This is a genomic window from Nonomuraea sp. B5E05 (assembly GCF_039880665.1).
GTDB lineage: Bacteria > Actinomycetota > Actinomycetes > Streptosporangiales > Streptosporangiaceae > Nonomuraea.
On sequence record NZ_JBDPMJ010000023.1, the window covers coordinates 1 to 55,168 of the forward strand.

Annotated in this window: 56 protein-coding genes and 1 pseudogene (1 of these 57 cut by a window edge); 22 read left to right on the forward strand and 35 right to left on the reverse strand. The window is 70.5% G+C overall.

Going from position 1 to position 55,168, the window contains the following annotated elements; genetic code table 11:
• Positions 1 to 269 precede the first annotated feature (269 nt).
• Positions 270 to 763, forward strand: a pseudogene (locus ABGB01_RS33555) (transposase); the annotation flags it as partial.
• A gap of 31 nt (positions 764 to 794) precedes the next feature.
• On the opposite strand, the gene ABGB01_RS33560 reads toward ABGB01_RS33555, so the two are convergent.
• Positions 795 to 1,028 (reverse strand): hypothetical protein, encoded by a 234-nt coding sequence (locus ABGB01_RS33560; RefSeq protein WP_347777600.1) that lies wholly within the window; start codon positions 1,026 to 1,028, stop codon positions 795 to 797.
• Between the two features lie 67 nt (positions 1,029 to 1,095).
• Here ABGB01_RS33560 and ABGB01_RS33565 point away from each other — a divergent pair, with 67 nt between their 5' ends.
• Positions 1,096 to 3,198 (forward strand): NACHT domain-containing protein, encoded by a 2,103-nt coding sequence (locus ABGB01_RS33565; RefSeq protein ID WP_347777601.1) that lies wholly within the window; start codon positions 1,096 to 1,098, stop codon positions 3,196 to 3,198.
• A 123-nt stretch (positions 3,199 to 3,321) separates the two neighbouring features.
• Here the strand turns inward: ABGB01_RS33565 and ABGB01_RS33570 are convergent, their stop codons facing one another.
• The 4 genes from ABGB01_RS33570 to ABGB01_RS33585 all read right to left on the reverse strand — a co-directional run bounded on the left by ABGB01_RS33570 (position 3,322) and on the right by ABGB01_RS33585 (position 7,279).
• Entirely contained in the window at positions 3,322 to 4,062 is a 741-nt protein-coding gene (locus tag ABGB01_RS33570) for a cytochrome d ubiquinol oxidase subunit II (protein ID WP_347777602.1), read from the reverse strand.
• A gap of 9 nt (positions 4,063 to 4,071) precedes the next feature.
• Complete coding sequence (locus ABGB01_RS33575) at positions 4,072 to 5,322, reverse strand: cytochrome ubiquinol oxidase subunit I (protein WP_347777603.1); 1,251 nt, start codon at positions 5,320 to 5,322, stop codon at positions 4,072 to 4,074.
• Positions 5,323 to 5,489: 167 nt separating this feature from the next.
• On the reverse strand, positions 5,490 to 6,158 hold the full coding sequence (locus tag ABGB01_RS33580) for a response regulator transcription factor (protein WP_347623630.1): 669 nt from the start codon (positions 6,156 to 6,158) through the stop codon (positions 5,490 to 5,492).
• Positions 6,158 to 7,279, reverse strand: a complete 1,122-nt coding sequence (locus ABGB01_RS33585; protein ID WP_347777604.1) for a sensor histidine kinase — start codon at positions 7,277 to 7,279, stop codon at positions 6,158 to 6,160. The genes ABGB01_RS33580 and ABGB01_RS33585 overlap by 1 nt, the downstream gene beginning before the upstream one ends.
• A gap of 68 nt (positions 7,280 to 7,347) precedes the next feature.
• Here ABGB01_RS33585 and ABGB01_RS33590 point away from each other — a divergent pair, with 68 nt between their 5' ends.
• Complete coding sequence (locus ABGB01_RS33590; protein WP_347777605.1) at positions 7,348 to 7,566, forward strand: hypothetical protein; 219 nt, start codon at positions 7,348 to 7,350, stop codon at positions 7,564 to 7,566.
• 29 nt (positions 7,567 to 7,595) lie between these two features.
• Here ABGB01_RS33590 and ABGB01_RS33595 read toward each other — a convergent pair whose 3' ends face one another.
• A complete protein-coding gene (locus tag ABGB01_RS33595) occupies positions 7,596 to 8,498 on the reverse strand; it encodes an acyl-CoA desaturase (protein ID WP_347777606.1) in 903 nt (300 codons plus the stop codon).
• A gap of 199 nt (positions 8,499 to 8,697) precedes the next feature.
• On the opposite strand from ABGB01_RS33595, the gene ABGB01_RS33600 reads away from it, so the two are divergent.
• Positions 8,698 to 9,582 carry a phosphotransferase gene (locus ABGB01_RS33600; protein WP_347777607.1) on the forward strand — a complete coding sequence of 295 codons (885 nt, stop codon included), beginning with the start codon at positions 8,698 to 8,700 and terminating at the stop codon, positions 9,580 to 9,582.
• 102 nt (positions 9,583 to 9,684) lie between these two features.
• Complete coding sequence (locus tag ABGB01_RS33605) at positions 9,685 to 9,930, forward strand: FAD-dependent monooxygenase (RefSeq protein ID WP_347777608.1); 246 nt, start codon at positions 9,685 to 9,687, stop codon at positions 9,928 to 9,930.
• 58 nt (positions 9,931 to 9,988) lie between these two features.
• Here ABGB01_RS33605 and ABGB01_RS33610 read toward each other — a convergent pair whose 3' ends face one another.
• The 9 genes from ABGB01_RS33610 to ABGB01_RS33650 form a co-directional block, all read right to left on the reverse strand.
• Positions 9,989 to 10,369, reverse strand: a complete 381-nt coding sequence (locus ABGB01_RS33610; RefSeq protein WP_347777609.1) for a hypothetical protein — start codon at positions 10,367 to 10,369, stop codon at positions 9,989 to 9,991.
• 83 nt (positions 10,370 to 10,452) lie between these two features.
• Positions 10,453 to 11,391 (reverse strand): beta-ketoacyl-ACP synthase III, encoded by a 939-nt coding sequence (locus tag ABGB01_RS33615; protein WP_347777610.1) that lies wholly within the window; start codon positions 11,389 to 11,391, stop codon positions 10,453 to 10,455.
• 135 nt (positions 11,392 to 11,526) lie between these two features.
• Entirely contained in the window at positions 11,527 to 11,739 is a 213-nt protein-coding gene (locus ABGB01_RS33620) for a hypothetical protein (RefSeq protein ID WP_347623622.1), read from the reverse strand.
• Positions 11,740 to 11,776: 37 nt separating this feature from the next.
• Positions 11,777 to 12,127, reverse strand: a complete 351-nt coding sequence (locus ABGB01_RS33625) for a nuclear transport factor 2 family protein (RefSeq protein WP_347777611.1) — start codon at positions 12,125 to 12,127, stop codon at positions 11,777 to 11,779.
• 3 nt (positions 12,128 to 12,130) lie between these two features.
• Positions 12,131 to 12,289: a DUF3140 domain-containing protein gene (locus ABGB01_RS33630; protein ID WP_347777612.1), complete on the reverse strand. Its 159-nt coding sequence runs from the start codon at positions 12,287 to 12,289 to the stop codon at positions 12,131 to 12,133.
• 406 nt (positions 12,290 to 12,695) lie between these two features.
• Positions 12,696 to 13,499, reverse strand: a complete 804-nt coding sequence (locus ABGB01_RS33635) for an alpha/beta hydrolase (protein ID WP_347777613.1) — start codon at positions 13,497 to 13,499, stop codon at positions 12,696 to 12,698.
• A gap of 302 nt (positions 13,500 to 13,801) precedes the next feature.
• Complete coding sequence (locus tag ABGB01_RS33640; protein WP_347777614.1) at positions 13,802 to 14,812, reverse strand: LacI family DNA-binding transcriptional regulator; 1,011 nt, start codon at positions 14,810 to 14,812, stop codon at positions 13,802 to 13,804.
• Positions 14,813 to 14,914: 102 nt separating this feature from the next.
• Positions 14,915 to 15,739 (reverse strand): carbohydrate ABC transporter permease, encoded by an 825-nt coding sequence (locus ABGB01_RS33645; RefSeq protein ID WP_347777615.1) that lies wholly within the window; start codon positions 15,737 to 15,739, stop codon positions 14,915 to 14,917.
• Entirely contained in the window at positions 15,729 to 15,878 is a 150-nt protein-coding gene (locus ABGB01_RS33650; RefSeq protein ID WP_347777616.1) for a hypothetical protein, read from the reverse strand. Before ABGB01_RS33650 ends, ABGB01_RS33645 begins: the two co-directional genes overlap by 11 nt.
• 439 nt (positions 15,879 to 16,317) lie before the next feature.
• Here ABGB01_RS33650 and ABGB01_RS33655 point away from each other — a divergent pair, with 439 nt between their 5' ends.
• Positions 16,318 to 17,265 (forward strand): AfsR/SARP family transcriptional regulator, encoded by a 948-nt coding sequence (locus ABGB01_RS33655; protein ID WP_347777617.1) that lies wholly within the window; start codon positions 16,318 to 16,320, stop codon positions 17,263 to 17,265.
• A gap of 75 nt (positions 17,266 to 17,340) precedes the next feature.
• Here the strand turns inward: ABGB01_RS33655 and ABGB01_RS33660 are convergent, their stop codons facing one another.
• Positions 17,341 to 18,252, reverse strand: a complete 912-nt coding sequence (locus ABGB01_RS33660) for a glutaminase (RefSeq protein WP_347777618.1) — start codon at positions 18,250 to 18,252, stop codon at positions 17,341 to 17,343.
• A 43-nt stretch (positions 18,253 to 18,295) separates the two neighbouring features.
• Between ABGB01_RS33660 and ABGB01_RS33665 the strand changes: the two genes are divergently transcribed.
• Entirely contained in the window at positions 18,296 to 18,607 is a 312-nt protein-coding gene (locus tag ABGB01_RS33665; RefSeq protein WP_347777619.1) for a YbaB/EbfC family nucleoid-associated protein, read from the forward strand.
• Positions 18,608 to 18,628: 21 nt separating this feature from the next.
• On the opposite strand, the gene ABGB01_RS33670 is transcribed toward ABGB01_RS33665, so the two are convergent.
• The 5 genes from ABGB01_RS33670 to ABGB01_RS33690 all read right to left on the reverse strand — a co-directional run bounded on the left by ABGB01_RS33670 (position 18,629) and on the right by ABGB01_RS33690 (position 24,160).
• Entirely contained in the window at positions 18,629 to 19,582 is a 954-nt protein-coding gene (locus ABGB01_RS33670; protein WP_347777620.1) for a hypothetical protein, read from the reverse strand.
• A gap of 18 nt (positions 19,583 to 19,600) precedes the next feature.
• A complete protein-coding gene (locus ABGB01_RS33675; protein WP_347777621.1) occupies positions 19,601 to 20,029 on the reverse strand; it encodes a hypothetical protein in 429 nt (142 codons plus the stop codon).
• 46 nt (positions 20,030 to 20,075) lie between these two features.
• Positions 20,076 to 21,464, reverse strand: a complete 1,389-nt coding sequence (locus ABGB01_RS33680; RefSeq protein ID WP_347777622.1) for an alanine/glycine:cation symporter family protein — start codon at positions 21,462 to 21,464, stop codon at positions 20,076 to 20,078.
• Between the two features lie 258 nt (positions 21,465 to 21,722).
• The gene (locus ABGB01_RS33685) at positions 21,723 to 23,333 is read right to left on the reverse strand and encodes a cellulase family glycosylhydrolase (protein WP_347777623.1); all 1,611 of its coding nucleotides are present in this window, start codon (positions 23,331 to 23,333) and stop codon (positions 21,723 to 21,725) included.
• 179 nt (positions 23,334 to 23,512) lie between these two features.
• Positions 23,513 to 24,160 carry a TetR family transcriptional regulator gene (locus tag ABGB01_RS33690; RefSeq protein WP_347777624.1) on the reverse strand — a complete coding sequence of 216 codons (648 nt, stop codon included), beginning with the start codon at positions 24,158 to 24,160 and terminating at the stop codon, positions 23,513 to 23,515.
• Positions 24,161 to 24,277: 117 nt separating this feature from the next.
• Between ABGB01_RS33690 and ABGB01_RS33695 the strand changes: the two genes are divergently transcribed.
• The 4 genes from ABGB01_RS33695 to ABGB01_RS33710 are packed head-to-tail and all read left to right on the forward strand — an operon-like array spanning position 24,278 to position 28,533.
• Positions 24,278 to 24,766: a 2Fe-2S iron-sulfur cluster-binding protein gene (locus ABGB01_RS33695; protein WP_347777741.1), complete on the forward strand. Its 489-nt coding sequence runs from the start codon at positions 24,278 to 24,280 to the stop codon at positions 24,764 to 24,766.
• Positions 24,763 to 25,770, forward strand: a complete 1,008-nt coding sequence (locus ABGB01_RS33700; RefSeq protein WP_347777625.1) for a xanthine dehydrogenase family protein subunit M — start codon at positions 24,763 to 24,765, stop codon at positions 25,768 to 25,770. The genes ABGB01_RS33695 and ABGB01_RS33700 overlap by 4 nt, the downstream gene beginning before the upstream one ends.
• Positions 25,767 to 28,037: a xanthine dehydrogenase family protein molybdopterin-binding subunit gene (locus ABGB01_RS33705; protein WP_347777626.1), complete on the forward strand. Its 2,271-nt coding sequence runs from the start codon at positions 25,767 to 25,769 to the stop codon at positions 28,035 to 28,037. Before ABGB01_RS33700 ends, ABGB01_RS33705 begins: the two co-directional genes overlap by 4 nt.
• Before the next feature lie 37 nt (positions 28,038 to 28,074).
• Positions 28,075 to 28,533 carry a nuclear transport factor 2 family protein gene (locus ABGB01_RS33710; protein WP_347777627.1) on the forward strand — a complete coding sequence of 153 codons (459 nt, stop codon included), beginning with the start codon at positions 28,075 to 28,077 and terminating at the stop codon, positions 28,531 to 28,533.
• Between the two features lie 226 nt (positions 28,534 to 28,759).
• Here ABGB01_RS33710 and ABGB01_RS33715 read toward each other — a convergent pair whose 3' ends face one another.
• The 4 genes from ABGB01_RS33715 to ABGB01_RS33730 form a co-directional block, all read right to left on the reverse strand.
• Positions 28,760 to 29,923, reverse strand: a complete 1,164-nt coding sequence (locus ABGB01_RS33715; protein ID WP_347777628.1) for an AI-2E family transporter — start codon at positions 29,921 to 29,923, stop codon at positions 28,760 to 28,762.
• Positions 29,924 to 29,984: 61 nt separating this feature from the next.
• On the reverse strand, positions 29,985 to 33,998 hold the full coding sequence (locus ABGB01_RS33720) for a S8 family serine peptidase (protein WP_347777629.1): 4,014 nt from the start codon (positions 33,996 to 33,998) through the stop codon (positions 29,985 to 29,987).
• Between the two features lie 313 nt (positions 33,999 to 34,311).
• Entirely contained in the window at positions 34,312 to 34,797 is a 486-nt protein-coding gene (locus ABGB01_RS33725; RefSeq protein ID WP_347777630.1) for a general stress protein, read from the reverse strand.
• Positions 34,798 to 34,847: 50 nt separating this feature from the next.
• A complete protein-coding gene (locus ABGB01_RS33730) occupies positions 34,848 to 35,117 on the reverse strand; it encodes an Hsp20 family protein (RefSeq protein ID WP_347777631.1) in 270 nt (89 codons plus the stop codon).
• A 174-nt stretch (positions 35,118 to 35,291) separates the two neighbouring features.
• Here ABGB01_RS33730 and ABGB01_RS33735 point away from each other — a divergent pair, with 174 nt between their 5' ends.
• A complete protein-coding gene (locus ABGB01_RS33735; RefSeq protein WP_347777632.1) occupies positions 35,292 to 37,151 on the forward strand; it encodes an ABC transporter ATP-binding protein in 1,860 nt (619 codons plus the stop codon).
• The gene (locus ABGB01_RS33740) at positions 37,151 to 38,974 is read left to right on the forward strand and encodes an ABC transporter ATP-binding protein (RefSeq protein WP_347777633.1); all 1,824 of its coding nucleotides are present in this window, start codon (positions 37,151 to 37,153) and stop codon (positions 38,972 to 38,974) included. The genes ABGB01_RS33735 and ABGB01_RS33740 overlap by 1 nt, the downstream gene beginning before the upstream one ends.
• A gap of 84 nt (positions 38,975 to 39,058) precedes the next feature.
• Here the strand turns inward: ABGB01_RS33740 and ABGB01_RS33745 are convergent, their stop codons facing one another.
• The 5 genes from ABGB01_RS33745 to ABGB01_RS33765 all read right to left on the reverse strand — a co-directional run bounded on the left by ABGB01_RS33745 (position 39,059) and on the right by ABGB01_RS33765 (position 43,032).
• On the reverse strand, positions 39,059 to 40,282 hold the full coding sequence (locus ABGB01_RS33745; protein ID WP_347777634.1) for a PP2C family protein-serine/threonine phosphatase: 1,224 nt from the start codon (positions 40,280 to 40,282) through the stop codon (positions 39,059 to 39,061).
• A 142-nt stretch (positions 40,283 to 40,424) separates the two neighbouring features.
• Complete coding sequence (locus ABGB01_RS33750; RefSeq protein ID WP_055509312.1) at positions 40,425 to 40,631, reverse strand: cold-shock protein; 207 nt, start codon at positions 40,629 to 40,631, stop codon at positions 40,425 to 40,427.
• A 195-nt stretch (positions 40,632 to 40,826) separates the two neighbouring features.
• A complete protein-coding gene (locus ABGB01_RS33755; protein WP_347777635.1) occupies positions 40,827 to 41,216 on the reverse strand; it encodes a hypothetical protein in 390 nt (129 codons plus the stop codon).
• Positions 41,217 to 41,350: 134 nt separating this feature from the next.
• Positions 41,351 to 41,857 (reverse strand): hypothetical protein, encoded by a 507-nt coding sequence (locus ABGB01_RS33760; RefSeq protein WP_347777636.1) that lies wholly within the window; start codon positions 41,855 to 41,857, stop codon positions 41,351 to 41,353.
• Positions 41,858 to 41,874: 17 nt separating this feature from the next.
• A complete protein-coding gene (locus ABGB01_RS33765) occupies positions 41,875 to 43,032 on the reverse strand; it encodes a DUF418 domain-containing protein (RefSeq protein ID WP_347777742.1) in 1,158 nt (385 codons plus the stop codon).
• Between the two features lie 252 nt (positions 43,033 to 43,284).
• On the opposite strand from ABGB01_RS33765, the gene ABGB01_RS33770 reads away from it, so the two are divergent.
• The 3 genes from ABGB01_RS33770 (at position 43,285) to ABGB01_RS33780 (ending at position 45,832) form a co-directional block, all read left to right on the forward strand.
• Complete coding sequence (locus ABGB01_RS33770; RefSeq protein ID WP_347777637.1) at positions 43,285 to 43,938, forward strand: 4a-hydroxytetrahydrobiopterin dehydratase; 654 nt, start codon at positions 43,285 to 43,287, stop codon at positions 43,936 to 43,938.
• Positions 43,939 to 43,986: 48 nt separating this feature from the next.
• On the forward strand, positions 43,987 to 44,418 hold the full coding sequence (locus ABGB01_RS33775) for a hypothetical protein (protein ID WP_347777638.1): 432 nt from the start codon (positions 43,987 to 43,989) through the stop codon (positions 44,416 to 44,418).
• A gap of 163 nt (positions 44,419 to 44,581) precedes the next feature.
• Positions 44,582 to 45,832 carry a serine hydrolase domain-containing protein gene (locus ABGB01_RS33780; protein WP_347777743.1) on the forward strand — a complete coding sequence of 417 codons (1,251 nt, stop codon included), beginning with the start codon at positions 44,582 to 44,584 and terminating at the stop codon, positions 45,830 to 45,832.
• On the opposite strand, the gene ABGB01_RS33785 is transcribed toward ABGB01_RS33780, so the two are convergent.
• On the reverse strand, positions 45,813 to 46,964 hold the full coding sequence (locus tag ABGB01_RS33785) for a DUF418 domain-containing protein (protein ID WP_347777639.1): 1,152 nt from the start codon (positions 46,962 to 46,964) through the stop codon (positions 45,813 to 45,815). The genes ABGB01_RS33780 and ABGB01_RS33785 overlap by 20 nt on opposite strands.
• 173 nt (positions 46,965 to 47,137) lie before the next feature.
• Here ABGB01_RS33785 and ABGB01_RS33790 point away from each other — a divergent pair, with 173 nt between their 5' ends.
• The gene (locus tag ABGB01_RS33790) at positions 47,138 to 47,572 is read left to right on the forward strand and encodes a CBS domain-containing protein (RefSeq protein WP_347777640.1); all 435 of its coding nucleotides are present in this window, start codon (positions 47,138 to 47,140) and stop codon (positions 47,570 to 47,572) included.
• 81 nt (positions 47,573 to 47,653) lie between these two features.
• On the opposite strand, the gene ABGB01_RS33795 is transcribed toward ABGB01_RS33790, so the two are convergent.
• Complete coding sequence (locus tag ABGB01_RS33795; RefSeq protein ID WP_347777641.1) at positions 47,654 to 48,148, reverse strand: DoxX family protein; 495 nt, start codon at positions 48,146 to 48,148, stop codon at positions 47,654 to 47,656.
• Between the two features lie 287 nt (positions 48,149 to 48,435).
• Between ABGB01_RS33795 and ABGB01_RS33800 the strand changes: the two genes are divergently transcribed.
• Positions 48,436 to 49,278, forward strand: a complete 843-nt coding sequence (locus tag ABGB01_RS33800; RefSeq protein WP_347777744.1) for a zinc-binding dehydrogenase — start codon at positions 48,436 to 48,438, stop codon at positions 49,276 to 49,278.
• A 35-nt stretch (positions 49,279 to 49,313) separates the two neighbouring features.
• On the opposite strand, the gene ABGB01_RS33805 is transcribed toward ABGB01_RS33800, so the two are convergent.
• Both ABGB01_RS33805 and ABGB01_RS33810 read right to left on the reverse strand, forming a co-directional pair.
• Entirely contained in the window at positions 49,314 to 50,651 is a 1,338-nt protein-coding gene (locus ABGB01_RS33805) for a protein kinase (protein ID WP_347777642.1), read from the reverse strand.
• A 100-nt stretch (positions 50,652 to 50,751) separates the two neighbouring features.
• Positions 50,752 to 51,615, reverse strand: a complete 864-nt coding sequence (locus tag ABGB01_RS33810; protein ID WP_347777643.1) for an alpha/beta hydrolase — start codon at positions 51,613 to 51,615, stop codon at positions 50,752 to 50,754.
• A gap of 203 nt (positions 51,616 to 51,818) precedes the next feature.
• Between ABGB01_RS33810 and ABGB01_RS33815 the strand changes: the two genes are divergently transcribed.
• Positions 51,819 to 52,376, forward strand: a complete 558-nt coding sequence (locus ABGB01_RS33815; protein WP_347777644.1) for a YceI family protein — start codon at positions 51,819 to 51,821, stop codon at positions 52,374 to 52,376.
• A gap of 12 nt (positions 52,377 to 52,388) precedes the next feature.
• Here the strand turns inward: ABGB01_RS33815 and ABGB01_RS33820 are convergent, their stop codons facing one another.
• Entirely contained in the window at positions 52,389 to 52,676 is a 288-nt protein-coding gene (locus ABGB01_RS33820) for an MOSC domain-containing protein (protein WP_347777645.1), read from the reverse strand.
• A gap of 110 nt (positions 52,677 to 52,786) precedes the next feature.
• On the opposite strand from ABGB01_RS33820, the gene ABGB01_RS33825 reads away from it, so the two are divergent.
• The 3 genes from ABGB01_RS33825 to ABGB01_RS33835 form a co-directional block, all read left to right on the forward strand.
• The gene (locus ABGB01_RS33825) at positions 52,787 to 54,358 is read left to right on the forward strand and encodes an alpha/beta fold hydrolase (protein ID WP_347777646.1); all 1,572 of its coding nucleotides are present in this window, start codon (positions 52,787 to 52,789) and stop codon (positions 54,356 to 54,358) included.
• Between the two features lie 118 nt (positions 54,359 to 54,476).
• Positions 54,477 to 54,896 (forward strand): hypothetical protein, encoded by a 420-nt coding sequence (locus ABGB01_RS33830; RefSeq protein WP_347777647.1) that lies wholly within the window; start codon positions 54,477 to 54,479, stop codon positions 54,894 to 54,896.
• Between the two features lie 8 nt (positions 54,897 to 54,904).
• Positions 54,905 to 55,168, forward strand: partial view of a GNAT family N-acetyltransferase gene (locus tag ABGB01_RS33835; protein ID WP_347777648.1) — the 5' portion only. Its footprint extends 204 nt past the window's final position; the window shows 264 of its 468 coding nt (coding positions 1-264); its start codon is at positions 54,905 to 54,907; its stop codon lies beyond the right edge, outside the window.

Below are 55,168 nucleotides of genomic sequence, written 5' to 3' on the forward strand. Positions count from 1 at the left end.
CTCGACCCCTGGCGAATCGGCGCGATCACCCGGGCGGCCCTCGTCCTCCTCCGTCTCGAACACGGACGCCACACCTAACCGAAGATGTGATCACACAAGGTCGTGATCCGTTACGCGGAAAGGCTCATTGGACATGCCTCCCGGTGCGTGAGGGTCTCAACCTACGCTCGGCACTCCTGCCCGTACAGACTCTGTCCGTCTGCTTCGGTTCTCCGGCCTCGATCTTTCGTGGTCTCGGCATAGTCGGTTGGACGATCCGACTGGAGGCTGTGCCGGCGACCTACACGCGCACCCACGGCGTGCGTTACTTCCACGGTTGCTACTCACCCGGCGACGACATCTTGTGGGGGTCCCCCGACGCGGCAAAGGCGGCGCCAACACCCTGGCCGCCTTGAAGTCCATCCGTGCCACCCGCCCGGACGGTGCCCCGATCCACGTCATCTTGGACAACCTGTCGGCCAACAAGACACCGGCGATCCGCGCCTGGGCGGCCAAGAACAAGGTCGAGTTGTGCTTCACCCCGACCCACGCCTCCCGGGCCAACCCGATCGAGTCGCAGTTCGGACCCCTGCGCACCTTCCTGATCGCCGGCTCCGACCACCCCAACCACACGGTCTTGGCTCGTGAGCTCCAGGCTTATCTGCGCTGGCGCAACGCCAACGCCCGCCACTCCGACATACTCGCCGCCCAACGCCGTGAGCGTGCCTGCATCCGCAGCGAACGCCAGCAGCGTTGGGGCCGACCCCACCCAAGAGTCGCGTGATCAAACCCGGTAAACGTTCGTAGTCACCCCACTAGACGCGCACGCCGCGGGCGACGAACGGGTCGAACGACACCATGTCGTCCACGACCAGGCCACCTTGAGGTGTCCCGCCTGGAATTGCGGAACTGCGCAGGACGTCCTGGCCCGAGCCGCCGACCCAGAAGCACGTCCCGTCGAACTCGAAGGCGACCGGCACCACGTCCGGCTGATCGTCGCGCGACGGGGTCGCGAGCCGGGCGAGCGACTGGGACCGCGGGGTGGTCACCGGAGATTCGGCCATCTTCGACGCGAAGCAAGGTCATCGGTAGCGGGCCACGACTACCATGGCCGCCATGGTGGGCGAGCGGAGGTGGCGGGCCCGGCTGTTATGGCTGTCCATGGTGCTCGCGCCGGTCGTGGTGTCGGTGGCCGCCAACCAGGTGCTCAACGACGGTGTGTGGAGCGCCCCTTGGACCGCCGGGACCATCGTGGCGGCGGTGCTGGCCGGCCTCGTCGCCGAACGGGCCGGGCGCGTGCTCGCCCCCGCCCCCGGGACCGTCACCGAGACGATGCGGGAGCTCGCCCAGTTGGTCCACGACCGGTGGAGCGACGAGGTGGTGACGCGTTCCCTGGGCGATCCGCCCATCCCGGTCTCCTGGCACATGACCCGCCGGACCAAACTCATGGATCACCCGCATCTGATCGCCGACCGCGAGCCGGCGGTGTCGGGCCGTTCGGACGACGTCGAGGCGCTCGCCGTCGCCTTCCGCGCGCTGCGCCGGCGCCGCCTGGTCATCACCGGAGGCCCGGGCACGGGCAAGACGACCCTGGCCATCCAGTTGATGCTGGAACTGATCCGCACGCGTGCCGACGACGACCCGGTCCCGGTGCTCCTGCCCGTCGCCGACTGGGACATCGAGGCCCACCCGCGCTTCCAGGACTGGGTGGCCGAGCGCGTGCGCACCGACTACGCCGCCCTGCGCACGCCGGGCAGGCGGCAGGACGGCGCCGACGTCCTGGCGGCCCGTGGCTCGATCCTGGCCGTTCTGGACGGCCTCGACGAGTTGCCCGAGCCCGCCCGCGCCAAGGTGATCGAGAAACTGTCCGAAACGCTCATGGAACGCGATCAGGTGATCATCACGTCGCGTACCACCGAATACGGAAACGCGGTCACCGCCGCGCGGCGCCCGCTCAAGGCCACCGCCGTCATCGCGCCCAAGGCGCTGCACCCCGACATCGTGGCGGACTTCCTGAGCGCCCATCTGCCCGCGCTGTCCTCGTCCCCGGAGTGGACCGAGGTCCTGCGCGCCCTCAGGGAGGGCGCCGCGCCGGCGCTGGCCGAGGTCACCTCCACCGCCCTGGGGCTGTGGCTGGTCCGGGCCGTCTACATCGACCAGCCAAGTGCCGACCCGGCTCCGTTGGTCACCGAGTACGCCGACGACGTGCCGGCCCTGCGCGCTCACCTGCTCGACAATCTCCTCAGCGCGCTGCTGAACGCCCGCGCCACGATCAGGCCCGCGACCTGGGACCCGGCCGGCCTCACCGCATGGACGAAACGGCTGGCACGCCTGCAGGCCGAATCCGGCGGGCATGACCTGGCCTGGTGGCGGCTGACCGACCAGGCGCTGCCCGCCTCCCGGGGGCGGCGCGCGCTCGCCCGTACCTGGATCGGCTGGTTGAGCGGTCTGGCGTTCGCGCTCCCCGCCGCGTTGACCGCCACGCTGACCTATGGGCCGGTCTTCGGCTCCGCCTTCGGCATCTGCTTCGGCCTGTCCGCGGTGCAGGCCGCCCGCACCCCCGACTTCGCTCCGCTGCGCGTACGGCAACGGCTGCGGGACTTCACCCGCGGCCTGCTGTCCGACATGGGAACGATGGCCATCATCATGCCGGCCGGCGTCGGCCTGCCGTTCGTGGCCTACTCCCTCGTGGCGTACGGCTGGAAGATGGGCCTGGCCGCCCTGTTCTCGGCGCTCGGCCTCGGCTGGGTGAGCGTGCGGGTCCTGCAGCAGCGGGACGAGAAGCCCGCCCAGGCGGACGAGAACCGGCTCCCCCCGTTCACCGCCGCCCTCACCCCGCAGTCCACCTGGCGGGTCAACCGAAGCCTCGTGGGCGTGCACCTGATGAACGCGCTGCTCCTCGGAGCGATCGTCGGCTTCGCCGTGGATTTCATGAACGAGGCGTCCATCGTGCCGCCCTCCTCGTCCGCGTCCGTGCACGCGGGGATGGGCATCGTCTTCGGCATCGCGTTCGGCCTGGTGAACAAACGCCAGCACATGTGGCTGATGTCCACCATCGCCCTGGCCCACCTCGGGCCCTCGGGCCGGCTGCCGTTCCGCTTGATGCGCTTCCTGCATGATCTGCACCAGCTGGGCGTCCTGCGGACTGTCGGGCCCTTCTACCAGTTCCGCCACTCCGAACTGCAGGCTCATCTGGCCGCTGACCCGGCACAGGGGTGACCGCTCGCCGGGTTTCGTGACTCCGCGACCGCCGGGGGTAGCGGGCGTTCTTCCCCACCCCGACGTCGCCGGAGAACGCCTCGGCCAAGGCCAGGTGAGCCGCCGGGCCGGAGCTGCCGACGATCACAGGTAGGAGGGCCCGGTGACCCGGTGCCGGAACGTCCACCACACCCATGCCTGCGCCGCCACGAGCAGCGGCATCATGGTGAGCACGACCGGCACCAGCACCACGCCCGCGCTGCCCGGATCCAGCGGGAGCCGCAGCCCGGCCAGCACCCCGACCGTGACCAGCGTCGCCGAGGTCAGCGCGTACGTGCGCGCCTCCCCGGCTCCGCCGGACAGCACGGCCGCCCGCGCCCGCAGCTCGCCGCGGAGCCGCAGCGACGCGAAGGCCATGCCGTGCGTGCCGAACAATGCGGCCACCACCAGCGCCGGCAGCAGCGCGAACGGCCCGGTGATGCCGAGCAGCACGTGCCCGAGCAGCAGGCCCCAGCTCAGCGCCAGCCCCCAGCTGCCGGCCACGATCGCGCCGTCCCAGAACGCCTGCCAGCGCGCCCCCGGCACGCGCCCCCGCAGCCACAGGCCCATGTCGCGGACCACCCACGCCAGCAGCAGCACCACGACCACCGTGTGGTTCCCGCTCAGCAGCTCGCCCTCCAACTCGGGGAAGAGCCCCGCGAGCACGCCCGCCGTGGCCACCAGCCACACCTCGTTGCCGAGGAAGAACGGCGCGATCGCGGCGATCACCTCGCGCCGTTCCGCGGCGGACCTGCCCAGGTACGGCAGCGCCATGCCGACCCCGATGTCGGCGCCGGCCAGCACCAGGTAGCCCAGCGCGAAGAAGGCCAGGATGAAGATCTCCATGACGGCTCCTCAGAAGGTAGGGGCGGGAACGGGCGCCTCGATCGGGCGGTCTCCGAGCAGCACGGCGTCGGGCCCGCGCCGGGCGTGCCGCGCCAGCAGCCAGTAGTTGACGGCGATCAGCACGGCGAACACCGTGAGGAAGGCGATCACGGAGAACCGCATCTGCCCTGCCGACACCGGGGACATCGCCTCCGACGTCCGCAGCAGCCCGTACACCGTCCACGGCTGGCGGCCGAACTCGCGGAAGGCCCAGCCGGCGAGCATGGCCAGGAACGGGACGGGGATCATCAGCGTCATCAGCCAGTGCCAGAGCGTGAACCCGCGTACGACCGGACGGAAGAGCATCAGCAGGCAGCTCAGCCCCGCGAAGAACATCATCAGCGCGAACAGCAACATCATCGTCGTGCCGCTCGTCTGCACCCACTCCACCGGAGGCAGATAGTCGCCGGGCCCGTGCGCGGCCACCATCTCCGCCTGGACCTCGGCGAGGCGTTCGGCGTCGCCCGACCAGGCCGCCAGCTTGGTCGGCTGCATCGTCTCGAACCCGAGCCCGCCGAACGTCGCGGTGACGAAGACGGCCGGCAGCGCCACCCCCATCCCGATCCGCAGCGACTTGCGGAAGACGTCCTGCTCGACGGTGCGCCTGCGCAGGTGGTACGCGCTCACCCCGGCCATGAAGAACCCGCCGACGACCATCCCGGCGCTGACGACGTGCCAGAACGCCACCTGCGCCGCCGGGTTTGCCACCATCGCCCCGAAGTCCGCCAGCCGCATCCTGCCGCCCTCCAGCACGTGGCCCACCGGGTTCTGCAGGAAACCGTTCGCCACCATGATCCAGAAGGCCGACGCGTACGCGGTCAGCGTCACGACCCAGATCAGCGCCAGGTGCGCCCACCGGTTCAGCTTGTTCCAGCCGAAGATCCACAAACCCAGGAACGTGGACTCGATGAAGAACGCCACCAGCGTCTCGATCGCCAGCGCCGAGCCGAACACGTCACCCGCGTACTCCGTGAGCCCGCTCCACGACAGCCCGAGCTGGAACTCCATCACCAGGCCGGTGACGATGCCCATCGCGTAGTTGATGATGTAGAGCTGGCCCCAGAACCGCGTCATCCGCAGGTGCACGGGGCTGTTGCCGAAGGTGGCCCGCGTCTGGACGACCGCCAGCAGGGTCGCCAGGCCGAGCGTCAGCGCCACGAAGAGGAAGTGCGCGCCCGCGGTGATCGCGAACTGCAGGCGGGCGAGGTCAACGGTGTCCATGCCGAGAGCTTGCGCGTACGGCCTGGGCGGCGGCGTCATGCTCCGGCGGGCACCTGGTTTACACCCCGGGTCGCATGAGCCCGCCGGACGTACCCCGCAGGTCGTACGTTGCTTCCAGCGTTCCGGGGTATACGGGGTGTCCCCGCAGGTCGGGGTGTTCCCGCAGGTCAGGAGGTAAGCCAGCCGGGGGTGATCATGCCGGCTTCGTACGCGATGATGACGAGCTGCGCCCTGTCGCGCACGGACAGCTTGGTCATGATGCGGCTGACGTGCGTCTTCGCCGTGGCGGGGCTGAGCACGAGCCGGGCGGCGATCTCGTCGTTGGACAGCCCGGCCGCCACCAGCGCCATGACCTCGCGCTCGCGATCGGTGAGCGCGTTGAGCTCGGGGCCGGGTTCGGGGCGCTTGACCCGGCCGGCGAACTCGGCGATCAGCCGCCGCGTGATGGACGGTGCGATCAGCGCGTCGCCCCTGGCCACGACCCGGACGGCGTGGATCAGCTCGGCCGGCTCGGTGTCCTTGACGAGGAAGCCGCTCGCGCCGGCCCGCAGCGCGCCGTAGACGTAGTCGTCCAGGTCGAACGTGGTCAGGATGATCACCTTGACGCCTTCGAGCCGGGGGTCGCCGGCGATCCGGCGGGTGGCCTCCAGGCCGTCGAGCTCGGGCATGCGGATGTCCATGAGGACCACGTCGGGCTGGAGCTCGCGGGCGCCCTGGACGGCCGCCGTGCCGTTGGGCGCCTCGCCCACGACCTCGATGTCGTCCTCGTCGCTGAGTATCGACCGGAACCCGGCGCGCACCAGGGTCTGGTCGTCGGCGAGCAGCACGCGGACCATCACAGCCCCTTCGCCGGCAGCCGGGCGAGGACGCGGAAGCCGCCTTCGGCTCGTGGCCCCGCCTCCAGGGTGCCGCCCAGCACGGCCGCGCGCTCGCGCATGCCCGTCAGGCCGAAGCCGCTGCCCCCGTCGTAGGAGGCGCCCGGCCCGTCATCCTCCACGCAGATCTCGATATTTCCGGTCCTATTGCTGATCTTCAAATTTGCCTCGTTCGTGCCTGAATGGCGGGAGACGTTCGTCAGGGCTTCCCTGACGATGCGGGCGGCGGCCAGGTCGACTTCGGTCGGGAGCGCGTCGAGCGGCCCGGACAACTCGGTGCGTACCTTCAGCCCGGACGCCTCGACCAGCGCGTCCACCCGCGCCAGGCTGTCGGCCGGCGCGGTCGGCGCGTCCTCGTCGACCTGGCGCAGCACGCCCAGGGTGGTGCGCAGCTCGCGCAGCGTCTCCTTGCTGGTTTCCTTGATCGTCCGCAGCGCCGTCTCGGCGTCCTCGGGCCGCTTCCTCAGCCCGTGCAGCGCCGCCGCGGCCTGCACGTTGATCATGGAGATGTTGTGGCCGAGCACGTCGTGCAGCTCTCTGGCGATGCGCAGGCGTTCCTCTCCCGCCCGCCGCCTGGCCTCCTCGTCCTTGCTGTGCAGGGCGTCGAGCGCGTGCCGGCGCGCCTCCATGAGGTAGGCGCGCCGGTTGCGGGTGACGCCGCCGAACGCGATGGCCGCCACCACCCATCCGGTGATCATCAGGAACGCGCTGTCGTCCACGTGCCTGACCCCGCCGGTCTCGCCGAGCCCCATGCCGAGCAGCGCCGCCGCCCCGGCGACGATGGCCGCGGTGAGATTCCCCTTGTCCGCGGCGGTGTAGAGGGCGAACAGCGGCAGCGCGATGAGCGGCCCGTCGACCGTCGCCCACGGGTAGTAGGCGCCCGTCGCCGCGATCACGATGACCAGCGCCGCGACGGGATAACGCTCCCGCAGCAGCAGGCCGGCCGAGGCGATGACCGGCAGCACGACGTCGGAAGCGTTGAGCCGGCCGGCGCCGCCCAGCGCCAGGGTGAGGACAACTCCTGCCAGCACCGCGGCGATCACGGCGAGCGACACGAGTGTGCTCTTCGACGGCCTCCGCATGGCTCCCATTCTGTACGTCCCCGTCAAAGCCGGGTAATCGCCGCCGTTCCTGTGGGTAGAGCCGGTGAATGAGCACTAAGGACGAGCTCCGGCAGGTCGAAGAGGATCTGGCCCGGTTGCGCGCCGAGAACCAGGACATCCGCGACCAGATCCGCGACATGGGCGCGACTGACCAGGTGGAGATCTCCGCCATGATCAGCCAGGCGGACGAGCAGGTCGAGCTGATCGCCGAGCTCGAACGCCGCCGCGACAGCCTGCGCGGGCGGCTGGAGGAGGGCGCGGACTGACCGGGCGCCCGCTCCGGGCGCCCGGCTTGTCATCGCAGCGCGGCCCCGACCTCGTGCAGGTGCCGAAGCGCCTGCCCGTACGACGTGACGAGCCCGGTCTGCAGGTAGTCGACGCCGATCTCCGCGCAGTACGCCTGGACGATCGGCTGCGCCCTGCGCAGGTTGGGCGCCGGCATGTTCGGGAACAGATGGTGCTCGATCTGGTAGTTGAGCTGGCCGAGCGCCACGTCGGTGAACCAGCCGCCCTTGACGTTGCGCGAGGTCAGCACCTGCTTGCGCAGGAAGTCAAGTTTGTCCTTTTTGGTCAGCACGGGCATGCCCTTGTGGTTGGGCGCGAACGAGAGGCCCAGATAGATCCCGAACAGTCCCTGGTGCACGATCAGGAACACCAGCGCCTTGCCGAGCGGCAGGACGGTGAAGACCAGGCCGAAATAGAGCACGAAGTGCACGACGATCAGGCTGAGCTCGGTCGTACGCCGCTTGGCGCCCGGCTTGAGCAGCGCCTTGACGCTGGCCACGTGCAGGTGCCAGGCCTCCAGCGTGAGCAGCGGGAAAAACCAGAAAGCCTGATATTTCGCGACCAAGCGGGGAAAGCCGCGGCTTTTGGCGACCTGGTCCTCCGACCAGACGATCACGGCGGGCGACACGTCCGGATCGTGGTCCTCGTGGTTGGGGTTGGCGTGGTGCCGGTTGTGCTTACTGGTCCACCACCCCCAGCCGAGCCCGACGCCGAGGTTGCCGATCACCAGCCCGGCGACGTCGCTCGGCCGCCGCTTCCTGAAGACCTGCCGGTGCCCGAGGTCGTGGGCGAGAAAGCCGAGTTGCGCGAAGACCACGGCCATCGCGGCCGCGACGAGAAGCTGCAACCAGGAGTCGCCCACCCAGGCGAAAAGTGCCCAGCAGCCGAGGTAGATCACGGCTGCGATGCTCATCCTGACGGCGTAATAAAGGGGTCGCCGGTCAAGGAGACCGGCGTCCATGATCCGATGGGCGAGTCGGGCGAAATCGCTGCCCCGAGTGTCGAGCGTGCCAGGACTGACCACAGGTCTCCTTACCTCGCGGTGCACGTTGCCTAAACCATCGCGCATCCGCCGCCAAACCGGAAGCGTGACGTTGCCGTAGCCTGGCGAGGTGATCTACGCCACTACGCCACTGACCCCCGCGATACGCGAAGCCGTGGCCCTGACCTGGGGTTTAACCGGCGTGGGGGAGCGGCTGCACGGTGGTGAGGAGTCCGCCGCCTACCGCCTCGACGGCCATGTGATCCGGGTCGGCCCCGCCGGGCGCGACCCCGCCGAATCCGAGTGGTGCCACACGATCGCCAGGCACGCCGCCGCCACGCTGCCGGAGGCGCTCGCCCCCGTTCCCACCCCCGACGGGACGACGGTCATCACGGTCGAGGGCCGCCCGATCTCCTGCTGGCCTCACGTCGACGGGACCTGGCCCGACTCCGGGGTGCCCGCGCATCGCGTGGCCGGCGCCCGCCTGCTGGCCCGGCTGCACCGGTCGCTGGCAGACTGCCGGCCCGGCCCTCGCCCGGTGCCCGCCTTGCAGGAGTCCGGCCTGTACGGCGACCCGCCCCATGACGCCGCCGGGCTGGACGACCCGCTGCTCGACCGATGGCTGGCCGGCTTCCACACTCGGCATCCGCTGCGCCACCCCCTGCACGGCGACTTCTACGCCGGCAACACGCTCGCCAGGGACGGCACGATCGTGGCGGTGCTCGACTGGGACGAATGCTTCGTCGGGGCACCCGAGATCGACCTGGCGGCGGCCGCGCTCGAATGGGGCGACGACCTGGCCGGGCCGAGCAAGGAGTTCGTCGACGCCTACCGCGAGGCGGGCGGCACGGCCTCCCGGCTCGACGAGGAGTCGCTGGCCCAGCTCGTCCGCCACAAATTGCGCAGGGAATACGCCTACTTCCACAAGGCCGCCCGCTCCGGGGTCGAGCACGACCAGGACGATCTCGACTACCACCACGCCAGGGTCGAGCTGTTCCACCGCCTGCGCCCCTGACAACGGCCGGCGGCGACACACAGGCGCTCCGGCAGTGATCCGGCAGTGATCCGGCAGTGATCCGGCAGTGATCTGGCAGCGCGCCCCGGCATCGTCGGCGGCATGACCCACGTACTGATCGTCGGCTCCGGGCCGACCGGACTGACCCTGGCCATCGAGCTCGCCCGCCGCGGTGTCAACCTCCGCATCGTGGAGCGCTCGCAGGAGGCTCCCGCAGGGGTCCGCGGCAAGGGCCTCCAGCCGCGCACCCTGGAGATCTTCGACGACCTCGGCGTTGTCGACGAGATCCTGGCCACCGGCGCCGAATACCCGGACCTGCGCGCCTACCGCGGCGACCAGGTGATCTGAGAGGGGCGCATGGACGAGATCCGCGCGCCGTCCGCGGGAGTGCCGTACCCCAACCTGATCATGCAGCCGCAGTGGCGGACGGAGCGCATCCTGCGCGACCGGCTGGCCGAGCTGGGCCAGCTCGTGGCGCCGCAGCCGTCCGGTGACGACCTGCCGGCGCTCGTCGCCGCGTGCGCCTCCAGCATCCGTCGAGCTGCGGTTGCAGGTCGGCCGGCCATTCCAGGGCCAGATTGCTCAGGCCGAGGGCCCGCATGAGACCGAGGATGATCAGCGGGTTCTCCTTGACGCCGTGCATCTCGCCGAGCAGCAGCAGCCCGGCCTCGTCGATCGAGCGCCTGGCCCAGTCGAGCGCGGGGATGTCGATGGCCGGCTCGTACGCGTGCGTGTCGAACTCGGTCACGGCCTCCAGCAGGCCGTCCAGCGTGTCGATGCCCGGCATGCCTCCACATTCCGCGCACCGGCCCGACCGCGCAACAGGCGGTCAGGAGAACACCTTGGCCTGTGCCCGGGTGCCGGGTGAGGTCAGGGGCAGCGGACGATCATTCCCGCATAGGACAGGTTGCCGCCGAAGCCGAACAGCAGGATCGGCGCCCCGCGGCGGACCTCGCCGCGTTCGAGGAGCTTCGACAGCGCCAGCGGTACGCTCGCGGCGGAGGTGTTGCCCGACTCCACCACGTCACGGGCGATGATCGCGTTGACCGCGCCGAGCTTCTTGGCGATGGGCTCGATGATGCGCAGGTTCGCCTGGTGGAGCACCACGGCGGCCAGTTCCTCGGGGGTCACGCCGCCGCGTTCGCACGCCTGCCGCGCGATCGCGGGGAGCCGGGTGGTGGCCCAGCGGTAGACGCTCTGGCCGTCCTGGGAGAAGCGGGTGGGCGTGCCCTCGATACGTACGGCCCTGCCGAGTTCCGGCACAGACCCCCACACGACCGGGCCGATCTCCGCCTCGGGGGCGGCGCTGACCACGGCCGCGCCCGCGCCGTCACCCGTCAGCACGCACGTGGTCCGGTCGGTCCAGTCGGTGACGGCGGTCATCTTCTCGGCACCCACGACCAGGGCGTTCGTGGCGGCGCCCGCGCGGATCGTGTGGTCGGCGACGGCCAGGGCGTGGGTGAAGCCCGAGCACGAGACGCCGACGTCCATCAGGGCAGGGGAGGGCACCCCCAGTGCGGCGGCGACGCGGGAGGCGACGTTGGGGGCGCGCTCGGTCTGCGTGCAGGTGGCGACGAGTACGAGGTCGATGTCGGACGTGTCGAGCCCGCTGCCGGCCAGGGCTTTGGCGGCGGCGTGGGCGGCGAGATCGGACACGCTCTCGTCGGGCCCGGCGACGTGCCTGGTGCGGATCCCCACCCGTTGGGTGATCCACTCGTCGTTGGTATCCACCATGGTCGCTAAATCCTCATTAGTCAGGACTTGCGCGGGCTGGTAGTGACCTGTGGCGACGAGTCGTGATCCAGTCATGGGGCGGACTATAGCTCCCGCCTCCGCGGAGCGACGCGAAGGGCTTCAACCGGGGCCCGGCTGTCGGACGGAGGCAGCGCGCATCGCGGGCCGGCTCACTGTCGACGGCCGGCCTCGGGTGGTGAACCTGCCGGACTAGTCCGCCGACAACCGGTCGAAGATCGCGAGCGCCGCCGTGCGCACCTCTGCCGGGGTGAGCCCGTCCAGTGTCTTCCTGGCGTCGGTGATGTCGCGGGTCGTGGCGAGCGTGATGGCCACGGACGAGGCGGCGGCGCGGTCGATCGATCCCGTCGGGGCGGCGTCGGCCAGCTGCTGGGCGCTCGCGGCGAGGTCGAGGTTGTCTTTCAACGGATCTCCTCGGGTGAAGGCGGCTCGGGCCATTGCATCATTTGACATCGTGCAGCATCCACCATTCGGTGAATTCCCGGCACCGCCCGTCCGGCGCGAAACGGATCACCCAGAGGTTGCTATACGTTTTATCGGCATATGTCGTGACTCCTTGGATGACGCTCACGTCGTCCGTCACGCACACCGGATGCCACTCGAACGTGGCGTCGCCCGGCTTGTCCTGCTGTGCCAGCCATCCCGAGACGATCGCGTCGCGCCCCTGCCAGGGTGAGCTGTACGGCTCGGTGTAGTAGACGGCGTCCTCGGTGAACAGCGCGGAGATGTCGCCGGGATCGTTGGAGTTCCAGGCTCGTACGTACCCCTCGATCCACGCGCGCGGCGCGACCATGTGCTATCCCCTCAACGGATCGTGACCCACGGACATGAGCTCGCGCCGCGACTCGTCGTCCGTCCGCTCACCCATCGTCTCGACCAGGTCGACGACCTGCCGCATCACGTCGAGATCGGCGCTGGTCAGGTCGCCCTTGCGCTTGCTCAGGACGTGCAGCACACCCCGGCCCAGCTCGTCGATGCCCAGGTCGGGGTCGGGCGGGAAGCCCCTCCTCGCCGGAGGCGTCGGCGAGCAGATACGCGCGCAGTTCCTCGGAGTTCATGTTGACCGTCCGGTGGAACTCTTCCCACAACATCTCGGTGTCGAAACCCTCAGTCATGGAGCCCCGCCTACCCGCGAGCCCGCGCGTTACGCTCCTGGTCAAGGCCCCTGTAAGGCGGACCGTGGCGGTGCGGTCACGCCACCCCGTCGGCGAGCTCGGCGACGGTGTCGGCCACGCGCCTCTGCCGGGTCTCCGGCTTCTTCGCGCCCTCGACGGGGAGCCGGGACCTCGAAGCCCGTGGCGGTCTTGCCGCCCAGCTCGATCGTGGTGCGAGACCTCATCACCTACAGAGAAAGGGGCAAGTCAGCGGAAGAACTCCGTCAGCACGGGCGCCAGCGCCGCCGGCTTGACGATGTGGGTCTGGCCGTCGAGCGTGCGGTGCTCGGCGCCGGGCAGCAGGCCGGCCAGCGACCTGGCGGCGTTGCGGATCCACGGCTTGCTCTTGCCACCGTCCATGACGAGCGTGGGCGCCCTGACCGCGGCCCAGCTCGACTCCGGATAGGGCTCGCCCTTCTCGTACGGCGCCACGAGCGCCACGTCGTACGGCAGCGTGTGCGCCACCGACTTGAGCGTGGACCAGGCCGGCATGAGCCGCATCATGGCCACGACCACGCCCGGCAGCCCGACGCCCGCGCGCATGAAGAAGCGCACCGCGTCGGCGCGGCGGCCGGCGGCCACCAGCTCGTTCAGCGTGCGCTCGTAGCCGGCGGGGATGGCGGGGCGGGTGTCGTCGACGATGAACGGCGGTTCGTACAGCGCCAGCCTCTCGACCGGCACCCCCGCGTCGGCGGCGGCCAGCGCGAGGGCGGCCCCTGACGACGTGCCGTACAGCCGCACCGGGCCGCCGGTTTCGGCGGCGAACGAGGCGAGTGCGGCGAGGTCCTCGATCTCGCGCTCCGTCGTGAACGGCGGGGTGTCGCCGCTTTCACCGCGCCCGCGCCTGTCGTAGGTGTAGACCGTGAAGTCCCCGGCCAGGGCGGTGGCCAGGCCGGTGTTGATGCTCTGCGCGCGGAAGCTGAGCGCGCCGTCCACGAGGATGACGGCGGGGCCCTGGCCGGCGCGGGTGTAGGCGATGGAGGTGCCGTCGGCCGAACGTACTGTGCTCATGCGTTGAACGTAGAGCCGACAAAAAATTTTGTCAAGGATGCGAGTGTATTCAGCAGCGCCACCCCGCGCTCCGTACGGACGGGATGTGCCGCGAAGGAGGGGACGGCGCGTGCCGCGGTGGGAACGCGCGGTCTGCCAGCCACGCACCTGGCGCCCGCGGCACGCGCCGCGGACCTGCGCGCACGGGGCCCGCGCAGGCCGGAAGCGCACGGGGGCCCGCGCCCGGGAGCGCGGGCCCCCGCGTCCGGATCAGGGGCGTACGGTGCGGGCGCGCCGGATCGGGGGCATGGCACTCGCGCCGGTCAGGCGCGCGCGGGCCCCGTGCTGCCGCGCGGCGTGAGCACGGCCGCCTGATCCTGGTAGGGGGGCACGCTCTCGCCGGAGATGAGGGCGAGCAGGCGCTGGGCGGCGTGCGCGCCGTAGGCGGGGATGTCGCGGGTGAGCGCGGTCAGCGGCGGCCGGACGACCTGCGCCAGCGGCGAGTCGTCCCAGGCCACGATGGACAGGTCGCGCGGCACCTCCACCCGCATCTCCTGCGCCACCGACAGGCCGGCCACGGCCATGATGTCGTTGTCGTAGACGATCGCCGTCGGCCGGTCGGGCGAGCTGAGCAGCCGCCTGGTGGCCCTGGCGCCCTCCTCGCCGGTGTAGTCGGTGTGCACGATGACGTGCTCGGCCACGCCCTCGCAGGCCTGCGCGAACGCCTGGTCGCGTACGGTCGTGTGGACGAGTTCGGGCAGCCCGGCGACCCGCGCGAGGCGGTGGTGGCCGAGCGCCCGCAGATAGCCGACGGTCTCGCGGACGGCCTCGCCGTCGTCGGACCAGACGGCCGACAGCGAGCCGGACTCCGAGGGATGGCCGATCACCACGACCGGCATGCCGAGCCGCTCGAGCTCGGCCACGCGGGCGTCGGCATAGTGCAGGTCGACGAGGAACGCGCCGTCGATGCGGCTCTCGCCCCACCAGTGCCGGTAGACCTCGCTCTCCTGCTGGTGGCTGGTGACCACCTGGAGCAGCAGCGCGTAGGAGCGGTCGGCGAGCACGCCCTCGATGCCGGAGATCAGCTCCATGAAGAACGGCTCGACGCCCAGGATGCGGGCGGGCCTGCAGAGCGCGAGGCCGACGCAGTTGGCCCTGGCGCCGTTGAGCGCACGGGCCGCGCTGTTGGGCCGCCAGCCGATCTCGTCGGCGATGGCGACGATCCTGGCCCGCGTCGCCTCCGACACCCCGGGCTGCCCGTTGAGCGCGTAGGAGACCGCCACCTTGGACACTCCCGCCCGGCTGGCGATGTCGGCGATCGTCGGTCGCTTCACGGACGTCCTCTCCTGAACCGGATAACCCTCTCTACTGTAGGCCACCGGCCCGGCGACACCGTGTCTTCGCACAGAGGGCGTTAACCGCTTAAGCCAGAAAGGTCATCCTTTCAGCCCCGTGTGCGCCAGTCCTTCCACGAACTGCTTCTGCGCCACGACGAAGACCACGAGCACCGGCAGCGCCGTCATCGACGCCGCGGCGAGCTGCATGTTCCACATGGGCCCACCGTAGGCGTCCACGAACTGGGTGAGCGCCTGGGGCCGGGTGAACCGCTCCGGCGTGGTCAGGAACACGATCGGTTCGAGGTACAGGTTCCAGCTGTGCAGGAAGGTGAAGATGGCCACCGCGCCGACGGCGGGCCTGGCCAGCGGCAGCCCGATCCGCCAGAACGTGGCCAGGCGGCCCAGCCCGTCGACCGCCGCGGCCTCGTCGAGCTCTCTGGGCAGCGCGAGGAAGAACTGCCGCATGATGAACGTGGCCAGCACGCTTGGCGCGCCCAGGATCGGGATGAGGACGAGCGGCCAGTGCGTGTCGGTCAGCTCGGCCGAGTGGAAGAGCCGGAAGAGCGGCACGATCGTGACCTCGCTGGGGATCAGCAGGCCGACGAGGATCACCAGGAACAACCCGTTCGACCCGCGGAAGCGGATGCGTGCGAACGCCCACCCGGCCAGCGCCGAGACCGCCAGCGTGCCGGCGGTGACGAGGGCCGCGATGTAGAGGCTGTTCCAGTACTGCTGGGCAAAGGGCTGCAGCTCGAACACCTGGCGGTAGGCGTCCAGCATGGGCCGGCCGGGAAGGAGCGACGGCGGGAAGGCGAAGATCTCGTTCACCGGCTTGAGCGAGGAGGTGACCATCCACCAGGTCGGGAAGACGAACGGCACGCACAACACGCAGAGCACGCCGTACAGGACGGTTTTACGTCTCAAGGAACACCCACCTCCTGCGCATCCGCCACTGCAGCACGGTGAGGGCGAGCACGATCACGAAGAGCAGCACCGACAGCGTGGCGCCGTAGCCGAAGTGATGGAACTGGAAGGCCTGCTGGTAGAGGTAGTAGACGAGCACGGTCGTCGAGGTTCCCGGGCCGCCCTGCGTCGCCGACGAAGGAGAAGGTGTCGGCGAGCACGTTCCACTCGTGCAGGCTGTAGTAGACGACCAGGCCGAGCGGCAGGAAAACGAAGAGCAGGCTGCCGGTCAGTTGCGGGGCCACGAACAGGTAGCCGACCAGGTGGTCGCGCCTGCTCGCGGTCCACCAGCCCGTACGGCCCCGCCGGGCCGCACGGGCGAGGCCGGGCGCGTCGGCCGCCATCACTTGGCCAGCATCGGCTGGATCGAGGAGCACACCCCGGTCCGGATTACCGGCGGAGCGTCAGGAGACGCCGGGCGGGGAGGTGGCCGCGCGACCATGCGGGTCTGGCTCTCGGATCTGACCCGGAGATGCGCCGGATATGGAGAACTGGCATGTGAACATAGGGATTGTCAAGTTTTATGTAGTCTTTTCCACATGTGGGATGATGGATTGCGTTTCGGCATCCTCGGGCCGCTGATGGTACGGGCGGGTGGACGGGTCGTCCGGCTGGCCGCGGGAAAGCGACAGCAGTTCCTCGCCACCCTGCTGCTCAACCCCAATCGGGTGACGCCGCTGGACACCGCGGTGGAAATCCTCTGGAAGGGCCGGCCACCACGCTCCGCGATCGCCAACATCCGCACCTACGCCAGCTCCCTTCGCACCATGCTGGGCGGCATCGACAGGATCGTCGGTGACTCGGTCGGCTACCGGCTCAGGGTCAGCCCGCACGAGCTGGACATGCTCACCTTCACCGAGCTGATACGGCAGGCGGAGGCGTCCCTTGAGCGGCACCGCCCGGAGATCGCCTTGAAGTTGTTCCGCCTCGCGGACGACCTGTGGCGCGGCAGTCCGCTGGAGGACGTGTCGCCGCACCCGCAGTGGGCCGGGCCGCTGGAGCAGCTCGCCGAGCAGCGCCTGGCACAGCTCGAGAGCCTGGCCGCGCTCGAGCTCGCCGCACAGATGTACGCTTCGGTGATCACCCGGACCAGGAAGTTCCTGAGCGACCATCCGTTCCGGGAACGGGCGTGGATGTTGCTCATTCTCGCGTTGTACGGCAGGGGCCGCCGTGAGGAGGCGCTGGCCGCGTACGTGGAGTGCCGTCAGGCGTTGCGCGAGGAACTCGGCGTCGAGCCGAGTGAGGAACTGCGCACGGTGCAGTCCGGCATTCTGAACGGTGCCCGTGTGCGCTCCCTGGTGCTCGAGGCGCTGCAGGAGGCCAATGGCCCGTGGTTCTCCGATCTGACCCCGGGCTCCAAAGGGCTCCCGCCCACCAATCCGATGACGGCGCACGAACTGGTGGCTGCGATGGCCGCCGCCGGGCTGGTGGAACGGGTCGAGACCGACGATGACGGTCAGGCCAGCTACATGCTGCGGCTGCGTTAGCCCCATCCGCCGTCAGGGTGGAGGTCGACGTCTCGGGCACCTTCCGGCAGACCGGTTGCGTGCCGAGCCGGCCGGTCAGAAGATCGAACAGCCGGTCAGCGAGACGAAGGCCTCGAACGCCGCTGCCGCCGCCACCGAGCTGCCCTTCTGGTCCAGTCCCGGCCCCCATGCGGCCAGGGCGTAGCGGCTGGGCACGACGGCCATGATGCCGCCGCCGACCCCGCTCTTGCACGGCAGCCCGATCCGGTAGGCGAAGTCTCCGGCGGCGTCGTAGGTGCCGCAGGTCAGCATGATCGCGTTGATCCGCTTGGCGTCCCGCGCTGACAGGATCCGCGAGCCGTCCTGCCGGATCCCGTCGCGGGCCAGGAACAGTGCGGCGCGGGCCAGCTCGTCACAGTTCAGCATCAGCGCGCACTGCCGGAAGTAGTGGTCCAGCACCCGGTCCACCGGATTGTGCAGATTGCCGAAGTCGGCGATCAGGTTGGCCATCGCGGCGTTGCGGAACCCGTTGGTGGCCTCGGAGGTCGCGGTGACGGTGTCCGCCTGCACCTCGGGGTTGCCCGACTCGGCGCGCAGGAATGTGCGTACCGCGTCGAAGGCGTCGCCTCTGTCCGTCAGCAACTGGTCGGTGATGACCAGTGCCCCGGCGTTCATGAACGGGTTGCGCGGGATGCCCCGTTCCATCTCCAGCTGGACCAGCGAGTTGAACGGGGTGCCCGCCGGTTCGCGATGGACCCGCTTCCAGATGGCGTCACTGTCGCCGCTCAGCACCAGCGCCAGGCCGAACACCTTGATGATGCTCTGCAACGAGAAGCGAGTGGTCGCGTCGCCGGCGGTGTGCACCTCGCCGTCCACCGTCGCCAGGGCGAAGCCGAACTGGCGGGGATCCACCCGGGCAAGATCGGGGATATGGTCCGCGACCTTGCCTTGGCCGATGAAAGGCTTGACGGCGGTCAACACGTTCTGCACGACTTCCTTGTCGTTCACAGCTGCTTTCACTTTGGTCAACAATCTCTAGTAAGTTCGGCGCATGAACGAAGGCGGGAGCTTCGACCCCGAGCTCGACCGGCTCGTGGCGGAATTTCGCGCAGACGCCCAGCCACTGTCCGACGTCATCGGGCAGATCAACGAGATACAGGGCGAGGCGGCGAGCGCGGGCGGAAAGGTGGCGGTCCGGGTCGCACCGTCCGGAGAGCTGCTGGGAGTGCGGATCGACCCGCGGGCGATGCGGATGGGCTCCGAAGAACTGGCCGAGGCGATCATGGATGCCGCCCGGCGGGCGATGACGGATGCCGGGCGCAAGGCCATGCAGGTGGCCGGGCCGTACCTCGATCTGGAGTAGCCGCGACCGGGCGGATGGTCGTCATCGTCGCGGAATGAACCCGCGCGAGCCGTGGGCCAGGAGTTTCTGGTACATCTCCTCCGCGGTCAGACCGGTTTCGGAGCCGGGTAGCGGGTTGTCGTGGTACGTCAGGTCCCTGGTCACCGAGTACATGGTCGTTCCGGCCATCCTGGGGATGATGGTTCCGGTGTTCAGCTGCCAGCCGTTGGGCAGCGGGATGTTCTGGTTGAGCATCCGCAGCCCTGGCACCTTCTGCATACCGTAGGCGGTGGCATCCGCCACGCCGTCGAAGGCCATGTTGCTCAGGAAGTGGCTACCGTACTCCTTCACGTTGTGGTCCAGTGACAACACGTCGTTACCCGACAGGTCCTTTTCCATCCCGGCGACCGAGTTGATGGCGAAGGGGATGGCCACCTCGCCCGCCGCGTAGGCGAAGCTGTCCGCGATCGGGTAGACGAGGTAGGGCAGGAGATATTTGATGGTGAAGGTCTCACCATAGTTTTTGATCAACAACGCCTGCTTGCGCGCGATCGCCCTGAAGATCTTCCAGGTGACGAGCTGGTAGCCGGTGGTGAAGATCAGGTCCGCGATCAGGATCGCGCAGAGCACTTTCAGCGCGTAGTTGGTCTTCTCGATGACGTCGGCGTAGGCGCGGCACGCCTCGGCCGCTCTACGGTACTTGTACGCCGTCGCGAACACCGCGAGACCGAATTTGCCCTCCCAGAACTTCTGGAACTCGGCATAGTCGCGCCCGTTGTTCTCCGTCCACACCTTTTCGGCCCAGGTGTGGGCCTGCTGCTGATGGCGGTCGATCGCGTCGGCGATCAACTCGAGCTTGTCCGCGGCTTCGCGGATCTTCTCCGGATCGCCTTCAAGGTACCGAACCCCGAGTATCGTCTCGGGGTTCAGTGCTGCCACCGCGCCGACGCCACCCATCAGGCCGAGCGTCACCTTGGCTGACGGCCCCAGGGCCATGCGTGCCTCCTCCCGGGGTCAGTGGTGACGTGCCTTGGTGGTCGGCACGGTGATGGAGTCGTTCGTCTTGACGCTGAACTCGACAAGCCGTTGGACGGCGCCAACGTTGAGCTTGTTGGTCCAGTCCGCTTCCCTGACGGTGGCGGACATCGAGTTCAGCGTCGCGGAGATCTCGGTATAGGACATCAGCATGTCCTGCATCGCCCTGTCCAGGTCGTGGTAGACCTCATCGAAACCGGGCTGGCCGTCCTGGCCGTTGCGGAAGACGCGTGCGACTTCGTCGGTGGACGGGTTTCCGAAATATTCCGCCAGCCGGTACACCTCTTCGCGAAGATAATCTGTCGCGTGGAACAGGAAGTTGCCTTCCCCCCGAATTCCTTCACTGCTGTCCTCCAGACTTTCGTAGGAGGTTCTGTACTCGCGCGATGAACGGTTCGGGTGTGACATCGTCTCTCCAGTACGGGAAGGCAACACGGCCTTCAGCCGGGGCAGGTCAGCTCTTCACCGGCACGTCGGCGCTGTCCCAGACCTGCACGTTGCGCAGCTCGGGCATCCGGTCCCTGGTGAAGACCGGATCTTCCACGCCCGCCCTGCGCTGTGCCACATAGTCGGCCAGCAGCTTGAACGCGGTCTTGGACAGCGGTGCCAGCGCGGCCAGGTTGATCAGCGCCAGCAGTGCCATCATCAGGTCGGCGACGGCCCACACCGTGGCGAAGGAGCCCACGGCCCCGACGAACACCGCGATCAGCACCAGCACGCGGAGCACCGGCAGACCCTTCCGGCCGACCAGGAACTCCACGTTGGACTCGCCGTAGTAGTAGTTGCCCAGCAGCGAGCTGAACGCCAGCATGAAGATCACCACGGCCAGTGCGACGCCCGCCCACGAGCCCAGGTTCGTCACCAGCGCGGACTGGGTGAGGGTGGCCCCTGTCTCGTCGTTGCCGGCCAGTGTGGGGTTGGCGAACAGAATGGTGAACGCGGTGATCGAGCAGACCAGGATGGTGTCGAAGAACACCCCGAGTGCCTGCACCAGCCCCTGGTTGACCGGGTGCCGCACACTCGCCACGGCGCCCGCGTTCGGTGCCGAGCCCAGCCCGGCCTCGTTGGAGAACAGGCCCCGCCGCACACCCTGCATGATGGCCGCGCCCAGACCGCCGGCCGCCATCTCCTCGAGTCCGAACGCGCTGCTCACGATCTGACTGATCACCGTGGGGAGGTTGTGAACGTTGATGATCACAACGACTACGCCGAGCAGCAGGTACGCGATGGCCATCACGGGGACCAGCATGGTCGTCACCGACACCAGCCGGGTCACTCCACCGAAGACCACCAGCGCGGTAAGTGCGACCAGAGCGAGCCCGATGATGACGGACGGCGCGGCCGAGTCGGCGGGCATGCCGAACGCCGACACCATGGTGGCGGTGATCGTGTTGGCCTGCACCGAGTTGAAGGCCAGTGCGAAGGTCAGCGTGATGACCACCGCGAAGATCATGCCCATCCACCTGGCGTTGAGGCCGAACTTCATGTAGTAAGCCGGACCACCACGGAAGGACTCCTTGTCGCGCACCTTGTACAGCTGCGCGAGGGTCGATTCGGCGAACGCCGACGCGGCGCCGATGACCGCCATCACCCACATCCAGAAGACCGCGCCCGGCCCGCCCAGGGAGATGGCGGCGGCCACCCCCGCCACATTGCCGGTGCCGACCCGGGCCGCCGCGGAGATGGTGAAGGCGCCGAAGGACGACACCGGCTTTCCGCCCTCCCGGTCCGGCGCCGACTTCCGCACCACCGCCCGGAACATCTCCGGGAACATGCGGAACTGCACACCCTTGGACTGGATGGTGAAGAAAAGGCCCAGGAGGACGACTACGGGAATGAGCAAATATGTCCACAAGCCGTCAGTGATATCGGCGAGCGCAGCATCCATGAAGATGTCTCTCGTGTGTGAGGGGTTGCCAGCAGCGTTGAAGTCGAAACCCGATGCAAGGGTGGATTCGGCATGCTAGCGACCGCCGATACAATAGTGATACATCGCGAAGTTTCAATTATTCTTGCATTGTTGAATGGCTCATCAATGGCCGTGTCCCCGCCGGGCGGAAAACGCGGCGGGGACACGGTCGGCGACGTATGAAGGGCGCGGTCAGGAGGCGGTGCAGGTGTAGGAGCCCGCCGTGGCCGTGTCACCGCCGGGGCGGCCGGCCTGGAAGCCGAAGCTGGTGGAGCCGCCGGCGGCCAGGCTGCCGTTGTAGCCGGCGTTCCGCGCCGTGACGGTCTGCCCGCTGACGCTCAGCGTGGCGTTCCACGAGCCGGTGACGGTGTGCCCGCCGGGCAGCGTGAAGGTGACGGTCCAGCCGCTGATGGCGGAGGAGCCGCCGTTGGTGACGGCGACCTGCGTGACGTAGCCGCCGCCCCACTGGCTCTGCACCGTGCCGGTGGCCGTGCAGCCGCCGCCGGGGCCGCCGCCGGACGACGTGGTGAACGTGGTCGTGGGGGAGTTGCCGGACAGGTTGCCCGCGCCGTCGCGGGCGCGCACGTACACCTGGTATTCCGTCGCGGCGCTGAGCCCGGTCAGCGTGATCGAGTTGGTGGCGCTCTGGCCGAGCAGCGTGTCGGTGGCGCCCTGCTCGCGGTAGACGTCGTAGCCCGCCAGGCCGGAGCCGCCGGAGTCGGTGGCGGCCGTCCAGCGGAGGGTGGCGCCGCTCGCGGTCACGTTCGTGGCCGACGGGGTGCCGGGGGTGGTCGGCGCGGTGGTGTCGTCGCCGGTGCCGCCGCCGAAGAACGTCGCCTCGCGTGAGGTCTGCCCGATGCCGTTGGCGCCGTTGAAGATGCGCTCGCCCCAGGAGGTGAGGCTGGAGGCGTTGAAGTTGTTCACCATGTCGAGGTATTCGACGCCGCCGCCGTTGCCGCTCCACGACCAGCCGATGTAGCCGATGCCGCGCGACTGGGCCTCGGACATGATCGTGTCCTCGTCCGGGTTGCCGTCGGAGTGGTCGTGCCCGAACTCGCCGATCACCAGCGGCAGGCCGGCCGACTGGAAGGCGCCGAGGTAGGCGGTGATCTCGGCGGCCGTGTCGAAGACGCCGTACATGTGGACGGAGAAGACCGTGTTGTCCTGGGGGTCGGCGGCGGCGACGGTCGTGGCGTTGTCACGCATGGTGAACTGCCAGTCCTGGCCCCAGTTGGGCGCGTCCACCATGAGCAGGTGGTCGAAGCCGAGGCCGCGCATCCGGGTGATCGCGTCGGTGGTCGCGCTGGTCCAGGCGGAGACGTTGTTGTTGCCGTAGGGCTCGTTGCCGATGTTGATGATGATGAAGTCTTCGGTGCCGGTGAGCGCGCTCCTGACGCTGCTCCAGTAGTCGACGGCCTGGCTGAGCGTGTACGCGCCGCTCTGCTCGCCGTAGCCGGTCGTGTCGTGGTTTTCGAGCACACATATTAACCGGTTCTGTCTGCACAGGGAGACGACGTTGGCCACGTCGGCGGCGTCGTTGGGGGTCCATCTGCCGCCGCTCAGCACCACGCGGACCGTGTTGGCCCGCAGCGCCTTGATGCCGGCGAAGGAGCCGGTCTGGCTGGTGAACCAGGTGTGCGCGTGGCTGACGCCGCGCATGACGAACGGGTTCCCGTTGGCCTCCACGATCCTGGTGCCGCTGACCCGGAGCCCGGTCGCGGCGTGCGCGGGAGCGGGGGCGACGATCATCGAGACGAGGAGCGACAGGAACGCCGCGGCCACGAGCCCGAGCCGGTTGGTCATGAGGGGTGCCTTTCCGCTGGGATTAACCGGTTATGTAACCGGCATGGTCTGCGGATTCGGCCCGCGTGTACAGCGGTGGCCGGGAGGCGGCACGCACTCCCGGGCGCGGGGGAAGGGCCCCTACATGGGAAGACGTCTCGCCCGGCCGGGCGCGCGCCGGCGGTCCTGAGCTGAAAGTTTCATCTGAGCGTGGGCAGCCCGGCGGCCAGCGCCATGAGGGCGCGGACGAGGCTGGGCCGCAGCTGGGGGCAGTGCGCGGCGAGCTCGGGATCCTGCGCGTAGAGCTCGGCCATCGTGGGGGGCGGGTTGGCGGCGGGATAGAGCATGCCGGCCAGCCCCGCGGCGGCGGAGACGAGCTCCATGCCCTCGCGGTCCGTCAGCCCCGTGGCGCGGCCGACCTGCGCGCCCAGGCCGGCGGCCGTGCGCAACGCCGTGACCTTGAACTCCCGGGCCGCGGCGACCGACACGTTGTGCTCCAGGCTGGTGCTCGAATGGCTGAGCAGGTCGCAGAAGAGCGGCTGATCGATGATCGTGTCGGCCAGCGCCGCCGCCACGTCGGCCGTGTCGCGGGCCGTGCGCAGCCGGTCGGTGACCGCGTCCGCCCACCGCTGCCACTCCTCGCAGGCGAGGACGAGGTAGATCTCCTCCCGGGTGCCGAAATAACGTACGACGTTGGACTTGGCCAGCCCGACCGCCTCCGCGACGGCCCCCAGGCTGACGTTGCGCACGCCGGACGCGGCGGCGAGCTCGCGCGCGGCGGCGAGGATCGCCTCGCGCCGCTGCTGCTTGTGCTCGGGCCGCCTGGCCCGCATGAAGGTCCGCGTCATCGTCGCCCAGCATACGCCTGCTTTAAAGAATGCCGTTCTCTTGTTAAGGAAACGTCGTTCTGTTAGCGTCGCCGGGACAACGGTTCCGACGGAAGGAAGCGCGTGACCGAGATACGGATGCGGGTGAACGGCGCCGCCGAGTCCCTCGACGTCGAGCCGTGGGTCAGCCTGCTCGACGCCCTGCGGGACCGGCTCGGCGTCACCGGCCCCAAGAAGGGCTGCGACCAGGGCGCCTGCGGCGCCTGCACGGTGCTCGCCGACGGCGTGCGCATCAACGCCTGCCTGGCCCTGGCCGTCCAGTACGACGGCAAGGAGATCACCACGATCGAGGGCCTGGCGCCCGGCGATGACCTGCACCCGATGCAGGCGGCGTTCATCCGGCACGACGGGCTCCAGTGCGGCTACTGCACACCCGGCCAGATCTGCTCGGCGGTCGCCATGCTGGCCGAACACCGCGCGGGCATGCCCAGCGCCGTGACCGAGCGGCCGGGAGAGCTCAGCGAGGCCGAGATCAGGGAGCGCATGAGCGGCAACCTGTGCCGCTGCGGCGCCTACAACGGCATCGTCGACGCCATCAAGGACGTCGCGGGTCAGGAGGCACGGTGAAGCCGTTCGCGTACGTCAAGCCCGCCGACGTCACCGGCGCCGTCCGCGCGATCTCCGGCGAGCCCGGCGCGAAGTTCCTCGGCGGCGGCACCAACCTGGTCGACCTCATGCGCGAGGGCGTCGAGCAGCCGGACACCGTCGTCGACGTCACCGGCCTGCCCCTCGACACGGTCGGCGAGCTGCCCGGCGGCGGGCTGCGGATCGGCGCGCTGGTGCGCAACAGCACGCTCGCGGCCGACGAGCGGGTGCGCGCCCGCTTCCCGGTGTTGTCGCAGGCGCTCCTCTCCGGGGCCTCGGCCCAGCTCCGCAACATGGCGACCGTCGGCGGCAACCTGCTCCAGCGCACCCGCTGCCCCTACTTCTACGACCACGCCGCCGCCTGCAACAAGCGCGAGCCGGGCGGCGGCTGCGACGCGCTCGACGGGTTCAACCGGTCGCACGCCGTCCTCGGCGTCAGCGGCAGCTGCATCGCCGCGCACCCCTCCGACATGTGCGTGGCGCTGGCCGCGCTCGACGCCGTGATCGAGGTGGAGAGCGTACGCGGGACCCGGCGCATCCCCATGACGGACTTCCACCGGCTGCCCGGTGACACACCGGAGATCGAGACGGAGCTGGCCCCCGACGAGCTGGTCACGGCGGTGGAGCTGCCGCCCGCCCCGGTCGCGGCCCGCTCCCGTTACCGCAAGGTACGCGACCGGGCGTCGTACGCGTTCGCCCTGGTCTCCGTGGCGGCGGCGCTGGAGGTGCGGGACGGCACGGTGACGGCGGCGCGGCTGGCGCTGGGCGGGCTCGCGGCCAAGCCGTGGCGGGCGCACGAGGCGGAGCGGATCCTGCTCGGCGGGCCGGCGAGCGAGGAGTCCTTCACCCGCGCGGCCGAGGCCGAGCTCGCCGGGGCCGACGTCCGGCCGGGCAACGCGTTCAAGGTCCACCTGGCGCGCGCCACGATCGTGGCCACGCTGCGCGAGCTGAACACCGGAGAGGGCCCCGGAAAGGACAGGGCATGACCACGAAATTCGTCGAGACCGAGCAGCGGCAGGACACCGTCAAGCACGTCGGACGCCCGGTCGACCGGGTCGACGGCCGGGCCAAGACCACCGGCGAGGCCCGCTACGCGGCCGAGCACCGCTATCCGGGGATGGCCCATGCCGCTCTCGTCCACGCCACGATCGCCAGGGGTCGCATCGAGGCCGTCGACACCGAGGCCGCGCGGGCCGTGCCCGGCGTGATCGAGGTGCTCACCCACGAGAACGCCCCGCCCATGAAGCCGGCGCCGAAGACCAGCCTGATGAACCCCAGCTCGCTGACCTCCGGCACGTCGGTCGCCTACCTGGGCACGGACGAGGTGCACTGGAACGGCCAGCCGGTGGCGGTCGTGGTGGCCGAGACGCCCGAGACCGCCAGGCACGCGGCGTCCCTGGTGCGGGTGGCGTACCGCGAGCTGCCCGCCGTGGTGGACTTCGCGGCCGAGGAGCCGAACGCGCGGCCGCAGAAGGGCAACGTGCTCCAGCCGGCCGGCGGCGACAAGGGCGACGCGGTGGCCGCGCTCGCCGCCGCCCCGGTCTCGGTGGACCTGCGCTTCACCACGCCGCCGGAGCACCACAACGCGATGGAGCCGCACGCCACGATCGCCGTCTGGGACGGCGACCACCTGACCGTGCACGAGAGCACGCAGAACATCGCCTGGCTGCGCACCCACCTGGCGCAGAGATTCGGCATCCCCGAGCGGGCGGTCAGGGTGCTTTCCCCCTATGTGGGCGGCGGGTTCGGTGGCAAGGGCTTCGTCTGGGCGGGCACGCTGCTCGCCGTGCTGGCCGCCCGCGCGACCGCCCGTCCCGTACGGCTGGCCCTCACCAGGGAGGGCGTCTACCGCACGGTGGGCGGCCGCACCCCCACCGTGCAGCGGGTCGCGCTGGGCGCCGGCGCCGACGGTGACCTGACCGCGCTGATCCACACCAGCGTCGCCATGACCGGCCGGATCGGCGGCATGCCGGAAGGGGTGATCTCGTCCTCCCAGCACCTCTACGACGCCGCCACCATCCACCTGCGGCAGCGCATCGTCCAGCTCGACCTGCTCGCCAACACGGCCATGCGCGCCCCCGGCGACTCCGTCGGCTCCTTCGCCCTGGAGTCGGCCATGGACGAGCTGGCCTGCGAGCTGGGCATCGACCCGATCGAGCTGCGCAGGCGCAACGAGCCCGCGCGCAACCCGATGGACGGCAAACGGTTCACGCACCGGATGTTGCGCGAGACGTACGAGCTGGGCGCGGAGCGGTTCGGGTGGCGCGAGCGCGATCCCCGGCCGGGCTCCATGCGGGACGGGCGCTGGCTGGTCGGCATGGGGGTCGCCACGGCGTACCACTCGTCGTTGACGATGCCGGCCAGCGTCACGGTGCGGCTCGCCGCCGACGGCACGGTCGTGGTGCGGTGCGCCCTCCAGGAGATCGGCGTCGGCGCGGCCACCGTGCAGGCCCAGATCGCCGCGGACGAACTGGGCGTTCCGCTGGAGGCCGTACGCGTGGAGATCGGCGACTCCGAGCTGCCCCCGGGGCCGGGGGCGGGCGGGTCGGCGCAGACGGCCAGCGCCGCCGCCGGGGTGCTGGACGCCTGCCGCAAGCTCAAGGAGTCGGTGCTCGCCCTGGCGCGGCGGGCGCCCGACTCGCCGCTGCGCGGGCGCAGGCTGGCCGAGCTGGAGGCCCGCGACGGCGGTCTCCACCACGGCGGGCGCGGCGAGACGTACACGGCGATCCTGGCCCGCGCGGGGCGCGACCACCTGGAGGCGGGTGGGGGGACGGGCATGCTGAAGTTCCTGGCGAAGACCCTGAACGAGCGCAGGCGCTGGGTGAAGGGCGCGAGCGGCGCCCACTTCTGCGAGGTGCGCGTCGACCGGGACACGGGAGAGGTACGCGTGTCGCGCTGGCTGGGGGTGTTCGACGTCGGCCGGGTGATCAACGCGAAGACGGCGGCGGCGCAGCTGCGCGGCGGCATCGTGATGGGCATCGGCATGGCGCTGTCGGAGGCGACCCAGGTGGACCCGCGCACCGGCCGCATCATGAACCCGAGCCTGTCCGAGTACCTCGTGCCCGTGCACGCCGACATCCCCCGCATCGACGTGCAGTGGCTGGACGTGCCCGACCCGACGACGCCCCTGGGGCTGCTCGGGATCGGGGAGGTGGGCATCACCGGGGCCGCCGCCGCGGTCGCGAACGCCGTCAGGCACGCCACCGGCAGGCGGGTCCTCGACCTGCCCATCACCCTTGACAAGCTGCTGTAGGCCGCTCCGTTAGGCTGCCGTCGGAAAGGAGGCGCCCATGTCCCGCCCGCCCGTCCCGCCGTTCACCGAGGAGAGCGCCCGCGTCAAGGTGCAGGCCGCCGAGGACGCCTGGAACACCCGCGACCCCGAGAAGGTCGCGGGCGCCTACACCGAGGACTCGGTGTGGCGCAACCGCGACGAGTTCGTGACCGGCCGCGACCAGATCGTCGAGTTCCTGCGCCGCAAGTGGGCGAGGGAGCTCGACTACGCGCTGCGCAAGGAGTTGTGGGCGGTGCTGGGCGACCGCATCGCGGTGCGCTTCCAGTACGAGTCACGCGACGCCTCCGGGCAGTGGTGGCGCAGCTACGGCAACGAGCAGTGGGAGTTCGACGCGTCGGGCCTGATGCGGCGCAGGGAGGCGAGCATCAACGACGTGCGCATCACGGAGGCCGAGCGGCGCATCTTCGGCCCGCGCGGCGAGGCCGAGCGCGGCGTGGACGTCCTGCCGCTCCAGTGAGCCCTCACCCGCGCAGGTGAGGGCCCGCGCGGGTGAGGTCGGCTCAGGTGAGGTAACGCCGCCGAGCCCGCGTCGGTGGCGTGGATCGCCAGCATGATCGCCGCGCCGCCGAGCGCCGCCGCGACCCGGTGCACCCTCTCGGTGGCCATCAGCGACCGTGATGCCGCCGGACGGTCGCGCACACGCGCACCGGGACCCACAGGATGTCGGCGATCACGCCGTCACCCTAGTTCTTGCCGGCGGGCGATTCGCCGTCCCCTGGCACGGCCGGCCTGAGGTGCGACGGCTGCTTCCCCTCTGGCTTGGGAGGCGGCGGCTCGGGCGGCACGTCACGGAAGAGCTCGGGTATCGACCGGTAGAGGATCGCGGCGATCGGCACGGCGACGACCGCGCCCGCGATGCCCGCCAGGATGCCGCCGACGGCCAGCACGATGATGATGGCCAGCGGGTGGAAACGCAGCACCCTGCCGACGATCAGCGGCTGCAGCACGTGGTTCTCGAGCTGCTGTTCCACCACCAGGATGCCGACGAAGATCAGCGCGTAGACGGGGCCCCTGGCGCCGAGCGTGACCAGCGTCGCGACCGCCCCGGCGAAGAAGATCCCGACGATGGGGACGAAGCTCGCCAGGAAGATCAGCAGGGCGAGCGCCGGCCAGAGCGGGACCTGCATGACCGCCAGCACGATGCCGATGACGATGCCGTGCACCGCCGCCACGGCCACCGTGCCGTGCACGTAATGCGAGAGCGTGGCCCAGGCCGTCCGTCCCGCCCTGTCGACCCGCGGCGCCGCCGTACCGAACCCCTTGAGGAACCAGCCCCAGATCCGGTCGCCGTCCTTCAGCAGGAAGAACGTCACGAACAGCAGCAGCACGATGGAGGCCAGCACCTCGAGCACCACCATGGTGCCCTGGAGCACCGTGGTGGTGATCTGCTGCTGCTGCGCCCTGATCAGGGCAGCGACGTCCTCGACCCACTGGCTGAGCTGGTTGGGCTCCAGGCGCAGCGGGCCGCTGTAGAGCCAGCCCTCCACGGTTCTCGCGGTCTCCTGGACCTGCCTGACCAGCCCGGGGAACTCCTCGTTGCCGCGTACGCCGATGATCCAGCCCGTCCCTGCCAGCACCGCGAGCGCCACGAGCATCGTCACCCACGTGGCGTAGATCGGCCGCATGCCCGCCTCGCCCAGGCGCTTGGTCAGCGGGAAGAGCAGCGCGGTGAGCAGCAGGGCGACCGCCACGGGCAGCGCGATGAGGCGCATCGCCGCCACCACGCCGATCAGGTAGTTGGCCACCACGCCGATGAGGATCAGGCACCCGCTCCACGCGGCCATCCTGGCCAGCAGCGGCGGCACCAGCCCCCACAGGGGCTCCCGACCGGGCTTGAGGTTCTTCACACCATCATCTCTGCCCCGAATGGACGGGACTCCACGGCGAACGGTGATCTGAACCAGGCGGTCAGCAGCCCTCGCGGGTCAGCGTGACGTCGTGCCGGACGTCGGCGTGCGGCAGCGGCCGGACGTCGAAGGCGGACGTCCTGTGTCCACCGGCGGTGACGGTGATCCTCGCCTTCGACAGGCCGCCTGCGAGCCACTGCTCGTAGCGGCCCTCGGCATCGACGCCCACGGTCCACGACTCGCGGTGGCGTTCGACCGTGACCGTCGCCCCCGCCAGCGGGGTGACCGTCCCGTCGCACGCCTTCGAGCGCACCTGACCGGACAGCCGCGCCCAGTGCCACGGCGCCCGCGCCTCCAGGGTCACGCCGAGGCGCGGCGCCGGGTATGGCGTGTCCTCGTTCACCACCAGCTCCGCCTCGTACGTGCCGGGCTCGGCGAGCTCGCGGGCGTCCAGCGTGAGGGTGACGCGGGCGCTGGCGCCGGGAGCGAGCGTGCCGCGCGCCGGCTTCGCGCTCAGCCAGGGGGCGTCCGTGCCGGCCGCGTCGCAACCGTCATGGCCGGGCAGCAACTCCGTGAACGGGGTGACGCGCGGGCCGTCCGCGCCGCCCACCTTGTAGAGGCCGCAGGCGGCGGCGCCCCGGTAGAGGGCGTAGCGGGAGTTCGGCAGCGGCGTCCAGGTGTCGGCGTCGGGATCGTACGCGAACGCCTCGTTGGTGAGGGTGGTGCCGCCCTTCGTGACCCCGCCGGCGACGACCAGCCTGCCGTTCGCCACCGCGTAACTGCTGCCCCACAGGTCGAAGGGCAGGTCGGCGATCCGGTCCCAGGCGTCGCGGGCCGGGTCGTACACGTAGGAGCGCTGCGTGCCGCGCGGCCCCTCGGCCAGTCCGCCCGCGCAGTAGACCTTGCCGTCCAGGCCGCCGCAGGCCGCCCACGAGATCGGCTCGGGGTAGGGGGCGGCGGTGGTGAAGCGGTCGCCCGCCACGTCGTACACCGTGACCTGGGTCGTCGCCGTCTGGCACTCGCCGGCGCAGCCCCCGACGGCGTAGATCCTGCCGTCGAGCACGGCCGAGCCGACCGCGCCCCACGGGTGCGGGTTGTCCGCGCCGGTGCTCCAGCCGCCGGTCGCGGGGTCGTAGATGAGGGTACGCGCGGCCGGCTCGCCCTGCGCGTCCCAGCCGGTGACGACGTAGAACCTGCCGTCCACGAACCCCGAGGCGGCCTTCTGCCGGGCTTCCGGCATGTCCGCGACAGGGGTCCAGGAGGTCGTGGCCGGGTCATAGACGTACGAGGCGGGCGTGCCGCCCTGGCCGCGCAGGGAGCCGCCGAAGGAGTACACCTTGCCGTCGTGGAGTCCGGCCGCGTTGTCCCTGATCGTGGTCGGGTAGTCGGCGACGCCCGCCCACGGCGCCGCAGCCGGGGCCGGGTCGGCGCCGGCCTGCCCGGCCGTGACCTGCTCGGGTGTGGCCTGTCCGGTGGTGGCCTGTCCGGGTGTGGCCTGCTCGGTGGTGGCCGGTCCGGGCGTGGCCGCGGTGATCGCGGCGGGGCTGAGGCCGTCCGTCTCGACCCGGCGCACGGGCGCGCCCCGCAGCGCGGGCACGACGTCCCGACGCGACTCGGCGAGGTCGTACGTCAGCGGCGCGGTGCCCCGGTTGGTGAGGGTCAGGCGGGTTCTGACCTTCTGGCCGAGCCTGGCCCGCACCGAGACGTCGTCCTCCTTGACCGAGAGCCGGCCGGCCTTCAACGTGAAGTCGGTCCTCGCCACCTCGCCGGCCCCCGCGGTCACGCGGGCGGAGGCCGGCCGGTAGCCGCGCTGGGCGGCGGTGAGCAGGCGCTCGCCCGACATGGGCGCGAACACCCAGTAGAAGCCGTCAGGCAGAGCGTCGTCGTCAGGGGTGGGCGCCGTCTCGCCCTCCGACGCCCCGCTCGTGACGGTGGCGGTGTCGACCGGGTCGCCGGTGTTCGCGTCGGTGACGGCGCCGTACACGAGCGTTCCGGGCACCGGCGCGCACGCGCCGTTCGCGGCGGCGTAGCCGGGGGCGGCGCAGGCCGCCGCGTCGATCCGCGCGGACAGGTCGAGCGTGACGTCGCCGCCGACCGTGACCTGCCCGGTCACGGGGACGTAGCCGGGGTGGCGCGGGGTGGCGGTGATCTCATACGTCCCGTCCAGGGGCAGGTCGAGAACCGCCCGCCCGTCGCCGGGGTCGCCGAACCAGGTGCGCCCTGCCCCGGCCACGGTGACCGCCGCGTACACCGGCCAGCCCTGCCCCGACCCGTCCGCGACACGGACGGTCACGCGCCCCGTGGGCGCGGGGGAGAGCCCGACGTCTTGGGTCCGCGTCTCGCCGCCGCTCACCTGCACGTCCTTGAGGTCGTGCGTCCGGTAGCCGAAGAACGACAGGCTGACGTCGTAGCCGCCCTCGTCCAGATAGAGCCGGTACGTCCCGTCGGCGGCGGTCGTGGTGTCCAGCGTGCGCGGCTCCGTGGCGGACACCCGCACGCCCGCCACCGGCTCGCCGGTGCGCTCGTCGGTGACCGTGCCGGTCAGCGTGCCGGCCCCGGTCCTCGGCGACGCGCCGACGGCCCGGTGGGCGTCCAGCATGCCCTCGCCGTACACGTTGTTGTCGCCCGCGGTGCCGCCGCAGGTCGTGTCGGCGCGGTCCTGCGCGGTGCGGTCGAGGATGTCCCTGGTCGCGGCGATGTCCCCGGCCAGCTCTGGCGCGGCGGACCACATGAGCGCCACCGCGCCGCTCACGTGCGGGGCGGCCATCGACGTGCCGCTTTGCACCTCGTAGCCGCCACCGGGAGCGCTGGACCGTACGTTCTGGCCGGGCGCGGCGATGTCCGGCTTGCTGTCGTCGGCCCCTTCCGCGCCGCGCGAGGAGAACCAGGCCACCGTGCCGTTCTGGTCGACGGCTCCGACGGCGTACGACTCCGGGTACTCGCCGGGGGAGTGCTGGGTGCCGCAGTCGGACCCGTCGTTGCCCACCGCGAAGGCCGGGAAGATGCCGGCCGCCACCCACTGGCGCACGTAGTCGCGGTACCACTCGTCACCCGGCGCCGAGGACCAGGAGTTGTTGAGGATGTTCGGCCGCCTGGCCGGGTCGGGCGCGGAGCCGTCGGCCGCCGTGGGGGCCAGCATCCACTGCGCGGACAGCGCCAGCGTCAGCTCGCCGCACCGGTGGTCCTGGCAGCCCCTCGCCGCGATCCACCGGGCGCCGGGCGCGACGCCGATGCCCCCGGAGCCCACCATCGTCCCCATGGTGTGCGTGCCGTGACCGTAGGAGTCGCACGGGCCGGGCTCGGCGCACAGGCCTGTGGGGTCGTACCAGTTGTAGTCGTGCGTCCCGCCCGCGCCCCGGTACGCCCCGGCCAGCGCGGGGTGGGACACGTCCACGCCCGAGTCGATGTTGCCCACCACGACGCCGTGCCCGTCGCTCTTGTAGTCGCTCCACACCTTGTCGGCGTGGACGGCGGCCACACCCCACTCCACCGCCCCCGCGGCGGCCACGCGCTCACCCGGCTTCCGCTCGGGCAGCCGATAGGCGCGCGGCGTCCGTACGCGCTCGACCGCCGGATCCTGCGCCAGCTCACGCGCCAGCGCGGCCGAGCCGCTGTGCACGTAGATCGAGTTGTCGATGAACAGGGACGTGTACCTCGCCCCCGCCTGCTTCAGCAGCTCCTGCGCCTCGGCCTGGCTGGACTCCGCGGTCGAGCGCAGCTCGTCCACCACGGCGGCGCCGCGCGCGGTCCAGTCCTTGATCGCCGGGGCCCGTTTCAACGCTGCCTGTGCCTTGAACTCCACCCAGAATGCCGAGTCCCCACCCGCCAGCCGCCCGGCCAGCTCCGCTTCGACCTTCGTACCGCCAGTGTCGCCGTCCGCGTCACCGGGTGGGTCGCCGTCCGCGTCGCCAGGCGTGTCGCCGGCCGCAGCCTGGGTGAACGGGGTTCGAGCCGGTTCAGCCTGCGCCTGCGCGGGGACCGTCATCCCGGTCAGGACGAGCAGCGCCGTCATCGCGACCGAGATCGCGGCGGCGGTGCGGCGCGGTGGCCGGGCGGGAAAGACGTGCTGTCGCAACGGGGAGCCTCCACTCGCGGCGCCCGGCCATCGATGTCGACGAGCGCCACGAACGCCGTCGAGCAGCCTGGCCCACGACCTGCACGACCTTCAAGCACAACCTGAGGCAACATCACGCCATGTCATGAATACGACAACCGCACCGGCGCTGGGACCCACACCTGCGGCGCGTTCGCAGCCAGCGTGTCGCGAACCATTACGGGGGACCTCGGCCACAACGAGCTTCACGCCCTCGTAGTCGTGGACACGGATCAACGCGAGGTTCTCGACGATCTAAGCTCCTCGTCAGAACCCGCTGTCGCTGAGATCCCGGCTACGTGCGCCAGTTGTGTTTGATCAGCAGGTTGCGGGCGTCGTCGGCGACCGCCGCATCGGCCACGACGTCGTAGCGGTCGGCGATGACCGACTGCTGGGAGACGAACCCGGGGCCCTTGTTGGCCAGGTAGGAGACCAGCCCGAAGGCGGCGCCGAAGAGCGCGCCGTACGCGATGCCGCCGAGCACGAATGCCCCCGTCGAGCCCGCCGAGTTGGTGAAGAGCGGCATGAGCAGGCCGATCATCAGGCCGAACCAGAGGCCGGTGGCGGCGCCCGCGGCCGCGGCGCGTCCCGCGGTGGCGCGGCCCATGACGGTTTCGACCAGGCGCAGATCGTGGCCGACGATCGCGGATCGTTCCACGGGGAAGCCGTTCGCGGCCAGGAAGCCGACTGCCTTCTTGGCCTGCTCGGCGGTGGTGTAGGTGCCGATCACCGGGCGGTCTTCCGCTGCCGGCAGGATGACCGTCGGTGCCGTCTTGAACATCGTGGTCCCCTTCCTCGTGTTGGGCGTGGCGAAACCGCCACGCCCATGGGTCACTTCGAGAGCGCTCCGGCGGCGTCACCCTTGGCGATCTCGATCTTGCGCGGCTGGGCCGCCGTCTCCGGCACCGGCACGCGCACGGTGAGCACCCCGTTGTCGTAGGCGGCCTGGACGCCGTCGGCGTCGAGGTGTTCTGGCTCGTCCTGGCGGCGGACGGCGTCCATCGGCATCGACGCCCACGCGCCACCGAACGCGGGCTGTGTCAGCCGGTCCGGCTGCCGCTCCAGCTCGCGGAAGGCCGAGTCGATCGACGTGAGCCGCATCGTCTGCCACCTCCGTACGTGTGGCTCGATTCTTCTATGTGTGGCTTCATAAAACATATAACTACAGTTGTAGGTTTATGTCAAGCGGCACGAAAAGCGATGGGATTCTGTCAGCCCCGGATGGTAGGAACAGTGCGGCGCCGCCACCGCGGCCCAAGGGGGAAGGACCTGCAGGTGACCACGAACAGCTCGGAGTTCTCCGTCTCCGGTCCGCGCTACGACCGGCGCGGTCCCGTGCGCTGGCTCTGGTCCCATCTGCGCCGGCATCCACAACACCTGGCCGGGTTTCTCGGCGGTTCGCTCGTCATGGTGGTGCTCAACGCCGCCGTGCCCCAGTTCACCGGCGACGCCTTCGACGCCGTCCTGGGCGAGCGGGGCGAGCCGGCCTCCGCCCTGTGGCCGATCACGCTGGCGATGCTGGCACTGGTGACGGCCCGCGGCCTGTCCGACATGGTCGCCAGGATGGGGAGCGAGGTGCTGGCCAAACGGCTGGAACGCGACACCCGCGACGAGCTTTACGTCGCCCTGCTCGGCAAGAGCCAGACCTTCCACAACCGGCAGCGGGTCGGCGACCTCATGGCCAGGGCGGCCAACGACATCCGGCAGTTGTCCATCATGATCAGTCCCGGCGTCGATCTGATCGTCGACTCCTGGCTGACCGGCCTGGTGCCGTTCTTCTTCATCGCCACCATCGACCCCCGGTTGCTGCTCGTGCCGGGCGTCTACGCGGGCGTCTTCGTGTTCGCGCTCCGCCACTACATGCGCAGGCTCAACCCGGTGTCGACCCGCATGCGCGACCAGTTCGGCGAGCTCAACGCCGGGCTCAACCAGGCCGTGCGCGGCATCGAGGTGATCAAGGTGACGGCGCAGGAGGGGCAGGAGCGGGGGCGGTTCCGCGCCAACGCGCGCCTCTACCGCGACTCCTTCGTACGCAACGGCCTCGTCCAGGCACGCTACCTGCCCACCCTTCTCTACGCCTTCGCGGTGGCCGGCGCCCTGTGGCACGGCCTCCAGCTCCAGGGCGCTGGGGCGATCACGGTCGGCGACCTGGTGGCCTACATGGGCCTGGTCGTCATGCTGGGCTTCCCGACGCAGATCTCGATCTTCACCTTCTCGCTGGTGCAGATCGGCATCGCCTCCTCCCGCCGGATCCTGAGCATCATCAGCGCCGAGGCCGAGCTGGAGCAGCGGGCCGACGGCCGCGCCGCGCCCATCGCGGGAGAGATCGTCTTCGAGGACGTCACGTTCGGCTACGACGAGGGCGACCCGGTGCTGCGCGGCGTGACGTTCAGCGTGCGGCCCGGCGAGACGGTGGCGATCGTCGGCGAGACCGGATCGGGCAAGAGCACGCTCACCAAGCTCGTGCCGCGCATCTACGACGTCACCTCGGGCCGCATCCTGGTCGACGGCGTCGACATCCGCGACTGGGACCTCGACTCGCTGCGCTCCCAGATCTCCACCATCGAGCAGGACATCGTGCTCTTCTCCCGCTCCGTGGCCGAGAACATCGCCTTCAGCCTGGGCCAGCGGGCCGACCGCGAGGCCGTGGCGCGGGCGGCGGAAGACGCGCAGGCCGCCGAGTTCATCGCCGAGCTCGACGACGGCTACGACACGGTCATCGGCGAGCGCGGCGTCACGTTGTCCGGCGGCCAGCGCCAGCGCCTGGCCATCGCGCGGGCCCTGCTGACCGACCCGGCGATCCTCGTGCTCGACGACTCGACGAGCGCCATCGACTCCGCCACGGAAGACAAGATCCAGCAGGCGATCGGCCGCGTCCTCGACGGGCGCACGACGCTGCTGATCACCCACCGGCTCTCCCAGATCCGCTGGGCCGACAAGGTCCTGCTGCTCAGGCGGGGCGAGCTGGTCGACTGCGGCACGCACGACGAGCTCATCCAGCGCAGCCGCCTCTATCGCCGGATCTTCGCCCACTACGACGAGGTCGACGTGGCCCCGCAGGGCGACGCGCCGGACGGGCCGGATCCCGCACGTGAGGTCCCGGTCCTGGAGAGCGAGCAGGGGAGGGCCCGCTGATGGGCTTCATCATGGACGGCCTCGACGCCGAAGACTACGACCGCACCTACAACGACCGCGACCTGCTCCGCCGGATCCTGTCCTACTTCAGGCCCAAGATGGGCGCGATGTTCGTGGTGGCCGCGATGATCGTGCTGGGCTCGGTCAGCCAGGCGGCCATCCCGCTGCTGGCCAGCCTGGCCGTCGACGCGCTCGCCGACGGCACGATCGCCGGGGTGGGCTGGCAACTGGTCGCAGGCACCCTGCTGGCCGGGGTGTTCGGGTGGGGGTTCAACTTCGTCCGGCAGTGGCAGAGCGCGCGGGTCACCGGCGACGTCGTCCTGCGGCTGCGCGAAGACGCGTTCGACGCCGTGCTGGAGCGCGACCTGTCGTTCTACGACGAGACGCCGTCCGGCCGGATCGTCAGCCGGGTGACGTCCGACACCGACGACTTCGCCACGGTCTCCACCCTGACGATGGACCTGATCAGCCAGGTGCTGATGGTCGGCTTCGTGACGGTCCTGCTGTTCCTGCGCAGCGTCGAGCTAGCCCTGCTGACGATGCTGGTCGTGCCGATCGTGGTGGGCTTCGCGCTGCTCTTCCGCCGCCTCGCGCGGGCCAGCACGCGCCACGCGCAACGCTCGCTGAGCCGGGTCAACGCCAACCTGCAGGAGACCATGGGCGGCATCGCGGTGGCGAAGAACTTCCGCCAGGAGCAGCAGGTCTACGACGAGTTCCGGCCCATCAACCGGCAGAGCTACCGCGTGACGCTGCGGCAGGGGTTCGTCTTTTCCGCCATCTTTCCCGTGCTCTTCCTGGTGGCCGGGCTCGCCACGGTCGCCCTCGTCCAGCTGGGCGGCACAGCGGTGCTCGGTGGCGGCCTGAGCGCCGGCGACTGGTATCTCTTCCTGCAGGGGGTCGCGCTCTTCTGGTTCCCGCTGACGTCCATCGCCGCGTTCTGGTCCCAGTTCCAGCAGGGGCTGTCGGCGTCCGAACGGGTCTTCGCCCTGATCGACGCCGAGCCGAGAGTGGTGCAGACCGGCGCGCAGGATCCCGGCAGGATCGCCGGCCGCATCGAGTTCCGCGACCTCACGTTCGGCTACGACCCCGGCAACCCCGTGCTGCGCGACTTCAACCTGCTCATCGAGGCGGGCGAGACCGTCGCGCTGGTCGGTCACACCGGCGCGGGCAAGTCGACGCTGAGCAAGCTGATCACCCGCTTCTACGAGTTCCAGGAGGGCAGCCTGCTGATCGACGGCCACGACATCCGCGGCCTCGACCTGCCCGCCTACCGCCGGCAGATCGGCGCGGTCCCGCAGGCGCCGTTCCTGTTCAGCGGCACGGTAGCCGACAACATCCGTTATCCGCGGCCGGAGGCGAGCGACGCCGACGTGCTCGCCGCCGCGTCGGCGGTCGGCGGCGGCGACTGGGTCGACGCGCTCCCGCACGGCCTGCAGACCGACGTGGGCGAGCACGGCCGCGCCCTGTCCATGGGCCAGCGCCAGCTCGTGGCGCTGGCCCGCCTGCTCATCCAGGATCCCGCGATCGTGGTGCTCGACGAGGCCACGGCCAGCGTCGACCCGCTGACCGAGGCCCAGATCCAGGAGGGCCTCGACGTCGTGCTGGCCGGCCGCACCTCGATCGTCATCGCCCACCGGCTCTCCACGATCGAACACGTCGACCGCATCATCGTGCTCGACCACGGCCAGATCGTCGAGGAGGGCGACCACTCCACGCTGCTGGCCCGCGGCGGCCGCTACTGCCAGGTCTACAACACCTACTTCCGCCACCAGTCGCCCAACTACCGAGCCGGCTCCGGCTTCGTCCCCGTCGGCTCACCGTGACCGTCCGTCCGGTGCCGCCCAACACCGGACGGTGCCGCACCGGTCGGCCGCGAGGGCCGGAGGGCGTCTGGGGTGGTGCGGGTTTCACAGTACGAGCCGCTCCGGGGTCCCGCTCTGCCACTCCACCACGAGTACGGTGGCGTCGTCCTGGAGCCTGCCGCGCTGGTGCTTCAGGATGGCCTGGATCAGCCGCCGCAACGTCTCGGGAACGGTCAGCCCGTCGGCTTCGTGGCGGATGAGGAAGTCGATGAACCGCTCCAGCCCGAACAACTCCCGGTCCGGGCTCTGCGCCTCGAGGACTCCGTCGGTGTAGAAGACCAGCCGATCGCCCGGCTCCAGCTGATAGTCGAGCAGCCCGGTGCGCGGGTCCAGCCGGAAACCCATCGGCGGGTCGGGCTCGGCGGCCAGCGTGGCCACCCACCGGCCGCCGCGTAGCACCAGTGGCGGGTGGTGCCCCCGGTTCACCCAGCTCAGTTCGCCGGTGCGCAGGTCGAGGTCGGCCAGGATCCCGGTGGCGAACCGCCCGGTGAACTGCTCCGCGATCGCCTCGTCGATCACCTCGCCGGCGGTGGCGAGGTCGGCCCCCTGGATCCGGGCGTTACGGCAGGCCCCCATGGCGATGGTGGCGGTCAGCCCGGCCGAGGTGTCGTGGCCCATGGCGTCGAAGATCGACACGTGCAGGATGTCGCCGTCGATGGCGTAGTCGTAGGCGTCGCCGCCCACCTCGTACGCCGGCTCCAGCGCGGCGCTGACCGCCACGCGCTCGTTGGCGAAGGTGCCCGGTGGCAGCAGGTTGAACAGCACCTCGGCCGACAGCGTCATCGGCTGGACGCGGACCAGCCGCGCGAAGGAGTCGCTGTGGGTGCGCTTGGTCGCCAGGATCAGCGAGAGGAGCGAGGCCAGGCGAATGACCCGCTGCTCGGCGAGCTCTCCGAGGTCGGGCAGGGTCGCCTGGAGCACGCCGAGGCGCTCGGTGCCGTTGAGTATCGGCACCCACACCCGCGGCTTCTCCTCGGGCTCGGGCGTGGTGTCCGGCCCTCGCCGGCTGCGTACGATCTCCACGTTCCGGAAGGCTCGTCCGGCGAGCGTGGTGTCGATCAGGATCGGGTCGAGCACTTCGCCGTTGTCGCCGCTCTGGCCTGGCAGGGGCACGAGACGCTGCTGCTGCAGATCGGTCACGTAGATCAGGGTCTGGGTGAGCCCGGCCTGCCGCGCGTGCTCGGCCACCACACGGGGGACCTGCTCCAGCGCGATGAGGTGGGCCGCCTCCAGCAGACCACCCAGCATCAGCTCGCCGTCACTCCGCATGCGCAGGACTCTCCTCGCGACCCTCCTGTTACGTCTGCGTCTTACCCAGAGGTTGCTCACCTCATGAGTGGTTTCTCCCAGAACGGAGCCGGGGCCCGCACCAGACTGGTGCGGGCCCCGGATCTGCGAGCTTGATGCCGTGTCAGGCGGGAACGATGTTCTCCGCCTGCGGGCCCTTCTGGCCCTGGACGACGTCGAAGGCCACCTTCTGGCCCTCGGTCAGCTCACGGTAGCCACCGTTGGAGACGATGTTGGAGTAGTGGGCGAAGACGTCGGCGCCGCCGCCGTCCTGCGCGATGAAGCCGAAGCCCTTTTCGGAGTTGAACCACTTCACGGTTCCGGTCGCCATGTCTATCTCCTTTAGATAGGAGGCGGAGACGAGATCCGCACTTTACGGACCCCGCGTCGCTGGAATGAGCCCATCCGGAGATGACCGGAAACAAAAAACGCACCTGAAGATCAAGATCGTCAGGTGCGCACAAGTCTTATGGGTAACACATCTGCAACTGTTTCCACTCTACCACACATCGCACGTCCATGTGCATCATGAGTGCACGGCACGGATCTCCGTCACGACGAACTCGTCCACGATGTGCTGGTTCTGTACCAGGAACCCGACCACGCCCGCCACCGCCTCCGCGCCCAGCGCCGCTCTGGCCTGCCCGCTCAGCAGGTAGACCAGCGGCGTCGACGGCTGGTCGATCGCGAACTGGCGGTCATGGCGGTGCACGTCGTGCAGCGCCCTGATCGGGATGGGCCGCACCGAGGTGAACCACACCGCGACATCCCACAGCGGCAACGCCGGGTCGGCCTCGCCCGCGGCGTGGTAGCAGGGGACGCAGCCGTTCCCGGCGTGTTGCCCGTGCGGGCACGTCCACAGGGCGATGTCAGCCAGGCTCTGGTCGTGACCGCTCAGGATCGCCGCCTCGGTCACCCGGCGACGCGGGGATCGTCCGTCATGCGGGCGGGAGTGGTCGCTGCTGATGATCGGTTCCCTCCGCTCGCAGGTCGGCTTTCGACCCTATCCGCAGGCGACGGTACCGCGCCGCGTCGGCGTCGGCCGGGAGGTCAGCTGCTCCACACCTCGGCGTCGGCCAGGAAGGCTGTCGCGGAGTCGGCCGCCACCGCCGTGCCGCCGATCGTCATGCTGCCGGTGTCGCACGGCATGAAGACGTTCGTGAGCAGGTGCGGCACGCCTCCCAGGTCGAACTCCGGCACGCGGACGGCCCGCCGCTCGCGCGGCGGGCCTGGGATCTCGACCGTCACGTCGTCCGCCGTGGCCCGGAGCCCCTTGTCCAGGTCGAGTTCGAGGTGGACGGGCGCCCGCGTGAACGCGGGCTCGGGCCACGGCAGGCCGCGCACCTCGGGGAAATGCCGGGTGAAGCCGGCGGCCAGCCACTCACCCAGCTCCCGGTCCTCCGCGACGACCCTGGTCGTGCCGCCGTGCCACATCACGAGGGCGTGTCCTTGGCCGCGTTCGGACCAGTCGACCCGCCACAGGGAGGCGAAGGCGACCCGCTCGCCGGCGACGAACAGGGTGAGACCGGGATTGGCGCTAATCAATCGGACAGGCACCCGGTCACCCTAACCCGTCACCGGTAGGCCAGGCGGCGCAGCAGGATCTCCGCCGGGCCGCGGTGCCCGCCACGGCGCATGAGGTCGGCGATGAGGATCGACAGCAGCCAGGTCGCCGTGGCCACTCCCGTGGCGCCGGCGAGGCCGAGGTCGTCCTGCAGGTCCAGCCCGTACGGAAAGAAGAGCGCGACGAACACGACGGACTGGAAGAGGTACAGGCTCATGGAGCGCTGACCGAGCGCCTGGAGGGCGGTGGCCAGGGCGTTCGGCCGCCGGATGACCGGGATCGCCGCCAGACCCATGATCGCGGCCAGGCCGATGCCGCCGAAATGGCCGCTGAGCGGCTGGATGAGCGACGCGGCCAGCACCGCCGTGCTCGACGGCTCGGCCCACCAGCCGGCCTGCATGAGCCCCGCGGGAACGGAGCCGAGCAGCGACACCGCCGTGGTGACCACCGAGACGCGGATCAGCAGCGAACGGTGCCGGACGGGCTCCTCCAGCAGCCGCCGCCGCGCCGCCCAGATCCCGACGAGCACCCCGGGGATCACCATGATGACGCCGATGACCAGCCCGAACGGCCAGGCCACGAACCGGCCCACCAGCATCTCGACCGGGCCGAGCGCGCCGGGAGCGATGCTGCCGGCCTCGTACGACGAGATTCCCTCCGACAGCGGGTACCACATGGCGAGCCCGACCATCGCCGCCGACGGCACCAGGACGATGCCCGACACCCACAGGAGCGTCGCGTCCTTGGCCCGCAGCAGGCCGACGCAGAGCAGGGCGGCGATGCCGTACGGAGCGAGGATGTCGAGCGGGACGAGCACCAGGACGTGCACGAGCCCGATCACGAGCAACCACCAGCCCCGCCGGCGCAGCAGCTTGCGCACGCTCACCCAGTCGTTGCCGCGCTCCAGCTGCCGGTTCAGCAACTGGACCAGCGAGTAGCCGAACAGGAACGCGAACATCGGCCGCGCGTGGTTGTTGATCAGTAACTGGTGCAGGAAGGCGAGGACGTCGTTGAGCAGCGACGGGCCGCGGTCGACGGTCTGCACGTAGAGCGGCGCGTGCGCGTACGCGATGGCCAGCAACATGATGCCGCGGGCGAGGTCCGGGGCGGGCGCCCGCGCGGCAGGGGTGACCGGACCCTTCGGTGATGTCGAGGACTGGAGTGGCATGTTCACGGCTGAAACCCCCTTGGATACTGGCTTCGACGCTAATGAGCCAGGTCGGGGGCCGGAATGGGGATGAGGGCACGCCGGGGGTGTACTTAGGTACACGGTTGACGGCGGGGGCGGCTCAGGACCCGCTGACGCCGAGGCTGATGAGCCATTCCTCGGGCATGCGCACCAGGCCGGACCGTGGCACGAGTGCGGGTCCCGGGGCGTGCCGGTCTTCCTCATGGGCGGGCGGTAGGCCAGCATTGACCCATGACCAAGCTCACTGGACAGCAGATCGCCGGCGAGGCGCTGGACGGGTGGGTTCTCCTGCTCGGCGGCCTGCACACCCGCATCAGGACGGGGAACTTCGCGACCGGGCTCTCCGTCGTCGACGCCATCGGCGCGGCGGCCGAGGAGATGGACCACCATCCCGATCTCGACCTGCGCTACACCCACGTCGACGTCCGGCTCACCAGCCATGACGAGCGGGGGGTCACCGAGCGCGACGTCCGGCTGGCTCGTACGATCTCCCGGATCGCCGCCGACACCGGCGTGGAGCTGGAGAGCGGGAGCGTCTCCCGCATGGAGCTCGCCCTCGACACCCCGTCCCACGGGCGGATCCTGCCATTCTGGGCCGCCGTGCTGGCCATGAAGGACCAGGCGGAGGCCGGGGTCGACGACGAGGTGCGCGACCCGTACGACGCGCTGCCCGCGGTCTGGTTCCAGAAGTCCGGCAGCGAGGAGCCCCGCCAGCGCTGGCACCTCGACGTGTGGGTGGATCCCGAGCAGGTGCAGCCGCGCATCGACGCCGCGCTCGCCGCCGGCGGCACGCTCGTGGACGACGAGGGGGCGCCGAGCTTCTGGGTGCTGGCCGACCCCGAGGGCAACCGGGTCTGCCTGTGCACCTGGCAGGAGCGTGGCTGACCGCGTTTCGCCGGATAGGGGAGAGGGCCGTGGGGTAGCAGTGACCTCATGACAGAACGTGTGCCCGACCCCGCCCACCGCCGCCCGGCGGGACTGGACGATGTCACCGTCGAGGCGCTGGGCGGCTTCAGCGAGGCCCTGGAGATGATCCACCGGGCCAGGGGCCATCTGTACGCGATGCACCAGCTCACCGGCAGCGCCGACTTCGCGCTGGACCGGGTGGTGGAGCAGCTGCGCCAGGGCGGGCACGACGCGTGGGCCGACCGGATCGAGCGCGAGCTGATCGGCCGTAACGTCCTCGACGGCCGGTGGACGTTCCAGCTCGTGGAGGAGTACGACGACGGCTACTACCGCGAGTTCCAGGACCTCGAACGGGAGATCCGCGAGGACCTGGCCGCAGGCCGCCGCCACCTGTACGAGGCGGAGCTGAAGCAGCGCCGCCGTACCCTTGGCCGGCCGGGCCACGAAACGGCGCCCTGATCCCCCGAGCGAGCTACCCCCGGTTGTCCACTCCAGCGTGATGATCTCGGCCGGTCCTCCGCCGTAGCGTTCCTGGCGTGGCCGCGGCGCGCCCTTGACACCTTGCTCTGTGGTAGTAAAGAGGCCGATTGCGAGGAATGTGACAGCAGGGGGAAATGTGACGATGCTCAGCCGGCGGCGGCTCCTCCAGGCGGGTGCGGGCGCCGTGCCGGCGATCGCGCTCGGGGCGGCTCCCGCGGGGGCCGAGTCGGCCGAGCCGCCGACCACCGGGGTCGTGCCGGCGTCGATGGCCGGGTTCGACAAGGCGCTGAAGGCGTACATCAAGGAGCGGGACATCTCCTGTGCGCAGCTCGCGGTCGCCAAGAAGGGCAAGATCCTGCTCGCCCGCGGCTACGGCTCCTACACCAGGGCGGACGGGTCGACGGCGAAGGTGCAGCCGACGTCCCTCTTCCGGATCGCGAGCCTCAGCAAGAGCCTGACCGCGGCCGCGATCGTCCGGCTGGCGCAGGACGGCAAGCTGAGCCTGGGCGACAAGATCGCCGACCTGCTGGACCTGCCGACCGAGGCCGACCCCCGGCTTGCGAAGGTCACCCTCTGGCGGCTGCTGCAGCACACCGGCGGCTGGGACAGGGGCGTGACGACCGACCCGCTGTGGAACGACACCACGATCGCGGCGTCGCTGGATGTGCCGCTGCCGATCGACCACGCCGACATCATCAAGTACACCACCGCGAAGAAGCTCGACTTCGCCCCCGGCTCGAAGTACGTCTACAGCAACTACGGCTACATGCTGGCCGGCCGGGTCATCGCGCGGGTCTCGGGCCTGCCCTACGAGACGTACGTGCGGCAGAAGCTGCTCGCCCCCGTCGAGATCGAGCGGATGCGGCTCGGCCGCAGCCTCCGCTCCGAGGCGTTCTCCACCGAGGTGCCGTACGAGTCGAAGTACACCAGGAAGAGCGTCGTGGACCCGTCGGGCAAGACCGTGCCCTACCCCTACGGCGGTTTCAGCATGCCCAACCAGGACGCCAACGGCGGCTGGCTGGCCTCGGCCGTCGACCTGGTCAAGTGGGGCTTCGTCTTCGACGGCGCGGGGCCCGTGCTCAACTCCAGGTCGATCTCGCGCGTCTTCGCCAGGCCCGAGCTCGGCGAGAACCCCGGCGGCGACTGGTACGGCCTCGGCTGGCGCGTGCGCGAGAACAACGCCGGAGGGCTGAACACCTGGCACAACGGCAGCATGCCCGGCACGTTCAGTTTCTTCGCGCGCGTGCAGCACGGCGTCAGCTACTGCGCGATCTTCAACCGCAGGGAGGAGGAGGGCAGCCCGGACTTCGACGGGATCGACCCCATCCTCGGCAAGGCGATCGGCACCGTGAAGACCTGGCCCACCACGGACCTCACCCCGAAGTACTTCTGACGCGGCTCGGGCTGTCCGCGGGCTGCCCGGCGTTCCTGAACGGCGCCTGGTAGGCCCACTGCCAGGCCGTTTCGAGCGGCCCGCGCCGGAACCGGCGCAACCACACGGAGGACAGCACCATGATGAGCAGGCAGATCGCCGCCCACATGACCGGCACCCACCAGGGCCGGTACGCGTCGAGCCGGCTCGCCAGCCCGAGGCCCCAGCCGTAGCAGAGCACGCCGGCCAGCAGGTTCTGGAACACGTAGCCGGACAGCGCCGTCCGCCCGACGTTCGTGAGCCCCCGCCGTACCACGCCGGGGGCGCCGCGCAGGCCGAGCACGATGGTGGTGATCAGTCCGAGCAGGCCGAGCGAGACGAGGGGAGCCAGCAGGTAGCGGTCGGCCACGAACCAGCCGGGGCCGGCGAAGGAGGTGGCCAGGTTCAGCGGCACGCCCGCGCCGAGCCCGACCACGATCAACCTCCTGCGCAGCCGGGCGCCGCGATCCTCGAACAGCCCGGCCCGCTGGAGGCGGGCGCCGAGAAGGAAGAGGACGACGCCCATGGGGATGATGAAGATCAGCTCGATGCGGAAGATCGCGGCGTACTGCAGGCGCAGGGCGACCTGGTCGAGCCAGCTTCCCTCGGTGTAGACGGGGCTCGTGCCGCCGCCCGTGGCCGGCGCCTGCAGGGCCACCGTGGCCAGGACGGCCAGGGCGGCGTGCAGCGTCCCCATGCCGATCATCCAGCCGGTGATCGCGCGTTCGCTCCTGCCCACCAGGTACGCGACGATCACCGCGGTGACGGCGTAGCCCATCAGCACGTCGAACTCGAAGATCAGGATGTAGTGCAGCGTGCCCTCGGCCAGCAGGAGCGCCGAGCGCCACAGATACCGCCCCGGCCAGGCCAGGCCCTTGCGCACGGCGCTGCGGTACTGCAGTTCCAGGCCGATGCCGAAGAGCAGGGTAAGCAGCCCGAGGAACTTGCCGTTGGACAGGAAGCGCACGAAGGTCTCCACCGCGCTGCCGCCGCCGCCCAGCTGCAGCATGTCCAGGGGGCCGCCCGGAGCGGTGAAGATCCAGATGTTGGTGCCGAGCGTGCCCATGATCGCCACACCGCGCAGCACGTCCAGTGCGTCTATGCGTCCTTTCACACCTTCCAGCCTGCTGCCGCCACAGCCCGCCGCCATCGTCCCGCCTGACGAGAACGGCCGTACATCGATGGATGTACGGCCTTACGTCTTCGGTCGGTGGTTCACGGGCTGAGCCGCCGCCTGATGGGTAGGGGGCGCGTGATGTTCCGTCAATCCTGCTGAAGGAGGCGACAATGGACACATCAGGGGTCGCGAAGACGGTCCAGGACGTGATGCATCAGGGAGCGGAGTGCGTCGGCGAGCACGACAGCCTGCGCACCGCCGCGCGCATGATGCGCGACCTGTCGGTCGGGGCGCTGCCGATCTGCGGCGACGACGACCGGCTCAAGGGGATCATCACCGACCGCGACATCGTGGTCAAATGCTGCGCCGAGGGCAAGGACCTCGACTCCACCATGGCGGGCGAGCTGGCCCAGGGCCTGGTGTGGGTGGAGGCCGACCACAGCGTCGAGGAGGCGTTGCAGAAGATGGAGCAGCACCAGATCAAGCGGCTGCCCGTCATCCGCGACCGCCGGATCATCGGCATGATCACCGAGGCTGACCTGGCCAAGGAACTGCCCGACAGCAAGCTTGCCGAGTTCGTGCACCGCATCTACGCGCATTCCTGACCGGGAAGCACGATCAGGCACGGTGAAGCCCCGCGGAGCGTCCTGCTCCACGGGGCTTCGCCGTCGGGCCGGAAGTCCGGGTCAGGCGGCCAGCTTGACGTCCGAAGCCGTCCGCTCGCGGGCCGGGACGAGCCGCGCGCCCAGCGCCCTGGCCGCGATCACCATGGCGGCGGTGACCAGCACGATGTCCTTCAGGATGTACTGGGCCTCCAGGGTGGGCGGGCCACCGGGGAACATGTCGGTGAAGAACAGCACCAGCGGCGACATGAACCCCACCAGCGCCCCGGCCATCACGAGCAGACCGGCCTTGAGAAACCTCCCGGTGATCATGGTCAGCCCGATGAAGCACTCGGTGGCGGCGACGACGGCGAGCGCGACGCCGCCCGACACCACGCCGAACGTCAGCTGTTCCAGTGTGCCCACCGCGAGATCTTCCGCGGGGCTGACGCCCGGGAAGAACTTCAGGAACCCGAACCCCAGGAAGACCAGGCCGACGCTGATCCGCAGGGCGTCGATGCTGTGGCGGGCGAGCCACTCGGTCGTCGTGGCGAGCATCTTCGTGTACGTGGCGGTCATCTGCTTGCTTCTCTCTTCCGTCGTCTCCTGCTGACACGACCAAGCGTCGCCGGATCCGCCGTCCGAGGAATCCGCCGGCGAGCGGCGACCTGGCTACGCCGTCCCGCGTACGCCGGCGCCGGCCCGTCTTCGCCTCACGGGGTAGCCGGCGGCGGCGTCGTACCGGGCGGGCACGTTCGACAACCGCGCAAGAAGTACCGCATCTACCAGGAACAGGGATTACCCCTTCATGGACCACAGGGCGTTGACCGTTCGCGGCGAACGCACCAAGGATCGAGCTACGACCCATCTGTCGGACAGGGAGTGGCGATGCGAGCGGTACGCCGACCGGCGTCCGGCCCGGCGACGCGGTCATCCTGCACCCCCTCGTCACGTGCGGACTGTGCCGGGCGTGCCGCGCCGGCGACGACGTGCACTGCTCGGCCTCGAAGTTCCCCGGCATCGACACCGACGGCGGCATGGCCGACCTGCTGCTCACCAGCGCCCGCTCCGTGGTCAAGCTGGATCCCTCGCTGCAGCCGGCGGACGTCGCGGCGCTGGCCGACGCGGGCCTGACCGCCTACCACGCGGTACGCAAGGCCGTACCGCTCCTCTACCCGGGCTCGCGGGTCGTGGTCAGCGGCGCCGGGGGGCTGGGCCACATCGGCGTCCAGTGCCTGGCCGCCATGACGCCCGCCGAGATCATCGTCGTCGACCGGTCACCGGCCGCGCTCGAACTCGTCCGGGGGCTCGGCGCGGCCCACACCGTCCAGGCCGACGGCCGCCAGGTCGAGGCGGTCGCCGACCTCACCGGCGGGCAGGGCGCCCACGTGGTGCTGGACTTCGTCGGCGAAGGAGGCACCGAGGCCGAGGGCGTGGCGATGTTGCGCCGCGCGGGATCGTACTTCGTGATCGGTTACGGCGGGCGGGTCGAGATCCCCACGATCGACATCATCTCCAGCGAGATCAACGTGATCGGCAACCTGGTCGGCTCCTACAACGACCTGGACGAGCTCATGGCCCTGGCCGCCCAGGGCAAGGTCAGCCTGCGCACGAGGACGTACCCGCTGGAGGCCGTCAACGACGCCATGGACGACCTGGACGGCGGGCGCCTCCAGGGCCGCGGCATCCTCGTGCCCGCCAAGGGCTGACTGACCGGGTACGCGGCGGGACGCCGGTCATTCGCTCAGCTGTCGCGTCCCCAGCCCTTGCCGGGGTTCCCGTACGTGGCCCCTTTGGCTTTTCCGCCCTTCTTGGCCAGCCCCGGCGGCAGGCGCCCCGAGCGCCACGCGCCGGTGGAGCGCGACTGCGCGGCCCGGGACGGGTTGCCGCGTGGTTGGGCGGTTCGGGACTGGGCGTCGGGTGGTCGTGCGGTTCTGGAGGGGTCGTCTTCGGGCGGCCTGTCGGCTGACGCGCGGTAGGCGTGCAGCGCGCTGCTGGGCTGCGGCGCCGGGTGCGTGACGGGTTCGGCGCGTGGCGTCTCGTGGCGAGGGCCGGCGCCCTCTCCATCGGGCCAGGAGGTCGTGGCGAGCACCGCGACGATCAGGGTGGTCACGGCGGCCGCCTGCCGCCACCGCCCGGGCGCGGCCGCCCGCGGGCGGGAGCCCAGGGCCGGGATGGGGAAGAGGGCGCCGTTGGCAGGGACGAGGGATGCGGGCTCGGCCCGGCTCGCAGCGGCCTCGTCGTGGGCCGGCTGCTCCGGCTCCGCCACCCGGAGCAGTTCCCGGTGGGCTTCGGCGGCCCCGATGCGGCGCCCTGGGTCCTTGTCCAGCAGGCCGGTGATGACCGGGGTGAGCGGCCCGGCCTGCCGCAACGGGGCGGGGCTGCTGGTGAGCACCGCGCTCAGGGTGGCCAGCGCGCCGCTGTCGCCGAAGGGGGAGCGGCCCTCGACGGCCTCGTACAAGGTGGCGCCCAGCGACCACAGATCGGCCTGCGGGGTGGAGGGCCCGCCGCGCGCCCGCTCGGGGGCGATGTAGGCGGGCGTGCCGAGCACGATGCCCTCCCGCGTGAGGTGTGCCTGGTCGTCCAGCGTGGTGGCCAGCCCGAAGTCGGTCAGCACGGCGTGGCCGTCGTCGGACATCAGCACGTTCGCGGGCTTGACGTCGCGGTGCACGATGCCTTTCGCGTGCGCGGCGCGCAGCGCGTCCAGCAGTTCCAGCCCCACGCGCGCCACGGTGGTGGCGGGCAGCGGTCCCCGTTCCCTGACCACGTCGTCCAGGCTGCGGGAGGGCACGTACTGCAGGACGATCCACGGCCGCTCGTCGGCCTCCACCACGTCGTACACGACGGCGATGTTCGGATGGCTCAGCCGGGCGGACAGGCGGGCCTCGCGCATGGTGCGCCCGAGCAGCACCTCCCGCTCGGGTCCTGGCCGGTGGGGCAGGCTGAGCTCCTTGACCGCGACCTGGCGGTCAAGGAGCTCGTCGTGGCCGCGCCAGACCGTGCCCATGCCACCTCGGCCCAGCTCGGCCAGCAGCCGGTATCGCCCGGCCAGCAACCATCCTTCGTAGGGCGAAACCGACATGTCGGCAGAACTACCCGATCAAGATCCGCGCGCCACGGTCTCGTCACACACTGTTGCGCATCCGTTACGATCTCGCGGACGAAGTGATGTGTGGCGGCCATCACCTGGGGTGTGTGGATGAGAGGACCTGGCGCAGCGTCGCGGCGAAGGCCTCCGGGTCGCCTTTCATGCCGAACTCGCCGTCGAGGAACCCGGCGTGGTGGCTGGGGAAGACGACCGGCTCCGTGCCGAGGCGTGCGGCGACGGCCACGCCCGCACGGTGGGCCATCTCGCCCTCGGACTCCGCTCCGACGCCGACGACCACGCGGGTCGAGGCGGCGCGGAGCGCCTCGAAGTCATGCTCGTAGTGCGTACAGGTCATGAGGTTCTGTGCGAACATCACGTCGTCCCGGGAACCGTCGTCCTCCGACGGCAGCCCGAGCTCGGCGGGGCTCTGCACGGGCCGGTCGGCGAAGTCGGCGGGGATCTCGCCGCGCAGGCCCGTGACCGCGATGAACTTCGCCATCGCCGCTCCGAACCCGTGCCGGTCGTAGGTGCGGCGGATGTCGGCCACGGCGGCCAGCGCCTGTTTCCTGTCCGGCAGGACCTGGGCGGCCGGGGGTTCGTGCGCGACGAGCGTACGCACCTGTTCCGGGTGCCCGGCCACCAGCGCCAGCCCGTTGACGGCGCCGCCGCTGCTGGCGAAGATGTCCACCGGTCCGCCGCCGAGCGCGTCGATCAGCCGGTGCAGGTCGTCGGCGTGCTGGTCGGGCGTCGACTCGCCGCCGCCGGTGCGGGTGCTGCGGCCGATCCCGCGCGGGTCGTAGGTGACCACCGTACGGTCACGGAAACGGGCGGCCAGGCCGGTGAAGCCGCTGGCGTCCATCGGTGATCCGATCATCAGCAACATCGGCGCGCTGCTCGGCTCGCCCTCTCGTACGTCGTAGTGCAGAGTGCCGCCGGGCACCTCAAGGGTGTGGGCCATGAGTACGTCCTTTCTCCGACTTCGGTGATGAAGACCCGCGGCGGCGGCAGAACTCATCGGCGCCCGCGGAAGCTTCTGTCCGTGATCGATGGCACTCCTTCTCTGTCAGATCACGTCAGCCGCTCCTTGTCCAGCCGCCGGGGCGTGCGAGGCGCGGCACGCCGGGCCGCGGCGGGCGTACGACGCCGGGCTAACCTGGCACTATGGACGTTTCCGCTGGTGGCTATGGGCTGGGGCCCGAGTCGGGGCAGCTGCTGGTGCACACGACCCGCACCGGGCTGGGCGCCAAGGCCGGACATGACCTCACGATCGAGGTCACTCGCTGGCACGGAGAGGCCGCTGCCGATCCCGCAGACCCGGCCGGTTCCTCGGTGACCGTCGAGGTCGACGCGGATTCGCTCGTCGTCAGGCAAGGGACGGGCGGCGTCAAGCCGCTCACGGAGTCGGATCGCCGGGAGATCGGGAAGATCATGGGCGAGAAGGTCCTGCACACCCGGCGCCACCCGACGATCACGTTCCGGTCGACCCGGGTCGAGGGGAGCGCGGAGGAGTTCCGCGTCGAGGGCGAGCTCACCCTCGTCGGTGTCACGCGGCCGGCCGAGCTGCGCGGCTCGCTGGCCGGGGGCCGGGTGCGCGGCTCGGCGGTCATCGTGCAGTCTCAGTGGGGCATCCGGCCCTATTCGGCGTTGTTCGGCGCGCTCAAGCTCAGCGACGAGGTCGAGGTGCGCTTCGACGTCGGCCTCGTGCCGAAGGAGGTCTGAGGCGGGCCGGGCTCAGACGCGGCCGAGCGGGCGATGGGGCTCGGCCGGGAGCTCCACCTCCTGCACGCGGGGGTTGCGCAGCCCGGTGACCTCCACGACGGCCTGCTCGCCGACGTGCAGCAGCGTGCCGGCCGGCAGGCCGAGCAGGTCGATGCCGCTGGTGGTGACGTTCTCGCCGAGCTCGCCCGGCCTGACCGTGTAGCCGGCCTCGCCCAGCTCTGCGAACAGCTCCTCGTGGATGAGGTGCACCTGGCGCAGGTGGGGCTGGGTGGGGTCCTGCGCCAGCCGAGAAAAGCGCACTTTGCGCAAAATTTCTCAGCTTTGCCACACGCGCCGCTGCGAGCCGGGATGATCAGGCCTGGCCGTGCGCCGCGCGAGCGGCCGGCTGATCGAGTGACGATTGGAGCAACGTGCGAAGACGATCTTCCCTGCTCGCCGCCGCATTCACAGTGCTGGCGGCGCTTTTACCTCTTTCGACGGCCGGGGCGGCGGCCGCCGTGGACGGGGCCACGGGGGCCGCCGTCAAGAGCGGCATCACCTGGGCGCCCTGCGAGGAGGAGCCGGAAGCCGAGTGCGGCAAGCTCGCCGTGCCGATCGACTGGGCCGAGCCGAACGGCCCCAAGGTCGAAATCTCCCTCGCCCGCCGCAAGGCCCTCGACCCGGAGGCCCGCGTCGGATCCCTCGTGATCAACCCCGGTGGCCCCGGCGGATCCGGCGTGGAGGCCGTCTACGCCGCCCCCGGCTCGTACACCGAAGACCTGCGCAAGCACTTCGACATCGTCGGTTTCGACCCCCGGGGCGTGGGCCGCAGCCATCCGGTGACCTGCTCGGCGTCGGTGTACAACAAGTTCCCCTACGCCGTCATGAAGAGCCAGGCCGACTTCGACAAGTGGAAGGCGTTCGCCAAGGAGCTGCGCGAGGACTGCCGGCAGCGCACCGGCCCCCTCTACGACCACGTCGACTCGGTCAGCGTGGCCCGTGACGTCGAAGCCATCCGCGCCGCCCTCGGCGAGGGCAAGCTCAACTTCTACGGCATCTCGTACGGCACCCTGATCGGCCAGATGTACGCCGAGCTGTTCCCGGACAACATCAGGACCATGGCGCTCGACAGCAACATGGACCACAGCCTCGGCGTCGCGGCGTTCCTGACCACCGAGGCCGCCGCCGTGGAGGACGCGTTCGACCAGTTCGTCGGCTGGTGCGAGCAGGAGACCGCGTGCGCCCTGCACGGCAAGGACGTCCGTGAGGTGTGGGAGCGACTGCTGAAGAAGGCGCGTGACGGCAAGCTCTACTACCCGGGCGTCAAGGACCGTCCGATGACCGAGATCCAGGTCCTCTGGCAGGGCGTGCTCGGCACGGAGGGCCCCGCCTGGCAGCTGCTCAGCCAGATGCTCAACGCCCTGGACGGCGGCCCGCTGCCGGACGAGGTGCCGCCGCTGCCCGGGCGGCAGCCGGTGTCGGGGGAGACCGTCGAGCTGAACACCACGATCCTCTGCGAGGACTACAAGCTGCCGGTGCGCAACTACCGCGAGTACGCCGCGCTGATGAAGATCTCCTCCCGCATCGCCCCCGACATGCGCCTCAACCCGATGCCGGTCGAGGACCTGCCCGTCTGCCTGGGCCACCCCACCAACAACCCGCAACACCGGCTGCGGTACACGGGTGACGCCCCGATCCTGCTGGGCAACTCGATCCACGACCCCTCCACCCCGTGGATCTGGTCCGCCAACGTGGCCCGCCAGTTCGGCTCCAAGGCCACGCTCCTCACCTACGAGGGCTGGGGCCACCGCATCTACGGCAAGGACCGGTGCAGCACCGTGCCCTTCGACGAGTACCTGATCTCGTTGAAGATGCCGAAGAAGGGCGCCCGCTGCGAGGTCGGCGGCACCGACCCGACGCTCAGGATGTTGAAGAAGGAGGTGTGGCCGACGGACGGGCTCAAGTGGGGCAGCCCGGTCGCGTCCGCGGCCGCCCACCGCTGAAGCGCCGGCCCGCGCCGAGCTGAACGGCGCGGGCCCTCTTGAGGGCGGCATCCCCGGATGCCGCCCTCTCTGTGTTCTGCCGCCGCACCGACACCGGGCGGCGGCGTATCGTCGCGGTGTGGCGTGTTTCCTCTGCTTCGCCTGCCGTAACCCGATCACCCTGTCCGTGCGGAAGATCCCGCTTCCCCCGTACAAGGAGCAGCCGGTCGACGCGACCGTGTGGTACGAAAGGATCAAGCAGCCGCGGATGCCGCGCGGGACGTACGCGGCCAACCACCACCCCTACGAGTTCTCGGGTGAGCCTCCCGGCCTGGTCATCCATCCCGACGACGCCGTCGGCATGCGGCCGCATCCGGACATCTGCCGGCTCACCGGCTGCTGCGGGGTCAGCGGGATCACGGGCCCCAACCTCGTCTGCGCGGCCTGCGGCGCGGAGCTCGCCGTCCACCAGGCCGACTGTCATACGGAGAACCAGATGACACTGCTGGTGGAGGCCGTCATCCTGTCGCACGCCCACGACGACGATGGCCGTGGGTGAGGTGGCGCGTGGAGACCATCGAGACGCCGCGCCTCGTGCTGCGGCCGCTGCGCGTCGAGCACGCCGACGAGATGGCCGCCGTGCTGTCCGACCCGGCGCTGCACGCCTTCACCGGCGGCGTCCCGCTCACCGCGCAGGAGTTGCGCGCCCGCTACGAGCGGCTGGCGGCCGGGCCGCCGGGCTGGCGCAACTGGGTGGTGTGGTCGCGGGAGGACGAGTGCCTCACCGGCTACGTGCAGGCCACGGTCGAGGGCCGGACCGCCGAGATCGCC

What these genes read in the sequence shown, in the direction of transcription:
- ABGB01_RS33565 (WP_347777601.1), top strand. Translation starts at nt 1,096, where the DNA reads ATGGTGGGCGAGCGGAGGTGGCGGGCCCGGCTGTTATGGCTGTCCATG.
- ABGB01_RS33570 (WP_347777602.1), bottom strand. Translation starts at nt 4,062, where the DNA reads ATGGAGATCTTCATCCTGGCCTTCTTCGCGCTGGGCTACCTGGTGCTG.
- ABGB01_RS33575 (WP_347777603.1), bottom strand. Translation starts at nt 5,322, where the DNA reads ATGGACACCGTTGACCTCGCCCGCCTGCAGTTCGCGATCACCGCGGGC.
- ABGB01_RS33580 (WP_347623630.1), bottom strand. Translation starts at nt 6,158, where the DNA reads ATGGTCCGCGTGCTGCTCGCCGACGACCAGACCCTGGTGCGCGCCGGG.
- ABGB01_RS33585 (WP_347777604.1), bottom strand. Translation starts at nt 7,279, where the DNA reads ATGCGGAGGCCGTCGAAGAGCACACTCGTGTCGCTCGCCGTGATCGCC.
- ABGB01_RS33590 (WP_347777605.1), top strand. Translation starts at nt 7,348, where the DNA reads ATGAGCACTAAGGACGAGCTCCGGCAGGTCGAAGAGGATCTGGCCCGG.
- ABGB01_RS33595 (WP_347777606.1), bottom strand. Translation starts at nt 8,498, where the DNA reads ATGAGCATCGCAGCCGTGATCTACCTCGGCTGCTGGGCACTTTTCGCC.
- ABGB01_RS33605 (WP_347777608.1), top strand. Translation starts at nt 9,685, where the DNA reads ATGACCCACGTACTGATCGTCGGCTCCGGGCCGACCGGACTGACCCTG.
- ABGB01_RS33610 (WP_347777609.1), bottom strand. Translation starts at nt 10,369, where the DNA reads ATGCCGGGCATCGACACGCTGGACGGCCTGCTGGAGGCCGTGACCGAG.
- ABGB01_RS33615 (WP_347777610.1), bottom strand. Translation starts at nt 11,391, where the DNA reads ATGACTGGATCACGACTCGTCGCCACAGGTCACTACCAGCCCGCGCAA.
- ABGB01_RS33625 (WP_347777611.1), bottom strand. Translation starts at nt 12,127, where the DNA reads ATGGTCGCGCCGCGCGCGTGGATCGAGGGGTACGTACGAGCCTGGAAC.
- ABGB01_RS33635 (WP_347777613.1), bottom strand. Translation starts at nt 13,499, where the DNA reads ATGAGCACAGTACGTTCGGCCGACGGCACCTCCATCGCCTACACCCGC.
- ABGB01_RS33655 (WP_347777617.1), top strand. Translation starts at nt 16,318, where the DNA reads ATGTGGGATGATGGATTGCGTTTCGGCATCCTCGGGCCGCTGATGGTA.
- ABGB01_RS33665 (WP_347777619.1), top strand. Translation starts at nt 18,296, where the DNA reads ATGAACGAAGGCGGGAGCTTCGACCCCGAGCTCGACCGGCTCGTGGCG.
- ABGB01_RS33670 (WP_347777620.1), bottom strand. Translation starts at nt 19,582, where the DNA reads ATGGCCCTGGGGCCGTCAGCCAAGGTGACGCTCGGCCTGATGGGTGGC.
- ABGB01_RS33675 (WP_347777621.1), bottom strand. Translation starts at nt 20,029, where the DNA reads ATGTCACACCCGAACCGTTCATCGCGCGAGTACAGAACCTCCTACGAA.
- ABGB01_RS33685 (WP_347777623.1), bottom strand. Translation starts at nt 23,333, where the DNA reads ATGACCAACCGGCTCGGGCTCGTGGCCGCGGCGTTCCTGTCGCTCCTC.
- ABGB01_RS33690 (WP_347777624.1), bottom strand. Translation starts at nt 24,160, where the DNA reads ATGACGCGGACCTTCATGCGGGCCAGGCGGCCCGAGCACAAGCAGCAG.
- ABGB01_RS33695 (WP_347777741.1), top strand. Translation starts at nt 24,278, where the DNA reads ATGCGGGTGAACGGCGCCGCCGAGTCCCTCGACGTCGAGCCGTGGGTC.
- ABGB01_RS33705 (WP_347777626.1), top strand. Translation starts at nt 25,767, where the DNA reads ATGACCACGAAATTCGTCGAGACCGAGCAGCGGCAGGACACCGTCAAG.
- ABGB01_RS33710 (WP_347777627.1), top strand. Translation starts at nt 28,075, where the DNA reads ATGTCCCGCCCGCCCGTCCCGCCGTTCACCGAGGAGAGCGCCCGCGTC.
- ABGB01_RS33725 (WP_347777630.1), bottom strand. Translation starts at nt 34,797, where the DNA reads ATGTTCAAGACGGCACCGACGGTCATCCTGCCGGCAGCGGAAGACCGC.
- ABGB01_RS33730 (WP_347777631.1), bottom strand. Translation starts at nt 35,117, where the DNA reads ATGCGGCTCACGTCGATCGACTCGGCCTTCCGCGAGCTGGAGCGGCAG.
- ABGB01_RS33740 (WP_347777633.1), top strand. Translation starts at nt 37,151, where the DNA reads ATGGGCTTCATCATGGACGGCCTCGACGCCGAAGACTACGACCGCACC.
- ABGB01_RS33745 (WP_347777634.1), bottom strand. Translation starts at nt 40,282, where the DNA reads ATGCGGAGTGACGGCGAGCTGATGCTGGGTGGTCTGCTGGAGGCGGCC.
- ABGB01_RS33750 (WP_055509312.1), bottom strand. Translation starts at nt 40,631, where the DNA reads ATGGCGACCGGAACCGTGAAGTGGTTCAACTCCGAAAAGGGCTTCGGC.
- ABGB01_RS33765 (WP_347777742.1), bottom strand. Translation starts at nt 43,032, where the DNA reads ATGCCACTCCAGTCCTCGACATCACCGAAGGGTCCGGTCACCCCTGCC.
- ABGB01_RS33770 (WP_347777637.1), top strand. Translation starts at nt 43,285, where the DNA reads ATGACCAAGCTCACTGGACAGCAGATCGCCGGCGAGGCGCTGGACGGG.
- ABGB01_RS33775 (WP_347777638.1), top strand. Translation starts at nt 43,987, where the DNA reads ATGACAGAACGTGTGCCCGACCCCGCCCACCGCCGCCCGGCGGGACTG.
- ABGB01_RS33780 (WP_347777743.1), top strand. Translation starts at nt 44,582, where the DNA reads ATGCTCAGCCGGCGGCGGCTCCTCCAGGCGGGTGCGGGCGCCGTGCCG.
- ABGB01_RS33790 (WP_347777640.1), top strand. Translation starts at nt 47,138, where the DNA reads ATGGACACATCAGGGGTCGCGAAGACGGTCCAGGACGTGATGCATCAG.
- ABGB01_RS33795 (WP_347777641.1), bottom strand. Translation starts at nt 48,148, where the DNA reads ATGACCGCCACGTACACGAAGATGCTCGCCACGACGACCGAGTGGCTC.
- ABGB01_RS33805 (WP_347777642.1), bottom strand. Translation starts at nt 50,651, where the DNA reads ATGTCGGTTTCGCCCTACGAAGGATGGTTGCTGGCCGGGCGATACCGG.
- ABGB01_RS33810 (WP_347777643.1), bottom strand. Translation starts at nt 51,615, where the DNA reads ATGGCCCACACCCTTGAGGTGCCCGGCGGCACTCTGCACTACGACGTA.
- ABGB01_RS33815 (WP_347777644.1), top strand. Translation starts at nt 51,819, where the DNA reads ATGGACGTTTCCGCTGGTGGCTATGGGCTGGGGCCCGAGTCGGGGCAG.